Source organism: Serratia silvae (assembly GCF_023282985.1).
Classification (GTDB): Bacteria; Pseudomonadota; Gammaproteobacteria; order Enterobacterales; family Enterobacteriaceae; genus Chania; species Chania silvae.
In genome coordinates this window covers 1-57,070 of the sequence record NZ_JAGQDC010000003.1, presented here as the reverse complement: position 1 = coordinate 57,070, position 57,070 = coordinate 1, and the positions used below count along the sequence as shown (strand labels likewise).

Genomic DNA, 57,070 nt, shown 5'->3' with positions numbered 1-57,070 from the left:
CTTCATTCCTTCGCCGCCTGCTGCTCGCATTTAACCGCCAAAGTCATCGAGCATGATGTTTTCGTCTTCCACGCCCAAATCTTTCAGCATCTTGATCACCGCCGCATTCATCATTGGCGGCCCACACATATAGAATTCGCAATCTTCCGGCGCTGGATGGTTACGCAAATAATTTTCCAGCAGGACATTATGAATAAAGCCGGTGTAGCCCGTCCAGTTATCTTCTGGCTGCGGATCGGAGAGCGCCACATGCCAGGTGAAGTTTTCATTCTCTTCCTGCAAGTGGTTGAAGTCGTCCTCGTAGAACATCTCACGCAAGGAACGCGCACCGTACCAGAAGGTGATTTTGCGCTTCGACTTCAGGCGCTTCAACTGATCGAAGATGTGTGAACGCATCGGCGCCATCCCGGCCCCGCCGCCGATAAAGATCATCTCAGCGTCGGTGTCTTTGGCAAAGAACTCGCCAAACGGCCCGGAGATGGTCACCTTATCCCCCGCCTTCAGCGACCAGATATAGGAAGACATAATGCCCGGCGGCACGTCCGGGTTGCTCGGCGGCGGCGTGGCGATACGCACGTTGAGCATGATGATGCCTTTCTCATCGGGATAGTTGGCCATCGAATAGGCGCGTACCGTCGGCTCTTTGACTACCGAACGGTAGCGGAACAGATTGAATTTATCCCAGTCGCCACGGTATTCCTGCGGCACGTCGAAATCGGCATAGCTGACTTCATGCTCAGGCGCCTCGATCTGGATAAAGCCCCCGGCGCGGAAAGGCACATCTTCCCCGTCCGGAATACGCAGCTTCAGCTCTTTGATAAAGGTGGCTTTGTTATCGTTGGAGATCACCTCGCAGTCCCATTTCTTCACGCCGAAGATCTCTTCCGGCAGCTCGATTTTCAGGTTCTGCTTCACGTTAACCTGGCACGCCAAGCGGCAGCCCTCTTTGGCTTCACGCTTGCTGATATGGGAAAGCTCGGTGGGCAGAATATCGCCGCCGCCCTCTTTGATCACCACCCGGCACTGGCCGCAGGAGCCGCCGCCGCCACAGGCCGAGGAGACAAAGATCCCCTGGCTGGACAGCATATTCAGCAGCTTGTCCCCTGCGGGGGCGGTAAAACTTTTGTCTTGATCGCCGTTAACCTCAACGGCGATGTCACCGGTGTTTACCAACTTGGATTTGGCAAACAGGATCAGTAACGCCAGCACCATCACGATGCAGGTAAACATCACCACGCCTAAAATAATTTCCATAAATGCTTCCTGCCTTTACAACTGGACGCCGGAGAACGACATAAAGCCCAATGCCATCAATCCGGTGGTAATAAAGGTAATGCCCAGGCCACGCAACCCGGCTGGCACATCGGCATACTTCAGTTTTTCACGGATCCCCGCCATGGCAACAATCGCCAGCATCCAGCCAGTGCCGGAGCCGAAGCCATACACCACAGATTCCATAAAGTTGTAATCACGCTGCACCATGAACGATACGCCGCCGAAGATGGCGCAGTTCACCGTGATCAACGGCAGGAAGATCCCCAGGGCGTTGTAGAGCGCCGGGAAGAAACGATCGAGGATCATCTCCAGGATCTGCACCAGTGCCGCAATCACGCCGATAAAGGTGATGAAGTTGAGGAAGCTCAGATCGACACCCTCCACCAACGCACCATCACGCAAGATCAGGTTATAGACCAGGTTATTGGCTGGCACGGCAATCCCGAGCACTACGGTTACCGCAATCCCCAGTCCAAACGAGGTGGAGACCTTCTTCGACACCGCCAGGAAGGTACACATCCCCAGGAAGAACGCCAGCGCCATGTTCTCAACGAACACCGCACGCACAAACAGGCTGATATAGTGAGCCATCGGCGGTTACTCCTTTTCTATCTGCGCTGGCTTGAGAGCACGTAGCCCCCAAATCAGCAGGCCGATGATAAAGAACGCACTCGGCGCCAGCAGGAACAGGCCGTTAGGCTGATACCATCCGCCATTCTGCACCGTTTCCAGCACCGTAATGCCAAACAGCTTGCCCGAACCGACCAGTTCACGCAGAAAGCCCACCAGGATCAGGATCACGCCGTAGCCCAGCCCGTTGCCGATACCGTCCATAAAGCTCTCAATCGGCGGCGACTTCATGGCGTACGCCTCGGCGCGGCCCATCACGATACAGTTGGTGATGATCAGCCCGACGAACACTGAAAGCTGTTTGGAGATTTCAAATGCATAGGCACGCAGCAGCTGATCGACCACGATCACCAGCGAGGCGATGATCGCCATCTGTACGATAATGCGCACGCTGTTAGGGATATGGTGGCGGATCAGTGAAATAAAGAAGCTGGAAAATGCGGTAACCAGAGTAACCGCAATAGTCATCACCACCGCCGTTTCCAGCTTGGTGGTTACCGCCAGCGCCGAACAGACGCCAAGCACCTGCAACGCGATCGGGTTGTTGTCAAACAGCGGCCCCAGCAGGACCCGTTTAACCTCTTTGGAATCAGCCATTTTTCAGCGCTCCTTCACGGACTTTCTGCAGGAATGGGCCAAAGCCGTGCTCGCCCAACCAGAAATTAAACGTATGCTGTACGCCGTTAGCGGTCAGTGTCGCGCCGGACAGGCCATCCACACCATGGATATCACCTTGCCGCGCCCCGCCTTTCACGATGCGGATTGCCGGGTTGCCGCTGTCATCAAACAGTTGCTTGCCGATCCACTGCGCGCGCCAGCTGGCGTTCTGGATCTCGCCACCCAGGCCAGGGGTTTCGCCGTGTTCGTAGAAACTCAGGCCGCGCACCGTATTACCATCGGCATCCAGCGCCACAAAGGCGTACATCACCGACCACAGGCCTGTGCCGTAGACCGGCAGCACAATTTTGTCCACTGCGCCGCTTTCGTCACGCACCAGGTAAATTTCAGCCTGGTTGCTACGGCGGCGGATACCGGCCAGATCCTGCTCAGCAGTCAACACCCGGCTTTTGGCATCACTGCGTAGCGCAGCAGCCAGATCGAAAGCTGTCGCATCCCCAGGCACAAACTCACCGCTGTCCAGATCCAGCAAACGCGGTTCGATACGCTTGCTAAAGGCGGTGTTCACCTGTTCGCTGGTCATGTCGCGCTGCAAAAGGCCAGCCACGTCCAGGATGTTACGTTGCTTATCCAGCAACCGCTGTTCCTGCTGTTTGGACTTCAGCCCGACTGCGGAACCCGCAACCACCACCGAACACACCAGACACAGCAGCAGCACTACCAGCAGCGTTTTGCCAATGCTGTCATTTTTAGATTCATTCGCCACGTGCTTTTCTCCGCTTGATGTTAGCCTGCACCACCAGGTAATCGAACAGCGGTGCGAACAGGTTGGCGAACAGGATCGCCAGCATCATGCCTTCCGGGTAGGCCGGGTTGACCACCCGGATCAGCACACACATCACGCCGATCAGGATGCCGTACCACCACTTCCCTTTGTTGGTAAACGAGGCGGAAACCGGGTCGGTAGCCATAAACACCATACCGAAGGCAAAACCGCCCAGCACCAGATGCCAGTACCAAGGCATGGCGAACATCGGGTTGGTGGTAGAGCCAATGGCATTGAACAGATACGCCGTGGCGATCATGCCGATCATCACACCAGCCACGATGCGCCAGGAAGCGACGCGGCCAAACAGGATAATCGCCCCGCCAAGCAGGATCATCAGGGTTGAGACTTCACCGATCGAACCAGGGATGTTACCGATAAACGCGTCCATCCAACTGATAGATTGGCCGGTGGTGACGTTGGTCAGGCTGTGAACTCCGCCGACGCTCCATTGTGCCAACGGTGTCGCACCGGAGAAGCCGTCTGCGGCGGTCCACACCAGATCGCCAGAAATCTGCGCCGGATAGGCAAAGAACAGGAAGGCACGCCCCGCCAACGCCGGGTTGAGGAAGTTACGCCCGGTACCGCCGAAGATCTCCTTGGCGACTACCACACCAAAGCTGATACCCAGTGCGGCCTGCCATAACGGCAGGGTTGGCGGCACAATCAGGGCGAACAGAATGGAGGTGACGAAGAAGCCTTCGTTGATCTCATGTTTGCGTACCATCGCAAACACCACTTCCCAGAAGCCGCCCACCAGGAATACCACGGCGTAGATCGGCACGAAGTAGGTTGCACCGAGCACCATCTTGCTGATCCAGCCAGCATCGGCGCCGAGCGTTGCCCCCAGCATCTGTGCCAGCCAGTAATGCCAGTCCCCCGCCAGCACCTGTTGCAGCTGATCACCGCTGTACAGATGGTGCAGTGCCGGAATAGTCTGCTGGCCAACGTTATACATGCCCCAGAACATGGCCGGGAACACCGCCAACCATACCAGGATCATCATGCGTTTCAGATCGATGGCATCACGTACGTGCGAGGCACCGCGCGTTACCGTGCCGGGGGTGTAGAACACCGTGGCCGTCGCTTCAAACAGCGGGTACCACTTTTCCAGCTTGCCGCCCGGCGTGAAGTGATGCTCAATCTTGTCAAAAAAATTCTTCAGGCCCATCGGTTATCCTTCCTGCTCAATCTTGGTCAGCACTTCGCGCAGCACCGGGCCATATTCATACTTGCCGGGGCACACGAAGGTACACAACGCCAGATCTTCTTCATCCAGCTCCAGACAGCCCAGCGCCTGGGCACCGTCCGTATCGCCCGCCAGCAGATCGCGCAGCAGATGGGTCGGCAGAATATCCAGCGGCATCACCCGCTCGTAATTGCCGATCGGCACCATCGAACGCTCGCCGCCGTTGGTGGTGGTGGAGAAAGCGAACAACTTGTGCTTGAGGAAATGGCCCAGCGTGGTGCGGGTGATAGAGAACTTGTCCGATGCCGGAGCAATCCAGCCGAACAGCTCTTTCTCCCGCCCTTCCAGCAACACCGAAACCTGGTTGTGGAAACGGCCAAGCCAGGCGCTCGGGCCGCTGGCATGGAAACCACTCAGCACCGAGCCGGATATTACCCGGTTCTCACCGGCCTTCAGGCGGCCTGCGGTCAGTTGATCCAGGCTGGCCCCTAAACGGGTACGCAACAGCACCGGCTGCTCCACCTGTGGCCCCGCCAGGGCAACCACGCGCTGGGTATCCAGCTTACCGGTGGTAAACAGGGTGCCGATGGCGATCACGTCCTGATAGCCGATATGCCAAACGGTCTTTTTCAGGCTGACCGGCTCCAGGAAGTGAATATGCGTGCCCACCAGCCCCGCAGGGTGCGGGCCGGCAAACTCGTTGTAATCAATCTGCGCCCCGGCAGCCGTATCCAGCCGCGTACCCGCTGCGTGGCAGACATGTACCTTACCGTCTGTCAGGCGCGCCAATACCCTCAGCCCGGCATTAAATGCCGCCAACTGTTGGTTGATGATCACCAACGGATCGGCAGCTAACGGCTGAGTATCGATAGCGTTGACAAAAATAGCACGGGGTGAAGTGCCTGGACGGGGGGTTTTGCTGAATGGTCGTGTGCGTAGCGCGGTCCACAGGCCGCTGGCGATCAGATCGCTTTCAACCTGTTGGCGTTCCAGCATCGGCAAATCGGCCTGCTGATAATAGGCCAGCTCCACCTGTTCTTCACCGCCGTTGTCGATGTCAATCACCACCGATTGCAGCATGCGGCGTTCGCCGCGATTGATAGCAGCGATCTGCCCGCAGGCCGGTGCCGTGAAGAAGACCCCAGGGTTCTTATTATCTTCAAACAGCGCCTGGCCTTTTTTAACGCGATCACCAACCTGTACCAACATGGAGGGGCGCATACCAATGTATTCCTGGCCGAGCAGCGCCACTTGCGTGATCGCTGGGCCATCCTGGATCACCTGCGAAGGCACCCCAGCTATTGGCAGATCTAACCCTTTTCTTATTCTGATCATAGGATTTATACGATGTTTTAAATTTTCACACGTCCTACCAGCCCAGAGGCAGGCGCAGAGCGTGCAGGATGATGAGGCAGCCTTGGCCGCCTCCGGATGAACACGATGACCTCATGCCCAACTTGAAATATTCACACTGACCAGTAGCGTTCGCAGGCCGGTGATTAAGCCAATACTGCCGAATGTTAAAACATTGCTATAAACGATGGCGGCATTGTTGCTATTTCATACAATATCCACGTACTGAATACCGATTAATAACGAAGCAGCATGGGCAAGATATTAACATTTTCGACGGAATTTTTCCGTGCTATCTAGTGACCTGAGTCGAGGAAATGCAATTAAATAGCTGTTATTTCTTGACACTACTCGTTAAAAACTTGGGTTCATTTCACTTTTACCGATGATTGTAGTTTTTTTATACACTCCGCGTATTGCTAAAAAACAACACGCTGGTAATCTGACGGGGTTAATGCACAAACCCCGGCAGTGGCATGCTGGCTGCGTTCTAAAAATAAATAAGCAGGAATAATTAATAATGAGCAAAATCGCGCTGTTGTTTGCGATGCTATTTTGTACGCCGCTGATCACGGCGTGCAGCGCCAGTGAGCCTGCCCCGGCTCCCCAGTCGCCCTTGGTTGCACAGCAATTATTAGGTTCACCGGTCTATATCCAGATATTCAAAGAAGAGCGCAAGCTGGAATTGTACGCCAAGATGGGCAACGAATTCCGTCTGGTGAATAGCTTCTCTATCTGTAACTTCTCCGGTGGCCTAGGCCCGAAACGCCGTGAAGGGGACTTTAAAAGCCCCGAAGGCTTTTATAGCGTCGATACCCGCCATCTGAAACCAGACAGCAAATATTATCGCGCCATCAATATCGGTTTCCCTAATGATTACGATAAAGCGCAGGGATATTCTGGTGCCTATCTGATGATCCACGGGGAATGCAAATCGATCGGTTGCTACGCGATGACCAACACCTATATGGACGATATCTATCGTTACGTCGAGGCGGCATTTGCCCACGGGCAAAGCCGGGTGGATATCAGCATTTATCCGTTCCGCATGACCGAACAGAACCTGCAACGCCACCGCTCTTCAACCTACATCAGCTTCTGGCGTCAGTTGAAACCAGGTTATGACTACTTCGTCAAAAACCGTCAGCCACCGATGGTTAGCGTGGCTAACGGCCAATATGTGATGGCACAGCCGTTGATTGGCAGTGGTCAGCCAACGCAGTACGCCTCAACGATTGAGACAACCACCAACCCGTTCGCCCGCAGCCAGCCGCTCACCGTAGTGAAATAAGGCAAACTCACCTGGTGCAATCTTGTGCCAGGTTTCGTTGCCCGTCAGCGGTTGGGTCGCAATGACCGTGACCACGTCATCCGGCGTGGTCTGCCGCTGAAAATCAATCTCTACATCCTGATCGAGCAAGGTGGCTTTGCCAAAAGGCGCTCGCCGAGTGATCCAGTAAAGATTAGTGGAGCAATAGGCCATCACAAAGCGCCCATCTGACAACAGCATATTGAATACCCCTTTCTGCCGCAGCCGATCGGCCAATAACGCGATATAACGAAACACGGCTGGCCAATTGCTGGGAGTGCGCGGGTATTTCAGCGCCAACTGGTGTAACAGCCAGCAGAAGGCATATTCGCTGTCGGTCTGGCCCACCGGGCGGAAATTGCCGGTCGCCAGTTGGCGATAGCCTTTCAGTTGCCCATTGTGAGCGTAAGTCCAGTTGCGGCCCCACAGCTCACGGGTAAAGGGATGGGTATTTTCCAGCGCCACCTCACCGCGATTAGCCTGGCGGATGTGGGAGACCACGGCACAGGACTTGATCGGGTATTCCTGTACCAGGCGGGCAATAGGTGAATTGAAGCTGGGTTGGGGATCCTTGAATGTGCGACAACCGTTGCCTTCATAGAAGGTAATGCCCCAGCCATCTTTATGTGGCCCGGTTCGGCCACCGCGCTGTACCAGCCCGGTAAAGCTAAAGCAGATGTCGGTTGGTACGTTGGCGCTCATCCCTAGCAGTTCACACATCGATTGCCACCCCTTGAGGACTACTGACATTGGATATTGGTATAAGGGCGCAGCTTGATGCCACGCCCTATATTTAATGCTGATCTCGCCGTTAAGCTTTAACCATCTCTTTTTCGATCAACATGATCAAGATGTGGATCGCTTTGATATGGATTTCCTGGATACGGTCGGCGTAGCCAAAGTGCGGCACGCGGATTTCCACGTCGGCGCTACCGGCCATTTTGCCACCGTCTTTGCCGGTCAGGGTGATCACTTTCATCCCCTTGGCGCGGGCCGCTTCAATGGCTTTGATGATGTTGCCAGAGTTGCCGGAGGTGGAGATCCCCAACAGCACGTCGCCTTCACGGCCTACGGATTCCACATAGCGGGAAAACACGTATTCATAGCCAAAATCGTTGCTGACGCAAGACAGGTGGCTAACGTCAGAAATCGCGATGGCCGGATAGCCTGGGCGATTCTCACGGTAGCGGCCAGTCAGTTCTTCTGCGAAGTGCATCGCATCGCAATGCGAACCACCGTTACCGCAGGAGAGCACTTTCCCGCCAGCTTTAAAGGAATCCGCCAGCAGTACTGCCGCGCGTTGGATGGTGTCAATGTTGGCGTCATCGCTAAGGAATTTAGCCAGAGTATCAGCCGCTTCATTCAGTTCACTGCGAATTAAATCGTGGTACATAGAGATCGCCTCTTGTTGTGCGGTGGCATCGTCAATCTTTCGTCACGCAGTGTAACGGATTGCAGAAAAACCTAGAAGCGTTGCGACGCAAACAGCGCTAGTGTGAACCGACCCGGTGGTTTTTTGACAATTGATGCTGTCAGTTTGTGACTTAAGTTGTAATTAAAGTGTAAATATATTGATAAAAAAATAGGTATGAACTAAAACCATTAGATATACACAACAGGTCAGACCTCTTACTACTTCGGAGCTTCTTATGATGGTTCTTAGTATCGTTGTTTTACTCGCACTCATTGGTGTGGTGTTTTATCACCGAGTGAATCTGGCTCTCAGCAGTCTGCTGCTGTTGGCCTTTACTGCGGCCATGGGTGCTATCGGCCTTTGGACTTACTGGATGCTGGTACCGCTGGCCATCGTGCTGCTGCCGCTGAACATCGTTTCGCTGCGCCGCTCGCTGCTTTCGGCCCCGGCACTGCGCGCTTTCCGCAAAGTGATGCCGCCAATGTCCACCACGGAAAAAGAAGCCATTGACGCCGGGACCACCTGGTGGGAAGGCGATCTGTTCCGCGGCCAACCGGATTGGAACAAGCTGCACAACTATCCGCAGCCTAAGCTGACAGAGGAAGAGCAAGCCTTTATCGACGGCCCAGTGGAAGAAGCCTGCCGCATGGCCAATGACTTCCAGATCACGCACGAACTGGCCGATCTGCCGCCGGAGCTGTGGGCCTATCTGAAAGAGCACCGCTTCTTTGCGATGATCATCAAGAAAGAGTACGGCGGGCTGGAATTCTCCCCTTATGCTCAGGCCCGTGTCCTGCAAAAACTGGCGGGTGTCTCAGGTATTCTGGCGATCACCGTCGGCGTGCCTAACTCCCTCGGCCCAGGCGAGCTGCTGCAACATTACGGCACTGAAGAACAGAAAGATCACTACCTGCCAGGCCTGGCGCGCGGTGATGAAATTCCTTGCTTCGCACTGACCAGCCCAGAAGCGGGCTCCGACGCCGGGGCTATCCCGGACGTAGGCACCGTGTGCATGGGCGAATGGCAAGGCAAACAGGTACTGGGCATGCGCCTGACCTGGAACAAGCGTTACATCACTCTGGCACCGATTGCCACCGTGCTGGGGCTGGCCTTCAAGCTGCATGACCCAAGCCGCCTGCTGAGCGATAACGAATCCCCCGGCATCACCTGTGCGTTGATCCCAACCAACACCCCAGGGGTAGAGATCGGCAACCGTCATTTCCCGCTCAACGTGCCGTTCCAGAATGGCCCAACCCGTGGTAACGACGTGTTCGTTCCGATTGATTACATCATTGGCGGGCCAAAAATGGCAGGTCAAGGCTGGCGGATGCTGGTTGAATGTTTGTCGGTTGGCCGTGGCATTACCCTGCCATCCAACTCCACCGGCAGCCTGAAATCGGTGGCTTTGGCGACCGGCGCTTACGCCCATATTCGCCGCCAGTTCAAAATCTCTATCGGTAAGATGGAAGGGATCGAAGAACCGCTGGCACGTATTGCCGGTAACACCTACGTGATGGATGCCGCCGCCTCGCTGATCACCTATGCGTTGATGCAGGGCGAAAAACCTGCGGTGCTGTCTGCCATCGTGAAATACCATTGTACCCACCGTGGCCAGCAGGCCATCATCGATGCGATGGATATCACCGGTGGTAAAGGCATCATGCTGGGCGAAGCCAACTTCCTGGCCCGTGCCTACCAGGGCGCACCAATCGCCATCACGGTAGAAGGTGCCAATATCCTGACCCGTACCATGATGATCTTCGGCCAAGGGGCGATCCGCTGCCATCCTTATGTGCTGACCGAAATGGCAGCCGCTCAGAACAACGATCTGCACAGCTTCGACCAGGCGCTGTTTGGCCACCTCGGCCACGTTGGCAGCAGCAAAATGCGCAGCCTGTGGCTCGGCCTGACCAATGGCCGTACCAGCAGCACGCCAACCAAAGACGCTACACGCCGCTACTATCAGCAGCTCAACCGTCTGAGCGCCAACCTGGCATTGCTGTCTGACGTTTCCATGGGCGTACTGGGCGGCAGCCTGAAGCGCCGCGAGCGTATCTCTGCCCGCTTGGGTGACGTGCTGAGCCAGATGTACCTGGCCTCGGCCACGCTGAAACGTTTTGAGGATGAAGGGCGTCAGAAAGAAGATCTGCCACTGGTTCACTGGGGCGTGCAAGACAGCCTGAACCAGGCAGAACAAGCGCTGAACGATTTGCTGCGCAACTTCCCGAACCGCTTTATCGCCGGGGTGATGCGCCTGGTGGTGTTCCCATTCGGCCGCGTGCATACCGCACCTTCCGATAAGCTGGACCACCAGTTGGCGAAGATTATCCAACAGCCTTCGGCCACCCGCAGCCGTCTTGGCCGTGGCCAATACCTGACGCCAAGCGAGCATAACCCGGTTGGCCTGCTGGAAGCCGCCCTGCTGGACGTGATCGCCGCAGAACCTATCCACCAGCGCCTGTGCAAACAAGCCGGTAAGAACCTGCCGTTCACCCGTCTTGATCGTCTGGCACAGCGTGCACTGGATGAAGGCAAAATCAGCGCCGACGAAGCCAAGATCCTGGTGAAAGCGGAAGAGAGCCGTTTGCGTTCAATCAACGTCGATGACTTTGCCCCCGACGCGCTGGCGGCGCAGCAGCCGGTAAAGCCAGTCAAGTTGGAAAAACGCCAGCAGCAGACTGAGGCGGCGTAATAGGACACGGCAAGCCGCTTGAGGCTTGCCATCAATCTGGCCGGCGCTATGCCGGCCTTTTTTTAACCGTTAGCCGTCAGTTTGTCATAACCCTGCAGCCGGTAATTCACCATCGAGAGCAGCCAACACAGAATAAACACGCCGATAATCCAATACCCCATTTCCCCCAGATGGTCATTTACCGCAGCGATGCTGTCCCATATCACCCCGGTCAGTTGCAACTTATCGGCAATCAGCCCCAGTGCCTCGATCCCCCCGATAAACACGGCAATAATCACCGAAATAGCCGTGATCGTCATGTTGTAGTAGAGCTTGCGGATCGGTTTGGAAAATGCCCAGCCGTAAGCCCCAACCATCACAAAATTATCAATCGAATCGATCAGTACCATGCCCGCAGCAAACAGCGCCGGAAACAGCATGATGCTCCACAGGTTCATGCCGTGCCCGGCACTGGCGGCCGAAATACCCAATAAACCCACTTCGGTGGCGGTATCAAACCCCAGACCGAACAGAAACCCGACCAGATACATATGCCAGCTTTTGTTCACCAGATTAAATAGCGGGCGGAACAGACGTGCCAGGAAGCCTCCCTGATTGATCACGTCATCTAAAGAACGATCCGATTCCAGTTCGCCATTTTTTACCTGCCGAAAAGTTCGCCAGACCGAAATCAACACCAGCAGGTTGATAAACGCCACCATCAGCAAAAATAACGAGGAAACCAGCGTGCCGATCAGCCCACCGGTTTCATGGAACCAACCCAGCTGATCTTTGAACATCATTGCCGTGGCCGCAATGGCTACCGAGGCCAATACCACAATGGTGGAGTGGCCGAGAGAAAAAAACGTACCAACGGCAACCGGCGTTACTCCTTGCTGCATGAGTTTACGTGTCACATTGTCGATGGCCGCAATATGATCGGCGTCTACCGCATGGCGCAGCCCAAAACTGTAGGCCAGCAGCGCGGTCCCCATCAGCGCAGTATTATCGCCAAACACTAGGAAGGCCATTAACCAGGCCGCAATATTGATCGCCACCAGCCCAAGCAACAGATAAATCGCCCGCTGCCGGGCAGGGCCGGAGAAACCCGTAGAAATCACCGCCATAAAGACGCTCCTGCTTAATCAGAAATAAGAAAACAAACTCTCGTCACTCGGGGGAAATGATTTTCGGGTTGGCGAGCAACAATAACCAGCAAACCAAAACAAACGGCATGGTTAACGAAGGGATACCCAGAGGTGTCAATAACGTATTGAACGCCCCCTGAGCCACCACGGTAAAAATGACACCTAACAAGGTGTAAATCAGCACCCGCCAGCCTGGTCGATTGAATACCGAGCCTAGCGCTATCGCCGTCAGCACCGCACTAAAGGCGTACAAACCCGCGCTAATGGAGTGCGGATCGGCACCGAGTCCTCCAGCGATTAGCGTCGCCAGCAGAGCGCCCAAAAAGCCAAGCGCCATGGCCCACCGTGAGGTGATCCCCAGCCCTAACAGCAGCAGCACTCCACTAGCCACATTGCTGAACAGAAACACCTGCGATACCCCCTGTAATGTTCCTGTTACGATCTCGGAGAGGCTCAGATATCCGGCGTGTTCTGGCACGCTGGACGGCATTGCCGCCAAAGGCAAATGGGCGGGATTCAAATGGCTGAAAGCATAGCTGGCCAGCAGCAGGCTCCAGGTAGTGAAGACAAAAGGAGCCGTGAGCACGGCAAGTTTCCACAGTTTGAGCAATCGGCTCAGCGCCAGGGTGACGATGACCGAGAGCAGTCCGCCCAAGGTAATGCTGACCCACAGTAACGTCGACATAGACAGAAAGGTCGGTAATGCCGCGCCTATCAGGCAGCCGTTATAACCGAACAGCCCGGCACGCAATGCGCTACGATCCGTGACGATAAGTGCCGCGCTACCGGTTGCCACTACGGTCCCCAACAAGCAACCAAAGGCAACCTGCGGCAGACCTTCGCCATAAGCCCCCATAAATATCGCGATAAAAAACAGTAAGCCTGTCAGAGGATTATTCTGGAACATCACCTGCGAACAGCCGCGCAGCGTCATATCCAGCGAGGCGAACCAACGGCTACTTGCACACCACTGCGCCCAATTAAATGTCGAGGTCATATGCGCATCCTGCTAAAAATTAACGCCAGAGAAAGGGAGTGGGCAACGTGACCCCAAGGATTTCTTCCCGCGCGACACACCAAAACGCCCTGATAGCCGCCTTCACCTGATGAGACTCTTTCCCCAACGCCTTGAAGATCAAACCGCAATCATTGGGCAAACAACTGACACCACTGGCTATGCCCGCTACAGCGTCATAGTACGCAGGAGTACGGGCCAGAATGCGGGCATGATGGATAGCTGGCGTTAACAGGATCACATTACCGAAGACATCAAACGGCCCCATCACCCCTACCGAATTCAGCGGCTGTTTCCGTGGTTCCAGTACGTAGCGCTCGGTAAACAGCGGTTTGCCCTCTGGATAGCAGGCGCTGATGCGTGAGGAATAAACGTCAAAGTTAAAACCACCGTCGGCCTGATGGTATTTGCGCCCCGACAGCAAAATTTCGGAAAACAGCAGGGTCGCCGTCGGGTGCAGCGTGATTTTCGTCTCGCTGATAAAGCGTGAACCACTGTGAGGGATCACCGGATCTGGCATGACTTCCAGATAACCTCCCTCTTCGATGTTCAAGGTCTGGATTTGCGCCGCATAGTTGTTTTCCATGGCGTGGATCTTGGTTGCCGACTGGGTTGTCACATGCCCCGACGCATGGGGAGCGACGTGGATGTCCATCGCCAGACGATCGCCCTGCAGCACACAGCCCGCTGTAGAAATAGCCATAACGCAGGGCATCTGCGGTAACATTTCGTCCCAGTACAGCGCTCGTTGCACCAGAAAGGGGACCCGCCGCTCCATCTGCGCCAGCACGCTACGTTGGCCGCGCAAGGCAAATCCCAGCCGCAAATAGCCACTTTTACCGGTACTGCCACTCGCCATCTGCGGCGGCTCATCCTGATAACATCCCAACTCTGGCGCCGAGCTTCCTAGCTGGTTAACCCGTAACCTGGCCTGGCTGGCCGGAGTCATAACGCCACCTGAGCGCCATGAGTGAACAGAAAATCTCGCATGATCATGTCGACCAACGCCTCGATCCCCTCCCCTGTTTTGCAGTTGGTCAGAATATAGGGCCGCTCCCCACGCACCACGCGGGTATCATGCTCCATCACGTCGAGGCTTGCCCCGACGTAAGGTGCCAAATCGATTTTATTGATCACCAGAATATCGGCCTGCACCAGCCCAGGGCCGTTCTTGCGAGGGATTTTTTCCCCTTCAGCAACGTCGATAACATAGATATAAAAGTCTGCCAGCGCCGGGCTGAAAGTCAGGGTCAGATTATCGCCCCCACTTTCAATCATCACTAAATCGCTGTCAGGAAAACGCGCCTCCATTTCTTCCACCGCAGCAATATTCATACTGGGGTCCTCACGTACCGCGGTGTGCGGACAGGCTCCGGTTTCGACCCCCAGGATTTTCTCCTCATCGAGAATGCCTTTGAGCGTGCGCTTCACCTGTTTGGCATCCTCCGTGGTGACAATATCGTTAGTGATGATTAACGGGCTGATGCCCCGTTGGATCAGGCGTGGCGTAATGACTTCAATAATCGCGGTTTTGCCAGAACCTACCGGCCCACCGATGCCGATGCGGGTAATTTTTTTCACAGACCTTCCTCATTATGATTAGTTGCTAAATAACCGGGTGAAAGCCCCCACATGCAGCGCTGCCAACACATCAATGATCGGCGCATAGGACGCCATCTGTTCGATCCCCCCTTGTTCAGCACTGTCGCAAAACTGTTCAATCTCCTGATTGAGCTGGAACAGGATGCATTGGGTATCGATATGGGTGACTCGCATCAGGCGCATGGCGGCACTCAGGATGGTCGTCGCCACCCCGTATTGGTGCATCACAATCACCTCACGTGGGCTGGCACCCAATGCGCTCATCACCACCGCCTGGGTGATGGGATAAGTCCCTACCGCCTCACCTGCTTTGATTTGCGCCAGCCAGCCAACCACCAACGGCTCCTGGGTGACGGCCACCGCCATTTCCGCCAGTTTCTTTCCCATTCGGGTCACCATCAGGCGGCTTTCTTCATTCAACTTGCGGTTGAACAGCGACCTGTCGATGTCGGTCACCTGGTCGAGATCGCCTGTGGCCAATGCCTTGCAGGCGGCTATCACCGCACGACCATCACCGCTAGCGGCCTGTATAAGGGCTGTGCGGGTGAAATCCTTCAGGCTGCTGACGTCATGTACGATGCCAGCCTGGATCGCAGACTCAACGCCATTAGAGAACGCAAAAGCCCCGACCGGCAGTACCGAATCCGCAAACTGCAGTATTCTGATTAAACGCAGATCGTTCATTTCAGCTTGATCAGGTGCTGGCCAACATAGGCATTTTCCACGTGGACGTGGGTAGAGGAATCCTCCGCCCCCCCAAACAGCAGTCGGGCTTCCGTTTGGGATAGCTGCGGCAAGATGACCTCGCCTTTCACAAAAGAGTAAGGCAAGGCGTGGAAACCGTGCGTTTTCATCACCGAGTCCATCACCTTGGTGGCCACCGTCAACGGGATATAGATCCGGTCGCCTTTGATTACCGATTTCCAATGTTGATTTCCCAAGGCGTGGCCCAGTTCAAAACTGGTTTTCATCACCGTGGCCACATCGCCAGCCAGCAGTGACGATAAATGGATCACCATCACATCGCGCAGGGTCATCTGCACCACGACGGCACGCCGATTTCCCTCATCCCATAGCAGAATATCGCCATCCGCCAGCACCCGATCGCGATCGAGGGAGATCCCTAAGTCCAGGCCATCGCGGGTTGTTTTGCGGCAGCGGCTCTTTTGCGCCTCCCACTGCGACAGGGCCAACACATCCAGAGAGATGCCCTGCAAACACTGCTGCCAATAGCTGTCTTGCTTGATATTGCCGAGTATTTTTTCAATGACGATCATGGCAACGGCCTCCTAGCTGAAGAAATAACGCTGGTTAAGCACCACGGTTTTCACCGGTTTTACCGTGGCATGCGCGCCGTTGACTTTGACGGCAAACGTTTCGGGATCGACCTCGATGGTAGGCATTTCTGCATTGCGTACCATGTCCTGCTTGGAGATTGCCCGGCAGTTATGTACCGCCATTATCTGGCGTTCCAAAGCCAGCTTTTCCTTGATATCGCTATCCAGCGCCGCTTTTGAAACAAAAGTGACGCAGGTTTCCTGCAAGGATTTCCCCAGCGCGCCGAACATGGGCCGGTAGAACGTCGGCTGTGGCGTCGGCAGTGAAGCATTGGGATCGCCCATCACCGCCCAGTTGATCATGCCACCTTTGATCACCAGCTTTGGTTTGGCACCGAAGAAGCGTGGCTCCCACAGCACCAGATCGGCCATCTTGCCAATTTCAACCGACCCCAGTACGTGGCTGATCCCTTGGGCGATTGCGGGATTGATGGTGATTTTTGCCACATAGCGCAGCACCCGGAAGTTATCATTTTGCGCCGCATCTTCCGGTAACTTACCGCGCGCCATTTTCATGGCATGCGCCGTTTGCATCACCCGCAACCAGTTTTCCCCTACTCGCCCCATCGCCTGGGAGTCACTGGAAAACATCGACAGCACGCCCATATCGTGCAGCACATTTTCTGCGGCGATGGTTTCAGGGCGCACCCGGCTTTCCGAAAATGCTACGTCGGCAGGGACATTGGGGTTGAGGTTATGGCACACCATGATCATGTCGAACAGCTCTGCCTGGCTGTTAATCCCGAATGGCAGCGTTGGGTTGGTCGAGCTGGGTAACACGTTCATCTGGGCAGCCACTTTGATGATATCCGGTGAGTGCCCGCCCCCTGCCCCTTCAGTATGAAAGGTATGAATGGTCCTGCCTTCAAAGGCATCAATGGTATCCTCGACATAGCCCCCCTCGTTGAGGCTGTCGGTGTGTACCGCCACTTGGATATCCATATCGTCTGCCACCCGCAGGGCATTACGCAGAGCCGAGTTGGTCGCGCCCCAGTCTTCGTGCACCTTCAGGCCGACCACGCCCGCGTTGATTTGCTCGATCAGGGGCATCGCGTGTGAGCCGTGGCCCTTACCCAATATCCCCACGTTGACCGGCAGCCCTTCAAACGCCCGCAGCATACGATGGATATGCCAAGGTCCGGCGGTGACGGTGGTCCCATTCGAACCATCCGTTGGCCCAACGCCGCCGCCAAAGAAGGTAGTGACGCCGTTGGAGAGTGCATGCTCTGCCTGCTGTGGCGAAATAAAGTGAATATGGGTATCAATACCCGCAGCGGTTAAAATCAGGTGCTCACCTGAAATGGCATCCGTGCTGACACCGACCACCATGCCCGGTGTCACGCCATCCATCATTCCTGGGTTACCGCTTTTGCCAATGCCGACAATCAGGCCGTTTTTAATACCGACATCGGCTTTGATCACCCCTTGCCTGGCATCCAGTATGGTGACGTTGGTGATCACCAGATCCAGGACGTTGGCGCTGGCCATACGATTATCGGCCCCCATGCCGTCGCGCAGGGATTTCCCACCACCGTAGACCGATTCATCCCCATAACCCCGCAGATCTTTTTCTATTTCGATAAACAGCTGAGTATCACCCAAACGAATTTTATCACCCGTCGTTGGGCCAAACAGTCCTGCATATTCCTGCCGGGAAATCGTTGGCATTGTTATTTCCTTTCACTGTATTAGTCGAGCGTCTTGTAGCCCCGTGCAACGGCCTGTTTTACCGCTAGCGTTTTTTCTACTCGTTCACCTGCGGTAACCGGGCTTTCTCCCACCCAACCGTCAACCAGATTGTTAAAACCGTAAACCGTCTGCTTACCGCCAATGGCAATCAACGCCACCTCCACCTCATCGCCGGGTTCAAAACGAATAGCGGTAGTCGCGGTAATATTAAGGCGTTTGCCAAATGCGGCTGCCCGATCAAACTGCAACGCCTTATTTGCTTCAAAAAAATGAAAGTGGGAGCCGACCTGAATGGGACGATCACCAGAATTACGGACCTTGAGCTTAATCTCCGGCTTACCCTCATTAAAGGTAATTGGGGACTTAGCAAGAATAAGCCCTCCTAACGGAGTATTCATTTCTTCATCATGTTTTTTCATTGCAGCGACCTGTAGAGATGAATATCATCTACTGTTATATAGGGGTCGATAGGCAGTTATTTATTGGATCGGTTCGTGAACCGTTACCAGCCGACTACCATCGGTGAATATGGCCTCAACCTGCACATGGGGAATAAGATCGGCAACACCATCCATCACGTCTTCACGGCTCAAGACCTGCCGCGTATCATTCATCACCTCTTCCAGCGTCTTGCCGTCCCTGGCACCCTCCAGGGCCGCAGCGGTAATGATGGCAACTGCTTCAGGATAATTAAGCTTTAGCCCTCGGGACTTACGCTTTAATGCTACATCAGCCAAGGTATAGACCATCAGCTTTTCAATCTCGCGCGGGGTTAACTGCATAAAACACTCCAGTGTTAAAAACAGAAATCAACTATTCCCGCCTGATAAGATTAATAACATTGCGTTATTTATTTCTTTCAAGGCACAAAACAATCTAGAAGATAATGTTAAGTTTTTCAAGCAAACATTCAGATGGAAAATACTCCATTACCAAGAAAGTGTTAAAAAAGTAACGGTCAGATGATAGATTTCAACGATAAAAAAAATGGTTTTTTATCTTTCCGCCTATAAAAACCTGATTAAAAAACAAACAATACAATGAAGCAGGGCTTATCATGACTCTGTTTTAGCCCTAATGATATTTAATCGCTAAAGCGTTATCGCAGCGCAAGCATATGTAAAAAAGTGTCGCAATAAATAATGGCGGTTACAATACGGCCAGGATTAAAAACATCCTTTAGCCCCAAAAATTTATCTTTTATGGCACTAATAGCAATACGTTATTAAGGATTGGCGGCAGACGGATGAATGGCATGAAATTAGCAGAGTAATAATTTAGCAAAAGTACTTTTATTGGAAGATAAAAAAACCCCGGTTTGACCGGGGCGATAGACTTATTCAGCCATGTTGGCGAATACGCGCCAGCAAGGCATCGATATGGCCTATGTACGGCGCATTGACGATCAGCGCACGGCCTAGATTGAGCGCGCTGCGCTGACACTCGGCACGCATTTCCGGGTCGGTAATGCTGTCCAGATCGGCCACGTGCGCCAGCCCGATAGTACGGCGTATCAGCTCCGTACCGCAGTAACCCACCGCGTCTGTCCATACCTGTTGCAAGAACTGCTCGGCATAGCCCGGCAGCGCCAGCGTTGCGTCACGGCTATGTTGATGGCACAACGCCAGAAAGCGATCGGCAAAGATCAGCCACAGCTCACGCACATCCTGCAACCGCTGCTCACGCCCGGCCGCCGCATCACGCGGGCCAAACAGCCCAGGTAACCCACAATAGTTCAGCAGCAGATTGCCCAACGCAGTGCCAATGTCGAAGCCGATCGGCCCGTAGAAGCCAAACTCGGCGTCGATAGCCTTCAGCTTGCCTTCCGCGACAAAGATCGAACCGCTGTGAATATCACCATGCAGCAGCGCTTCGGCCTTGCTCAAGAAGCGATGTTTCAGCCCGGCCACCGCCAACTTCAGCGCCGCGTCATCACGCAGTGCCAACACCTGCGGCAACAGCACCTCGTCAAACTGATTACGTTCATGATGCTGATAGGGATCGCTAAAGAATAGATCTTCGGTGATCTGGCACAGTTCCGGGTTGCTGAAACGGCTGACTTCTGCCTTTTTCAGCTGTGCGGTCTGGTAAAAATCAGAGGTGTGGAACAGAGTTTGCGCCAGGTATTCCGCCAGTTGCCCGGCTGCCAGCGGATAGTAGCGCCCTTTCACCAGCTCGCTGCGCCAGATGTGATGGTCAGAGAGATCTTCCTGCACCATCACCGCCAGCTCAGGATCGTGATGTAGCACCTGCACCGTGTGGCGTGAGCATAGCGCCCCATGGATCAACAGCGTTTCCGCTTCGATACGCGCCCGATCCAGCGTCAACGGCCAGGATTCCCCCACGCAACGTACGTACGGCAGCGCCTGCTTGACGATCACCCGGCTGACGCCGTCAGCATCACGGATTTTAAAGACCAGGTTCAGATTGCCATCACCGATCTCATCGGCACTCACCAGCGCCTGTGGATCGGCCTGTTGCCCATATTGGCGCGCGTATTCAACGGCATCGGCAGCAGTAAACGTACGATATTGTGACATCCCCCAACCCCTCTGTTCTTTCCCATAGCGATGATTTTTTTATTTTTAGACGCAAAAGCGTTTAGACGTCTATACATCCGGATGTCATGTTGGCAGAATGGGTTCACAGATGCAATAAGAAACACACAAGGATTTAACCACTGATGCAAGCACTTAACACCACCAGCCTGAGCCTGCAAAACAACCGGCTCCAGATCCTTGACCAGCAAGCCTTGCCACAGGAAAAGTGCTGGCTGCCCTGCGACAGCGTGGACGAACTGGTTGGGCATATCCGTGCTCTACGAGTGCGTGGCGCACCGTTGATCGGGCTATCTGCCAGCCTGCTGCTCGCTCTGTTGGCCGAACGTGGTCTGTCGCAGGCTGAGCTAGAGCAGGCATTACAGACGCTACGCGCCTCACGCCCGACCGCGGTGAACCTGATGAACAATCTGGATCGTATGAAGCAGGCTTTGGCACAGCCGGATTGGGTGAGCGCGATGGCCGAGGAAGCGCTGCGCCTGGTCGAGGAAGATCGGACCCTGTGCGATCGCATCGCCGATAACGGGGCCGAGTGGGTGAAACCGGGTAGCCGCCTGCTCACCCATTGCAACACCGGGGGATTGGCGACGGCGGGCGTGGGTACGGCGATTGGCGTTCTGCTGCGTGCGCACCAGCAGGGTAAGATCGCCCAGGTTTGGGTCGATGAAACCCGTCCGTTGCTGCAAGGAGGCCGCCTCACCGCCTGGGAGCTGGGTGAGTTGGGTATTCCTTACCGCTTGATCTGCGATTCCATGGCCGCCAGCCTGATGGCTACGGGCCAGGTTGATGCCGTCTGGGTAGGCGCGGACCGCATTGCGGCCAACGGTGACGTGGCCAATAAAATCGGCACTTACAGCCTGGCGGTACTGGCTCATTATCACCATATTCCGTTTTACGTGGCCGCCCCACACACCACGCACGATCCTCATTGCCCGAACGGCACGGCCATTCCTATCGAACAGCGCGCGGCCGAAGAAGTCACCGGCGTCAGCGGCAGCTTTGGTTCCTGCCAGTGGGCACCGCTCAATGCGCCAACCTACAACCCGGCATTCGATGTGACTCCGGCAGCGTTAATCAGCGGCTGGGTGTTGGATAGCGGCGTCATTACTCCAGAGCAGGTTGCCGACGGCATTTTCCAGCGCGCATTGGCATGATGCTTCTCTCCCTGCGGGGAGAGAGCCATAAACTCAGGCTAACTTGGGATAGTCTTGGGCAATCTGGTCGCCGGTGAAATGGGCCACCCAACCTTCCGGATTATCAAATACGCGGATGGCGGTGAAGTTGGGGGCCGAGCCCATATCAAACCAGTGTCGGGTATTGGCCGGCACCGAGATCAGGTCGTTTTTCTCGCACAGGATTTGGAATATTTTACCTTCCAGATGCAGGCAAAACAGCCCCGCCCCTTCGACAAAGAAGCGCACCTCATCCTCACCATGAGTATGCTCGGCCAGGAATTTTTCCCGCAGTACTTCACGCTGGGCGTTGTCCGGACGCATGCTGATCACATCCCAGCTCTGGTAGCCCTTTTCCGCCACCAGCCGGTCGATCTCATGCTGATAGGCGGCAATCACCGCTGCGGGCTGCGGGCTCTCACCCAATTCATGATCGGCCTGCCAACGCTCAAAACGCACGCCAATCTGCGCCAACTGCTGCTGGATAGCCTGTGCATCCTGGCTCTGCCATAACGGCTGCTGCGGCTCTTTATCGCTAAAAATGGTCAATCCACTCATTAGATAAACTCCCCTAACTCGATGTGATCAAAACGCTTAACCTGCCGGTGCTGGCTTTGCGGATCGGCGGCGTCACGGATCAGTTGGCAAGTATGCCAACCCGCTTGCCGTGCCGCGTCCAGCTCCTGATGGATATCGGAAAGGAACAGCAGTTCAGCAGGCTCCAGGCCAATGGCTTGGGCGATATTGTGGTATGACGCGCTTTCACGCTTGGCCCCTACGTGCGTATCAAAGTAACCGCTGAACAGCGGTTGCAGATCGCCCGCGTCGCTGTAACCAAACAGCAGCTTTTGCGCCTCCACCGAGCCGGAAGAGTAGACGAACAGTTTCAACCCTTGCCGCTGCCAGGCGGCCAGCTGTTCGGCTACCTCGGGGTAGAGATGCCCCTGAAAATCGGCGTTTTGGTAGCCACTGCGCCAGATAATGCCCTGCAAGGCCTTCAACGCGGTCGATTTGCGATCTTCATCCATAAAGCGATAAAGGGTGGTAATAAGTTGCTCATTATCGGCATCCGGCTGCGCGATCTCTGCACGTAATGCCGCCAGCGGAGCCGCAACTTCGGCGTCGTTGGCATGGTTGCGGATAAACTCCCCCAGCCGCTCACGGGCATAGGGGAACAGCACCTGGTGCACAAAGCGGATATCGCTGGTGGTGCCTTCAATATCGGTGACAATGGCGCGGATCATTTAGCCTCCAGTAAACGGCGTTGCAGTTCGCACTGGAACAGGAACTCCAGCCCTTCAAGGTGGCGGCGCGCTTCCTCCACCTGTTTGCCCCAGCAATACAAGCCGTGGCCGCGCACCAGAAAACCGTACTGTAAGGGCGTTACCTCGGCAAATGCGGCCACACGCGCAGCCAGCGCCGGAATATCCTGGTCGTTATCAAAAATGGGGATGCTGACGCTGTCGAGGTGGCTCTTCTGGCCGCTAAGGGATTTCTGCATTTCATACCCTTGCAGCACCAGCGCCTCACTCTTCTCCACGCGTGAAAGCACGGTGGCATTGACCGAATGGGTATGCAGGATAGCACCGACGGTGGGATAGAGGCGGTAGATCAGCGTGTGCAGGCCGGTTTCCGCCGAAGGCGTACGGCCACTGGGAACATGATTGTTTGCCGTTTCCACCAGCAATAAATCCTGTTCACTCAGGCTACCCTTGTCTTTGCCGGATTCGGTCACCAGGCAGTGTTGGGTATCAAGGCGCAGCGACATATTGCCGCCGGTCGCCGGGCACCAGCCTTTCTCACCGATCCAGTGGCAGGCGGCCAATAGGGCAGATAATTGCGGGTTTTCTGTCATTCAGTCATGTTTCCTAGCAGGTAGCTTTTAGGCTTTGGCTGTTGATTGAATATGAACCATTTATCCTCTAAGAACGAGGATAGACGTCTAAACGTCTTGATTGCCAAAGACTAACACCGTGTTATATTGTTGGCAACATAAGCGCCAGGAGAAATAGCCTGATATGAGCACCGTACCTGTCCCAGCCAGCAAGTTACCCGACCTCGGCACCACCATCTTTACCCAGATGAGCGCCCTGGCGCAGCAGCATCAGGCGATCAACCTGTCGCAGGGCTTCCCGGATTTTGATGGCCCGGAGTATTTAAAACAGCGCCTGAGCTGGCACATCAGCCAGGGGGCAAACCAATACGCACCGATGACGGGCGCAGCGCCGCTGCGTGAGGCCATTGCGGAAAAAACCGCTCAACGCTATGGCTGGCAGCCCGATGCCAATAGTGAAGTGACCGTTACTGCGGGGGCGACCGAAGCGTTGTTCGCCGCGATCAGCGCCCTGGTACGCTCCGGCGATGAAGTGATTTGCTTCGACCCCAGCTACGACAGCTATGCCCCGGCGGTACAGCTTTCCGGCGGCGTTCTGAAACGCATTGCCCTGCAACCACCCGCCTTCAAGGTGGATTGGCAACGGTTTGCCGAACAGCTTTCACCGCGCACGCGGCTGATCATCCTTAATACTCCACAGAACCCCTCCGCCACGGCCTGGTCGGCAGAGGATATGCAGCAGCTATGGGCCGCCATCGCCGATCGGGAAATCTATATCCTGAGCGATGAGGTTTACGAACATATCTGCTTTGCCAAAGGGGGGCACGCCAGCGTGCTGGCCCATCCGCAACTGCGTCAGCGGGCGATTGCCGTTTCCTCGTTTGGCAAAACCTTCCATATGACCGGCTGGAAAGTGGGTTACTGCGTAGCCCCGGCAGCGTTAAGCGCCGAGGTGCGCAAGGTTCACCAGTATCTGACGTTCTCGGTCAACACCCCGGCCCAACTGGCCTTGGCCGATATGCTGCGCAACGAGCCGGAACACTGGCAGCAGCTACCCGCGTTCTACCGTGCCAAACGCGATCGCTTTGTGCAGGCGTTAGCTAACAGCAGGCTGGAAATCCTTCCCTGTGAAGGCACCTATTTCTTACTGGCCGATTACAGCGCCATTTCCGATCTGGATGACGTCGCCTTCTGCCATTGGTTAACCGAGCATGCAGGCGTGGCGGCGATCCCGCTGTCCGTCTTCTGCGCCGATCCTTTCCCCCATAAACTGATCCGGCTGTGCTTCGCGAAGCAAGATGCCACGCTGGATGCCGCTGCGGAGCGCCTATGTCGACTCTAAAAATTACCCTGTTGCAGCAACCGTTGGTCTGGCGCCAAGGTGAGGCCAACCTGCGCCAGTTCGATGCCTTGCTGCCCTCGATTACCGGCCGCGATCTGATTGTGCTGCCGGAAATGTTTACTACCGGCTTTGCTATGGATGCTGGCGAAAGTGCCCTGCCAGAACAGCAGGTGATCGATTGGTTACATACCTGGGCGGTGAAAACCAACGCCTTGGTGGGCGGCAGCGTGGCGCTGAAAACTGCCGATGGGGCCGTTAACCGTTTCCTGCTGGTGGAGCCCGGTGGCAAGGTGCATGGTTATGATAAGCGCCATCTGTTCCGTATGGCCGGTGAACACCAGCATTATCAGGCTGGGAAACAGCGCACCATTTTCGAATGGCGTGGCTGGCGTATCCTGCCGCAGATCTGCTATGACCTGCGCTTCCCGGTGTGGTCACGCTATCAGCAGGATTACGATCTGGCCCTGTACGTGGCCAACTGGCCAGCTGCGCGCAGCATGCACTGGCAAACGCTGCTAGCGGCGCGAGCGATTGAAAACCAGATTTACGTGGCGGGTTGCAACCGTGTGGGCGAGGACGGTAACGGCCTGAATTACAGCGGTGATAGCCTGATCATCAGCCCGCAAGGGGAACGGTTGGCCAGCGCAGAACCGGGCTTGGCGGCGAGGCTGGATGCCGAGCTTTCGCTGGAAACGCTGCAAACCTACCGCACCGCCTTCCCTGCCTGGCGTGATGCAGATAGCTTTTTGCTGCACGATTGAAGCGATGTGACAGATTAATAATCAATCTGTTATATCCACGGCACGGCAGTAAGCCTGGATCGCCAACGCCACATCGTACGCCGTGATGGCCTCATCGGGATGATGGCTGATGCCGCCTTCGCAACGGACAAACAGCATCCCCACCGGCCAACGGGCAGCGATAGCAATCGCATCATGCCCCGCACCGCTAGGCAGCATTAGGCAGTTCCCTTGTACCTGCATCACAGCTTCATGCCAGCGCTGTTGCAGTTGCGGGTCACAAGGGGTAGCCGGTATGCGGTAGAACTCCTCGCTGTCGAAGCCGACCCCGCGACGCGCGCCAATGCTCTGCGCCTGTGCCAATAACTCAGCTAGCAACGCGTCTAGCGGCTCATCTTGCGGGCCACGAACGTCGAGGGATAACCTGACCTGTCCAGGGATCACATTCACTGCCCCCGGTAAACTTTCGATCTGACCCACCGTGGCGACCAGATTCGGAGCACGCTCCACAGTAAACCGTTCAACCGCGACCATCCATTCGGCGGCAGCAGCCAGCGCATCCCGGCGCTGCAACATCGGTACGGTTCCCGCATGGCCAGCGTGTCCGGTAAAGGTACAGTTGAGGCGGCGGGCACCGTTAATCGCCGTGACCACCCCCAGCGCCAGATCGGCGGCTTCAAGACAAGGCCCCTGCTCAATATGCAGTTCGAGATAGGCGCAGATCGAGTCTTGTGCACGCTCGGCAGAACTCACTGCCGCAGGATCAAGCCCCACGTCACGCATGGCCTCTGCCACGCTGATGCCCTCAGCATCGGTACATGCTAGCCAATCTTCAGCCCACTGCCCGGTGATCCCTTTACTGCCGAGCAAGGTAATGCCAAAACGCGTGCCTTCTTCGTCAGCAAAACCGATCACCTCGATCGCCTGCGGTAAACGCCGATCACAGCTATGCAACATTGCGACAACTTCGAGCGCAGTCAAGACACCCAGCATGCCATCATAACGCCCCGCGTTGCGCACCGTATCGAGATGAGAGCCAAGCAGCAGCGCCGGGGCCGCCGGTTGCAGCCCTTCGTAACGCCCGCAGATATTGCCCACGCCGTCTTGCCAGACCGCCATCCCCAGCTCGCGCATCCAGTTCCCTACCAGCCGGTTGGCGCTCAGATGTTCTGGGGAGAGGTAAACCCGCGTCAGTTGGCCAGGCGTGCTGCTGATTGCCGCCAGTTCGTCACAACGAGCCATCACTCTGGCTGCGGCTCGTTCCGCTTCCAGAGGGGTCAGCAGCGTTGCCATCAGTTCTGCTCGGCGTCGTAAATGTTCCACGCTGCCTGCATAGCTTCCCCGTGGGGGCTAACAAAACCGAGACGGTTGAGTACCGCTTCCAGCGCAGCCAACGTTTGCAGTACGCAGTCTTTACGCGCGTTATACCCCATGGTGCCAATGCGCCAGATCTTGCCCTGCAACGGGCCAAACGAGGTGCCGATTTCGATGGCGAAGTCATTGAGCATCATCTGACGTACCTGCTCGCCATGGATGCCCTGCGGGATCACCACGCCCAGCACGTTATTCATCTTGTTGGCGATATCGCCAAAGACCTCCAACCCCATCCCCTGGATCCCGGCCAACATCGCCGCGCCGTTCAATTTATGGCGAGCAATAGTGTTATCCAACCCTTCTTCCAGGATCACCCGAGCGCATTCACGCGCGGCAAACAACATGCTGGTGGCTTCCGTATGGTGGTTCAGGCGCTCTGGCCCCCAATAATCCATGATCATGCCGAGATCGAAATAGTTGGAGTAGATCATCTCGTCATCACCGTCTGTGTGATCGACGGTACGGATCCCCTCTTCAACACACTTACGACGGCGCACGATCTCTTCAAACTGCGGGCTAAGAGTGATTGGAGAGCTACCGGAAGGGCCACCGAGGCATTTTTGCAGCCCTGCGGACACCGCATCCAAACCCCAGGCATCGGTTTCCAACTCGTTACCGGCGAACGAGGCGGTGGCATCGGTATAGAACAGGACGCCGTGGCGGCGGCAGATATCCCCCAATTCCGCCAGCGGTTGCAGCATGGTGGTGGAAGTATCGCCTTGCACCGTCAGCAATAGGCGGGGCCGTACTTTCTTGATCGCATCCTCGATCCGATCGGCGCTGAATACCTCACCCCAAGGCGCTTCGATGGTGTGCACTTCAGCACGGCAACGGCGGGCAATTTCACACAACAGATGGCCAAAACGACCAAATACCGGCACCAGCACTTTATCCCCGGGGCGAATGGCAGAGACCAGCATCGCCTCGATACCGGCACGAGAAGTCCCGTCTATCAGCATCGTCCAACGGTTCTGCGTGCGGAACAGGGCGCGATACAGCTCCATCACCTGATTCATATAGTCGGTCATGGCCGGATCGTATTGGCCAATCAGTTGGCTGGACATGGCACGCAGCACGCGCGGATCGGCATTGATCGGCCCAGGGCCCATCAGCAGGCGGTGCGGAGGATTGATTTGATCGAATGGGTTGATAGCTAGCATGTTCATTCCTTGTCAACTTAATAACTTAGCCTGGAGATTGCTACGTCTGCGACCGGCCGGATTTTTGATATTGCTAGATTATCGCCAAGCGAGAGAGGATGAAACAAAAGATTCTTAAATTATCTACCTGCAACTAAAGAATCAATCGAGAGCAACATGCCGCGCTCGATTAGCCGCCGGATAACCAATGCCTCAACGCTGCTCCAACTCCTCCAGATCGCTGAACAGATTGGCGACCTGACGAATACGGTGCCGCCCTTGCGACAACCTGTCATGCAGCAATGCATTGCTCAGCAGACTCGCCAGGCTCATGGCGCTGGAGTAGCTATCAAACGCCGAGACGCTATCGAGCGGCGTCAGCAAATGCCAGTTAGCCAACGGGAGCAATGCCTGAGCCTGCGGTTCACAAATCAATAACGTCGGCACCTGCCGGATCTGCAACTGTTGCAATACTTCTTGCACCAAGCGTGGACGGCGGCGAAATGCCACTATCACCACCATGTCCTGCGGCCCCAGATCCACCAGGTCTTCGGCCAAAGTTTGGCCCGGCTGCGGTATTAACAAAACCTGCTCACGCACCTGCATCAGTTGCTGGCGCAAATGCATCGCGACGGGATAGCTGTTGCGCATCCCCAACAGCACCAGCCGCCGGGATTGCCCCATGGCCGCGATCACCGCACCAAACTGTGCTGCATCAATCTGCTGCACCCAGTGCGTCAGGTTGGCCATTTCCTGCTGGTAATGACGGGCCAGCAAGGTGTTGCCCTGTACCGCGTCACGGCTGTCGGTCAGTGGCATACCGCTTTGGCGTAGGGTGCGCAACTCATCACGCATTGCGCGATAGCTGGCATAGCCCAGGCGCTTGAACAAACGGCTGACCGTGGCCTTGGACACTCCGCTCAGGCGTGCCAACTCGGTGCTGTTATAGCTAATCAGGTCGTCAAAGTGATCGAAGATAAAGTCGGCCACCCGCTGCTCTTGAGGGGCCAATTGCGGATATTCGCTGCGCAGGCGCTCATCAATCTGTTTCATCGCTACTCCCGCTGTAACTTTTGTTTCAGCGGAACATAGCACAGCAGCCAAAGCGGCCGCCAGAGTTGAAATTTGAACGGCTATGCATGCTCAAAAACCAGACAACAACTGTTTGAGCGATTTATTGTAGGGAATGAATTTGCCTCTCACGACTTAGGACGACTTATGGCGATGATAACCCCGATCAAAGTTGATGATGACCCCAGACAACGCTTGCATTTGGATCTGTTACAAGCATGGGAAACCTACCAAACCGAAGGTAACTTTCTGACAATTGAAGAAGCTGATTACTGGCTGGCTAAATTGGAGAATGGTGAGGACACAGAGATCCCGCTTTGATGGCATAGGCTATAAGATAACGGTGTTTAAACCGCGACACATTAAGCCTGAAGCAGGTGGGAGTTATGCAGGTTAACCGACCGTTGAGCGCATGGATGCGCGATTCGAGCCCCCAGGGACGGGTTCACGGCGTGTCGGTGATCTGCATGACTTCCACCTGTAGCGCTATTAGACACAGCAATTTAGTAAGCTCAGAAACTTAACACCAGTACGCCATAAAGTTCACCGTGGAACGGTCCAGATCGCGTTCGCCAATCAGGTAACGGCGCAACGTTTTTACCACCGAAGACTCCGCCGCCACCCAGGCATAAAAGGTCTTAGCCCCTTCGGCACGCTCCCACAGCAAATCCCCACCCAGGCTGTTTTCTGCCATCGACTGCGCTTCGGCCCGTGCCGAGGCAGGAATGTTAACCCGCTGACGTACCGCCTCCACCAGCAGCGTGCCATGCAACTGCTGTTGCCCAACGTCACGTGGCAGCCAGTAAACCTCGGCAAATGGGAAGTGCGCCATATCGAGGCAGTCCCCCGCTACCGGTACTTCAAAGAAAGCCTGCACACTCGGCGGGTTAACCTGCTGCGCCAACTGTTCGAGGATACCCATCGCCGCTGGCAGTGCCGTTTCATCGGCGATCAGCAGCGCCTGCCGGGTTTGCGCTGGAGGGGCCCACTCATAGCCGCCGCTATCCTCAGCAAAATCGGCATTCGGTGCTACAGCCTGAAGTTTATCTCCCGCAACAGCATACGTTGCCCAGGCAGAGGCCGGGCCATTGATGCCGTGGAGCACAAACTCCACGTCCATTTCATTCTCAGCGGCGCGCAACGCCCGCAAGGTGTAGGTGCGCATCACGGGCCGTTGCTCTTTCGGTATCGCCATGTAGTTACGATACCAATCGTCGCAATTCTCCAGAGGCTGGTTCTGCCCTTCCGCTACCGGGAACAGCAACTTGATCCGCTGATCCGGAGCTTCCAACTTCATGCGCTGTACCTCTGGGCCGGTAAATACACAGCGCAGCAGCGAGGGGGAAACATTTTCCTTGTGCTTCAAGGTAAGATCAAAGATGCGATAGCTTGCGGACATATCACTGACTCTCCCGCGCAATGTCAGCCATTCGATGCTGGCACCATAGCCAGCTGCTAATGCCGCCCAGCAGGACGGCGGCTACCAGTGCCGCCGCAACCAACTGCGACTCACCGTAAAATTTGCTCACCACCGGCACCATTAGCGCGCTCGCACCGTAGCCCAGCGTGTGACTGGTGGCAATCGCTCCAGCCCCTTTGCCAGTAGATAATTTATCGTTCAACATCAGTTGATAGCCCGGTGTCGCCATCGCAGCCCCAAACGAAGCCAAAGCACAGCCGAGATAAAACAGCGCCAGCGGAGCGGTACACATCAGCCCCAAGCCAGCGATCATCAACAAAGCGGCAACCATCAATAGCTGCGGCGGAGTAAGACGTTGTGGCCGCACCACCAAAAACTGTGCCAACAGCGTGCAACCTGCCGCCACGCTGAGCAATACCGCCACATGGTGGCTAACGGTCGTCGCCGAATGGCTGAACAACTGCTGCAAATGCGGAGCCAAGCCCAACTGCATCAGACTGACGCAGCCCGCCAGCAATAACGCACACAATAAATAAGGCATCATCGTCAGCCGCAGGCGGTTTTGCTGATGCGCCACCGCAGGCAACGGCGGGTCGTTATGCTGGTGGCAGATCACCAGTAACGCGATCAACGGCGCAATCGCCATCAGCCACAGCGGAGCCATCGGATGCAAAGACAGCGCCACGGCCGCACACAGCGGACCAAGCAACCGGCCGCAGCTCAGGCCGGAACTGATAGTGGCTAACGCGGCCATACGTTGTTCATACCCAGCGCGTTGCAGCGCCCAAGTCTGGCTGGCGGGCACCATGCCCGATACTGTCAGGCCGTAGATAATGCGCGCCACGATCAATCCACCCAGCCCAGCCATTTCAGGCAACCAGCCAGCAGCCAGCCCCCACACGGCCAAGGCCAATAACGCAAAGCTGAGCAGGTAACCCGCCAGTGCCATAACCACCACGTATTTACAGCCGCGAATTTCTGCCTGCCGCCCCCACCAGGGAGAGCCAACCAGAAACAGCATCGACCCTAGCGTTAGCAACCCTGCCCACACCGACAGCGAGAGCTGAGTCAGGCTGACCAACACGGGTAATGCGACCAGCAAGCCATTTTGCCCAATGCCCAATAGCCCGGCACAAAATGCCAGCGGCCAGTTTGAAGGAGAATTATTACCAATTGCAACGATTTTTGAACCGGAAAATAGGCGCATTAAGTAAAATAACCGTTAAAAAAATGATGTTTTTATGTGTAATTAATCAAAAAATTGTATCACACGGTGATTGATAATAATAAGAACTATTGATATAAGAATCATTCTCAATCGCTCCAGAGTGACAAGGGTCATGACCATCCAGTTAGCAAGCGCAGCAACCGATGTGGCTGCGCAATGTTTCCTCAACGCGCTAATGCGTGAAACCCGGGACTGGCACATCGTGCCGGCAACCCATAGCCAACAACCTCAGCTACATCTCCCACTTTCGGATAGCCAGTCCATTCGCATTCCATTACGGCATATCTCGCCAACCCAACATCATCAATATCAGTTCCCCGCCTGCCTGAATGGCAACGGTGAAGCGCTGAGTTTTGAGCGGTTGGTTACGTTGTTGCTGGCCAAACCGGCGATAAAAGGCCAACTGAGTGAGGAAGTTTTGGCTCGCTTTCGCCAGCGAGTGCTGGAAAGTCATGACAATACCCAACAGGCGATCGCCATCCGGCTGGACTGGCCAAAGCTACGTGACCAGCCGCTGAATTTTGCCCAGGCAGAACAAGGGTTGTTAGCTGGCCATGCCTTCCACCCGGCACCGAAATCCCATGAGCCTTTCGATCGTCAGCAGGCACAGCGCTACCTGCCTGATTTTGCTGGCAGCTTCCCCCTGCGCTGGTTTGCGGTAGATAAACACCACCTGTGTGGTGACAGCCTGGAACTGACGTTACAACAGCGCCTGCAACGCTTCGCCGCAGAAAGCGCACCGCAGCTACTAGGCCATTTTACCGATGACGTCTGGCTGCTGCCGATGCATCCATGGCAGGCCGATTATCTGCTGGCACAAAGCTGGTGCCGCGAGTTGGTCGAGCAGCACAAGCTGAGCGATCTGGGTGAGGCGGGTGAACGTTGGCTGCCAACCAGCTCTTCACGTTCGCTGTACCAGGCGGGCAGCCGCGACATGATCAAGTTTTCCCTCAGCGTACGGCTAACCAACTCGGTGCGTACCCTGTCGGTCAAAGAAGTGAAGCGCGGTATGCGTCTGGCACGACTGGCGCAGACCTCCCGCTGGCAGGAACTGCAAGCTCGTTACCCAACGATGCGCGTGATGCAAGAAGATGGTTGGGCCGGGTTACGTTCCGCAGACGGCATGATCCAGGAAGAAAGCCTGATGGCGCTGCGCGATAACCTGCTGTTCGGTCAGGCGCAGAACCAAACCAACGTATTGGTCACCTTGACACAAGCAGCACCAGACGGTGGTGATAGCCTATTAGCCGCAGCAGTGCGTCGCCTGGCTGCCCGCCTGAACTTGCCGTTGCAACAAGCAGCCCATTGCTGGCTGGACGCTTACTGCCAGCAGGTGCTGCTACCGCTGTTCAGCGCCGAAGCCGACTACGGCCTGGTGTTGCTGGCCCATCAACAAAACATTCTAGTGGAAATGCAGCAAGACTTGCCGGTAGGCATGCTGTACCGCGATTGTCAGGGCAGCGGCTTTACCCGCGATGCCACGCCTTGGTTGGATGAAATCGGCGAAGCCGAAGCGGAAAACCGCTTTAGCGAGCAGCAACTGTTGCGCTACTTCCCTTACTATCTGCTGGTGAATTCTACGTTGGCCGTGACCGCCGCGATGGCGGCAGCAGGGTTCGACAGTGAAGAGAGCTTGATGCGACGAGTACGGGATGCGTTAACCACGCTGCGTAACACGGCGAAAAATACCCGCTGCCTGGACTATGTGCTCGACAGCCCACATTGGAACTGCAAGGGCAACTTCTTCTGCTATCTGCACGATCACAATGAGAACACCATTGTCGATCCGGCGGTGATTTACTTTGATTTCACCAATCCGCTGCGCGTGGAGGCCGCTCAATGATGCCCGTCGCCAAGATTGTTCACGCCACCAGCGGATTCCGCTGCGAACAGCTGGGGAAAAACCTGTCCCTTAGCCTGGGATTAGACGGCAGCGCTGCGTTGCATTATCCAGGCTCACTGCCAGCAGGCTGGTTGATCCAGGCATTGGATCAGTTGCTGATCGCGGCTCCACAGCTGAGCGGCATTGCCCTGCCCTATGCCGAATGGCGTGAGGAGCCACAGGCTCTGGCACTGTTCACCCAGGCCAGCGGTGATTACCTGGCCCGTGAAACCTTCTACCAACTGCCGCTGTGGCTGATCGCCGAACGCCAAACCGCTGGCGGCCAGATGCAATACGATGCCGAGCGAGAGCTGTGGTTCCCACAACGCCCTGCCCGACCCAGTGGCGAGGTGTATCGCCGCTTCGATCCGCAAATCAAACGTAGCTTGAGTTTCCGTTTGCCTGAAGTCGAGCGCGACGCCGAGCAGTTCACCCGTTGGATGAATTCCCCCCGTGTTGACGCCTTCTGGGAAATGAGCGGGTCGCTCGAAGTGCAAGCCGCCTATTTACAGCGCCAGCTTGATTCCAGCTATTGCTACCCGCTGCTGGGCTGCTTTGACGACCAACCCTTTGGCTATTTCGAAGTTTACTGGGCGCCAGAAGATCGCATTGGCCGCCACTATCGCTGGCAGCCGTTCGATCGCGGCCTGCACATGCTGGTCGGCGAGGAGGACTGGCGTGGCGCGCAGTACATCCGCAGTTGGCTACGTGGCCTGACCCACTATTTATACCTGGATGAACCTCGCACCACTCGCGTCGTGGCCGAGCCACGCGCAGACAATCAGCGGCTTTTCCGCCATCTGCCCACCGCTGGCTACCAAACGCTGAAAGAGTTTGATTTCCCCCATAAACGCTCACGGCTGATCATGAACCAGCGTGATGACTTCTTCCGCGAGGGACAGGTATGAGCCGCCACGATTACGCCAATTGGCAACGCGTTAACCTGCAGATGATCGCCAAGATCCTGGCGGAACTGGAGTATGAGCGCACTTTGCAGGCCGAAGAATACGGCGACCAATGGCAGATTGCCCTAGGTGATGCGACCTACCGCTTCAGCGCCAAACGCGGGATCTGGGGTTGGTTGCACATCGACGCCAACAGCCTGTGCTGTGATCGCCTGCCGCTGGCCGCCGATCAGACGCTGCGGCAACTGGCGCAGGTGCTGAAGATGGACGATGCGCAGATCGCCGAACATTTGGAAGATCTGTACGCCACGCTACGCGGTGACATGCAGCTACTCACCGCTCGCCACGGGATGAGCGCCAACGATCTGATTGCGCTGGATGCCGACGCGCTGCAATGCCTGTTGGCAGGCCACCCGAAGTTCGTCTTCAACAAGGGGCGTCGTGGCTGGGGGCTGACGGCGCTGCAACAGTATGCGCCAGAATATCAGGGCCAGTTCCAACTGCACTGGGTGGCCGCCAAACGTGGCAGCTTTGTCTGGTGCATTGACGAGGACTTCCCGCTAGAAAGCCTGCTCAACAGCGCGATGGACAGCAGCGAACGCCAGCGCTTTGACCGCCGTTGGCGCGAATTACAGCTGAACAACGACTGGCTGCCAGTGCCGTTACATCCATGGCAATGGCAGCAAAAAATTGCGCTGCATTTCCTGCCACAACTGGCCAGCGGTGAATTGGTTGAGCTGGGCGAGTTTGGCGATCGCTATCTGGCTCAGCAGTCCCTGCGCACTTTGACCAATACCAGCCGCCGGGTGCCCTTCGATATCAAGCTGCCGTTGACCATTTACAACACCTCCTGCTATCGCGGTATTCCGGGCAAGTACATCAGCGCCGGGCCTGCGGCTTCACGCTGGTTACAGCAGATTTTCGCCAGCGACAGCACCTTGCAGGCCAGCGGTGCCCAGATCCTGGGTGAACCGGCTGCGGGCTACCTGGCCCACTCAACCTACGGCGCACTGCCCAAGGCCCCTTACCGTTATCAGGAAATGCTCGGGGTGATCTGGCGTGAAAACCCCTCCTGTTATCTGCAACCGGGCGAGCAGGCGATCCTGATGGCAACGCTGATGGAAACGGACCATCAGGGTGAGCCGCTGATCGCCGCCTATATCGCCCGTTCCGGCCTGAGCGCAGAGGCCTGGCTGGCGCAGATGTTCCAGGCGGTGGTGCTGCCGATGTACCACCTGATGTGCTGCTACGGGGTGGCGCTGATCGCCCACGGCCAGAACATCACATTAGTGATGAAAAACCATGTGCCACAGCGGGTGCTGCTAAAAGATTTCCAGGGCGATATGCGCCTGGTAGATCAGGACTTCCCACAGGCCGCTTCACTGCCGCAGGTGGTGAAGGACGTGACGGTGCGCCTGCCTGCCGACTATCTGATCCATGATCTGCAAACCGGGCATTTCGTCACCGTGCTGCGCTTCATTTCGCCACTGATGAGCGGCTGCGGCATAAGCGAACCGCGTTTCTATCAAGTGCTGGCACAGGTGCTGGAGCGCTATATGGCGCAGCATCCGCAGTTGGCCGACCGCTTTGCCCTGTTCGACCTTTTCAAGCCACAGATTATTCGCGTGGTACTCAACCCGGTGAAACTCACCTATTCAGAGCAGGATGGCGGCAGCCGCATGTTGCCGAACTATCTGCAAGATCTGGATAACCCTCTTTATTTGGTCTCCAAGGAGTTTGCCCAATGAATCAGCCTCTGGATTTCATCGGCATCGGCGTCGGCCCATTCAATCTGAGCATTGCCGCACTCGGCAGTGAGGTTACCGGTTTTAACAGCAAGTTCTTCGAACGTAAACCGCACTTCTCCTGGCACCCGGGCATGATGGTGCCGGACTGCCATATGCAAACCAGTTTCCTCAAGGATCTGGTCAGTGCGGTTTCGCCGACCAACCCGTACAGCTTTCTCAACTACCTGGTGAAAAGGAAGAAGTTCTACCGCTTCCTGACCACCGAACAACGCACTGTCTCCCGCGAAGAGTTCGCCGACTATCTCGACTGGGCGGCTAACGGGCTGGAGACGCTTGAGTTCAGTCAAGACATCCGCAGCGTGGATTTTGACGACCAGCAACGCCAATTTGTTGTCACCACCCAGCGTGATGTCTACCGTGCTCGCCATATCTGCTTAGGGATAGGCAAACGCCCCAAGCTGCCGGACTGCGTCAGCGAGCAGAACGATCGCTGCTTCCATGCCAGCGAAATGAGCCTGCGTAACCCAGATCTTAGCGACAAACGCGTCACCGTGATCGGCGGCGGCCAAAGCGGTGCCGATCTGTTTTTGAACATTTTCCGCGCCGAGTGGGGCCAGCCCAAGCAGTTGAACTGGATCTCACGCCGCAACAATTACAACGCGCTGGACGAAGCCGCCTTCGCCAATGAGTACTTCACGCCGGAATACGTAGAAAGCTTCTACACCCTGAGCGACAGTGCCAAACAGCGCATGCTGACCGAGCAGAAAATGACGTCGGACGGCATCACCAGCGGATCGCTGCTGGCGATCTACCAAGCGATGTATCACCGCTTTGAAGTGTTACGTGAAAAGCCTTGGGCCCACCTGCTGCCTAGCCGCTCATTGGCTGCGATGCACGCATCCGGCAATGGCTATCAGCTGGTCACCCATCACCACCTCGATCAGGGCAAGGAAACCTTCGACTGCGACGTGGTGATCTTCGCCACCGGCTATCAGCAAGACCGCCCGGCGTTTCTCGCACCGCTAGCCAATCGCCTGCTGACCACGGCGAACGATGAATATCGTATCACCCCAGATTTCACCCTGGAATGGCAGGGCCCGAGCGAAAACTGTCTGTTTGCCGTCAACGCCGGCATGCACAGTCATGGTATTGCCGAACCCCAGCTCAGCCTGATGGCCTGGCGTTCGGCCCGTATTCTCAACCGGGCATTAGGACGCGACCAATTCGACTTAACGTCCACCCCGGCGGTGATCCAATGGCGTAGCCAGCAGGCAGCGGTAACCGCCCAAGCTGCACACGACGCCATCTTTAACTTTAACTAACCATGGAAACGTTTGAACAACAATGAAACGCAGACACCTCTGGGTACTAAACCCTTGCCTGTTAGCCATGCTCGCACCAACGGCCTGGGCAGAAGAACAAAAAAATGATGACCAACTGGTGGTTTCCGCCAGCCGCTCTCACCGCAGCGTAGCGGAAATGGCACAGACCACCTGGGTGATCGAAGGCCAGGAAATTGAGCAACAGGTGCAGGGCGGTAAAGAGATCAAGGATGTGCTGTCGCAGTTGATCCCGGGCATGGACGTCAGTAGCCAGGGCCGTACCAACTACGGTATGAACCTGCGCGGCCGCTCGATGATGGTGATGATCGATGGCGTGCGCCTGAACTCATCGCGCAGCGACAGCCGCCAGCTCGATTCGATCGATCCGTTCAACATCGCCCATATTGAGGTGATTTCAGGCGCTACTTCGCTGTACGGCGGCGGTAGCACCGGTGGCCTAGTCAACATCGTGACCAAGAAAGGCCAGGAAGAGAAACAGGTGGAGCTGCAGCTTGGCGGTAAAACCGGCTTCAACAGCAGCAGCGATCACGATGAAAACGTGTCGGCGGCCGTCAGCGGCGGCACCGATAAGGCCTCCGGGCGGCTGTCGGTTTCGTATCAGCGTTACGGCGGTTGGTATGACGGCAAAGGCGACGAGGTACTGATCGACAACACCCAAACCGGCCTGCAATATTCCGATCGTATCGACCTGATGGGCACCGGCACCATCAATATCGACGATCATCAGCAGTTGCAGCTGACCACGCAATATTTCAACAGCGAGTCAGACGGTAAGCACGGCCTGTATCTGGGGCAAAACTTCTCGGCGGTGACCGGTAACGGGCAGGCCTACAACAGCGGTAATCTGGATTCGGATCGCATTCCAGGCACCGAACGCCATCTGATCAACCTGCAATACTCCAACACCGACTTCTGGGGCCAGGATCTGGTGGCGCAGGTTTATTATCGTGATGAATCGCTGACCTTCTATCCGTTCCCAACCCTGAGCGGCGGCAAGGTAACCAGCATCGGCGCTTCACAACAGAAAACCGATTTCTACGGTGGCAAACTGACCCTGAACAGCAAGCCGATCGATAGCCTGACGCTGACCTACGGCTTCGATGCCGATCATGAAAGCTTCAATGCCAACCAGCAGTTCTTCAATCTGGCACTGGCCCAGCAGTCCGGCGGGATGACGTTGCAAAATGCCTACAACGTCGGCCGTTACCCGAGCTATACCACCACCAACCTGGCGCCGTTCATGCAGGCCAGCTACGACATCGACCCGATGTTCACCCTGAGCGGCGGCGTGCGCTACCAGTACACCGAGAACAAGGTGGATGATTTCGTTGGCTACGCACAGCAGCAAGGGATCGCCAACGGACTGGCGACCTCTGCCGATGCCGTGCCGGGCGGTAAAACCGACTACAACAACGCGCTGTTCAACGCCGGTTTACTGGCTCATCTGACAGAACGCCAACAGACCTGGTTCAACTTCTCGCAAGGGTTTGAGATCCCGGATCTGGCCAAGTATTACGGTTCCGGCACCTATAAGCTGGTGAACGGCCACTATCAGCTGCAAAAAAGCGTCAACGTCAATGACTCCAAGCTGGACGGCATCAAGGTTGACTCCTATGAGCTAGGTTGGCGCTACAACGGCGACAACCTGCGCACCCAGGTTGCAGCCTACTATTCCCTGTCAGACAAGACCATCACCATTAACAAGACCGATATGACCATCAACATGAACTCTGACAAACGTCGAATTTATGGCATGGAAGGCGCGGTGGACTACTTCTTCGACGACAGCGAATGGAGCACCGGAGCCACCTTTAACCTGATCAAGTCGGAAACCAAGACCGATGGCAAATGGGAGAAGTTGACCGTCGACACCGCCAGCCCATCGAAAGCCACCGCCTACGTCAACTGGGCACCGGGTGACTGGACGGTGCGCGTGCAGTCGCAGCAGACCTTCGACGTTTCCGACAGCCAGGGCCGCAAGCTCGACGGCTATAACACCATTGACGTCCTCAGCAGCTATGCCCTGCCGGTGGGCAAGGTCAGTTTCAGCGTAGAGAACCTGTTGGACAAAGACTACACCACCGTGTGGGGCCAACGTGCGCCAATCCTGTATAGCCCAACCTACGGCGCGCCTGAGTTGTACAGCTATAAAGGCCGTGGCCGCACCTTTGGTTTGAACTACTCGGTGCTGTTCTGATACATCTGTGATATCTATCACCAGGCCGAATTCATCTATTCGGCCTGCTTCTCATCTACACAGAGAACTTATGCCCCGCCAATACTAAAAAGATAACCCAAACAATATATACATATTGAATATCTATTTATATCAGAAATCAGCAAGACTTATCTTAACTTGCAAAAATTAAAAATAGCATATAAAATAAAAGTCATTAGGAATTCTCCGAATGAAAAAAGTGTCAGAGCGCAACTTATTTGAACTTTAACTTCACTCCGTGACATTTAAAAGGGAAAAAACCAAACCAAAATCCGTCACAAGCCAAAAAACAGCATTTTATGCTTATGCATTAGCACCTCTGCAGTAACAGCTATTAATGTCAAAAAACAACAAATTCACAGAAAAAACAAACAAAAATATCAAAAATAAATCAATAACCAGATTTAAAGTCTTTTATTTCTGGTTGTTTTTTTATTTTTATGAATTGACATTAAATCTTCAGGCAATAATATATGAAGCCAACAATATGGAAGTAATATTTCCAATAGATGAAATCAGAGCCAGGCAGTTTTAGCAGCAGATGCGGCGGAGTTGATAATGGATGGCACGAGTCAAATTAAATATGTAGCAGACCCAATCGTCGAAACGGGTGAGGGTGGGTTATTGCTTTTTGGCTATATTATCAACAATGAATATCAGGTAGATATCAAGTCTGGCTCGGTAATCAAGCTTTATAATACGATAGAGTACCACCATCATGGTGATGAACGATTTACCAACTATCTAAGACTGCGAGAAACGATGTTGCGGTTGCTGACGTATCTATTGGCACATGCAAGCTCTGGTTATGTTTCCAACCAGGAGTTGCTGGTACAGGTTTGGGAAAACTATAACTTATCCTCTTCAACCACTAGGTTGACCCAAGTGGTTGCTGAGCTTAAAGCACGGTTAAGTAAGATCGATATAGCCGATGACTTTATTAAAACCGCGCGAGGAAAGGGATATACCTTACGTGGGGCCTCTATTACCCCACTGTATATAAAAAAAATATGATTTGACGGTTTATCACCACCAAAGGGAACAGCATTTTCACTGTCAAAGTGAAATGACAACTCTGATGTCACTCCATGTAAAGTTCAGAGTATTTTAAGGATAATTAACAAGGATCATATGCAATGAAAAAAACCACATTAGTAATGGCACTCTCACTGGCTATCGGCGGCTTGGCATCGGTTCCGGCTTCTGCTGCTATCGCGCCTGGTGTTACCCCAGGTGGTAATATCAACTTCACTGGCGAAGTCACTAATGCAACTTGTCTGATTAACGGCAAAACTCCAAATGGCTCCATTAATATGGACATCCCTTTAGAAAAGGTTAGCGCCAGTGAGTTAAGCTTTGTTGGTGCCACGGCCAAGCCTTACTCGTTTAGCATCACACTAGGTGGTCCCAACGATCCAAACTGCATCGATGGTAGTATTGCCTCAGTGTATTTCGAGCCAAGCAGCCCGGCGATTAGCCCGAACGGCTGGTTGAAAAATACTGATAACTCAAGCAACGGCGCGACAAATGTTGAGATTCAAATCCTGAACGCCGAAACCGACACCCCGATTAACTTGGCGTCTGGCATTGGCAACTACTCGCCGAAAACCATCGTCAATCAGACCGCACAGTATAATTACGTTGGCCGATATGTTGCGGTAAATGGCTCGGCAACCCCTGGTCAAGTTGCCTCCACGGTTAAATACAGCATCGTTTATAACTAAAACCTAGCTGTAATATTCTATGGCCCTGTGACTACGGGGCCATATTAACGACGGCTATACTGACGAGATTGTTATGCCTCTGATACAAAGATGTTGGCTGCTCTTATCGCTACTGATAAGCGGATTTTTTTCTTCACACCTGCATGCCAGTATCGTTATTGCTGGTACTCGTGTTATCTACCCTTCCGATGCCAGGGAAGTCACGCTGAAGCTGGAAAATAAAAGCCGTTTCCCACTGTTGGTTCAATCCTGGATTGATGCAGGTGATGCCAATATCGCCCCCGAGGACAGCGACGTTCCCTTTATGCTGATGCCACCGGTCTCACGCGTTGAACCAGCCAAAACACAAACCTTACGCATTACCGCAACGCCGATGGCAAACCACGCTACCGACCGCGAGACCCTTTACTGGATCAACGTACTTGAAGTCCCGCCCCAGTCGAAAGGAAATCATAACAAACTCTCCATTGCCTATCGCAACCGCCTGAAAGTGTTTTACCGCCCGGCAACGTTACCAGCGCTGTCATCGGAAACCATGGATAAGGTAAGTTGGCAACTGCAAGGGGATAAATTGCTCGCTAAAAACCCAACGCCATACCATATCAGCTATGCCTCTGTTCTGGTCTCTGGCCATGGCATCGCCTCGGCTACAGGTTCTGATGGCGGCATGATTGCTCCCTTCTCTGAGCAAACCTTTCAGTTAAAACGCGATAGCAAGGTTATTGCGGTGCCGCCAAATAGCGTAATCGCCAAGGCGATTAATGACTACGGGGCTTTTATTGAAAAAATATACCCGTTAAGCCGCTGACATAACCCTTAATTTCAGGAGTATTGGCTTATCTGAGTCATCAAGGATGCTATGACTAGATGTAACCCGACAATAAAAACCACGCTCAAGTGGTTGCTTTCGTATGCCATGGTTTCGGCTACTGCCAGCTATGCGGCAGATGCACCGGAAGAAGTCACATTCGACCCCAGCTTTTTCCCTGGTGGTAAGGTCGGCACGTTCGATCCGGCCCAATTCAGCCGCGGTAACGTCGTTGTCCCTGGTATCTACACCGCGTCGATCGAGCTTAATGGCCAACGGATCGGAAATGAAAAAATCCAGTTCAAAACCCAACCGGGCAATAGCCTGCAAACCCTTCCCTGCTACCCGGGAAGTTTCTTTTCGTTGCTCAATCTGAGCGCAGAGAAACTGCTGGCTCAGACCCCTGCCGTTCAATTGGCTCCACTAGTGCAAGAGGGATATTGCGGTTCACTTAGCGAACTCCTGCCCGGGGCCACCGTCAGCTTTGATGTCAGCGAGCAAAAGCTGACACTGACGATACCACAATTGCTACTCAATAGATCACCGCGTGGCTACGTCAATCCCGAGCTATGGGAAGACGGCTTAACCGCTTTGATAGTGAACTACAATGCCAACGTTTATCAGTCAAAACAGCGGGAAAATACCAATACCTACGGCTATCTCGGGCTACGTAACGGCCTGAATGCCGGTCCTTGGCGTGTACGAAATAACGGAACTATCAATTGGTCCTCCAATGGCAGCGGCGGGGATTACAAGAGCACGTCAACCTATATCGGCCGTGATATTCCCGTGTTGCAATCCCAATTGGTCCTTGGTGATACCTTCACCAGTGGCGAATTATTTGATGGCGTACGTGTGCGTGGGGCCAGACTCTATTCTGACGACCGTATGCTGCCTGACTCTCTACGTGGCTATGCTCCCGTAGTACGCGGCATAGCCAATACCAATGCCAGGGTCGTCATTACTCAGAACGGTGTCACTCTCTATACCACAACCGTATCTCCGGGGCCGTTTGAAATTAACGATCTCTATCCCACCAGCTACGGAGGGGAACTGACCGTACAAATAGAAGAAGCTACCGGTCAGGTCAGAACCTTTACTGTTCCCTATGCCTCGGTTGCACAAATGTTGCGGCCAGGAATAAGCCGCTACGAAGTGGCTGCAGGTAAAGTGAATACGGCAGGGCTGGCAAATAAACCGGGCTTTGGTAGCCTGACTTACCAGTTAGGCCTGAGTAATTTCATTACCGGCTATACCGGTGCCATCGCCAGCAAGGGTTACTTTTCGGCCTTATTAGGGGCGGCCACGAACACGCCTCTCGGCGCTCTCTCGCTGGATATCACCCAGGCGAAAACCCGTTTTCCCAGCCAGCCCCCTCGTTCAGGGCAAAGCTATCGTATCGGCTTTAGCCAGATGTATCCAGAAACACAAACCAGCTTCTCCGTGGCGGCTTATCGTTACTCAACAGACGGTTTCCTGAGCTTAAATGATGCCGTGCAGCTGCGTGATCTGGCCCTGCGTAATGAAAATATCGATACCTATGGCCGTCAACGCAGCCTGTTTACGCTCTCGGTCAACCAGCCGCTGGGAGAAGGCTGGGGCAGTCTCTATGTCACGGGCAACCATACCACTTACTGGAACCAGAGTAGTTCACAACAGAGTCTGCAGATAGGTTATAGCAACTTCTGGCGCAATCTTAGCTATACCTTATCGGTAAACCGCACGCTTAGCGGGCAACTCACAAGAAACGCAGACGATACAACGGCGAATCGCCGAGAAACCCAATACGCACTGACGCTCTCGTTACCGTTAGGTTCAAGCCTCTATGCGCCAACGCTCAATGCTACCGGCACTACCGACAACAAGGGGAGTACTGGCCTGATTGGCCTATCGGGCAATGCGGGTGAACAGAATCAGTTTAACTATGTCGTCAGCACCAGTCGTAATACTGACGGCAATAGCAACTATTTCAACGGTGGCGTTGGCTACCGCGCATCCCAAGCCCGTATGGGAGCAACCTATAGCTATGGGCAAGGCAACCGGCAGATTTCAGCGAACATGGATGGTGCCATAGTCGCTCACCGTGGCGGCATCACTTTAGGGCAGTCGCTTGGCGAAACGGGGGGACTGGTACGTGCACCAGGTGCCAAAGGCGCTCTCGTCACCAGCGCTTCCGGCGTTAAGATCGACCGTTTTGGCTATGCCATCGTCCCTTACCTGCGGCCCTACTATCTCAACCAGGTCGATATCGATCCCAAGGGCAGTTCACGGGACGTAGAGTTGCTATCTACTCGCAATACCACCGCCCCCCGTGCCGGTGCATTGGTACTGCTTGATTATGAAACCAAACGCGGCAAGGTGACCTACATCAGAGCCAAGCGACCAGACGGGAGCCCACTGCCCTTCGCTGCCAACGTCTATGATGCGCAGAACAACGCCGTGGGGGTTGTCGGTCAAGCCAGCCTGATAGTGGCCCGTGATCTTGACCTGAAAGGCGTGCTGCAGGTGCGATGGGGGAACGATCAGGCAGAGCATTGCAACATTCATTATTCGCTGCAGCCAGGCACTTCTGAAGAGAGCAGGCTGTTGATTCAAGGCGTCTGCCAGTGACGAAGTACCCACACTCTATGAGAAAAAACATGAAAAGAATATTCGCCTCAAGAATGGCGATATCACTGATACTCTGCGGTGGCCTGTGCGCGCAGAATGCGCTCGCGGCAAGCGCGGGTTGTGATTGGGATGACTCCTCTGCCATCAAGGAACCACTCAACACCCGCCTGACCATTGGCGGCTATGTTACCGTGGGGGAGGACCTTCCTATCGGCAGTGTGATCTATTCCCAACGGATCCAGACCAATGGCAACGGAGCCAAACTATTCTGCCGCAAAGGGAGCTATGATCTGGTTAGTACCTTTACTACTATGCCCTATGGCCAATCCGATTACAGTAACACCACCTTTCCCTTCGTGTTCAATACCAATATTCCTGGCATCGGGGTGGCGCTGTGGCAAGGCACTCCCGATGGCAACAGCGGTGCGCGTTTACCGATCCCTGGCAGGCTACCGGCCTACTTTTCACCCAGCAGCGACAGTGTTTTCAACTTTACCGACCAGCATGATGCCTCGGTCAGCTTTAATATCCAATTTATTAAAACCGCCGCCAACGTCGGCAGCGGCACCATTAACAGTAGTGACCTCCCCAGATTCCAGACCTCATTCGACGGTAAAGGCACAAGCTTAATCTATCAGCTGACCGCGATGATCGGCAATCTGACCGTGATCCCGGCAACCTGCAACGTCGGCAACAATTACTATCTGCCTCTTGGGGAACACTATCCTGATGAGTTCAACGGCATCGGTAGCACCGCAGGCAACGCCGAGACCGAGATTGTGCTCTCTGGCTGCCCGGCTTTCTATGGCACGACTTCCTTCGGCGTATTCAGGCCCAATATCATCAACCTCAAGCTTACGCCACGCAATGGATTCATCGATGCCGAACGCGGGATCTCAAAACTCAATACCACCGCCGGTGACGCAGCCTCCGGGGTTGGTGTGCAACTGAGCTTAAGGCAGGAGAACGGCAACTATCAAACGGCCAAATTCAACCAGAATATCAATCTGGCTGACTATATTACCTTCCATGAGGATCGCGGCGGTGATTACAACCTGGGCGTCAAGGCGACCTATATTCAAACCTCTGCCCCCATCCAAGCTGGCAGGGCTGATGCCCAAATAGAGTTTATGATCACCTATCAATGATCGGGAGCGGTGCATGAAGATATCGAATACGCTGGGGCTACTTTCTCTAGTGATGCTGATCGGCGGTGGGCAAAGTGCTCAGGCCGCCTCTACCGGCGTGCTTAATGTTACGGGTTCCATTAAGCTCGCGACCTGTTACTTCGACAGCGTCGAGGGGCAAGAACATAAGAACTACGATTGGCCGATGCCACAGGTTTCAGCGGGGAGCCTACACGCAGCGGGTATGACTCATGGCCGTTCGCTAGGCAGTATCCATATCGGCGGAGTACATTGTACCAATGGTTACACGCCCTATATTACTCTGGAAAATGGGCCTACGGTCAGTTCAGAGACCGGCAACCTGGTCAATATGCTGAGTGGCGAGGCCGAAAACGTCGAAATCAGGCTGCTGATGAATGACAATCCGCTGGATTTACGCACTAGTCCACGCGTTGGCTGTGCCGTTATTGTCGATAACCGGAGCCAGTGTGATATCAGCTATGAGTATTATGCAACCGGACGCGCAACCGCCGGAAAAGTGAAGAGTTCGGTACTGTTTAACGTGACCTATGACTGATCCCTTCCCGCACGGCTAGCTGATTGACGCCTGCCGGTAACAGGTGTCAGGATAGAGGAAGATCGCCTAGGTCATATTTGAAACATCTTTAATGTGTTTTCTACCAACACTGGCGAAGGGGTATGAAGAGAGGATTTGAACGTGGGACAACGGAAAAGACGAAGCCCTGAGTTATTGCTAACTCAGGGCTTCTGAATGTTGGCGGAACGGACGGGGCTCGAACCCGCGACCCCCTGCGTGACAGGCAGGTATTCTAACCAACTGAACTACCGCTCCGCAACGTTCCCTCTTGCGGGGGAACGAGCCGAATACTACGGTTGCCTCGCCATTCCGTCAACGTCTTTTCTTATAAAAAGAGTCGTTTGCACAGTTTTTCAACGAACACACGTTGATTATGGCGCTTAAGCGCCATTTCTATCCTGAGAGACCGTTATTCGGCTTCTGCGCCACCACGCCACAAACAGCTACCGCCCTTCTTTTGCACCAGATCCAGACGCGCTTCATGAGCCTGCAACTCTGCGTCACTGGCGTAAATCACTTTCATCGCCGTAGCCGGGCGCTGGATACGCTGGATATCCTGGGCTGAATCCGTCTGCTGGGTGTCCCCTTCCATCTGGAAAGCCATCGAGGTCTGGCCACCGGTCATCGCCAGATAGACTTCCGCCAGGATCTCGGCATCGAGCAAAGCGCCGTGCAGCGTTCGCTTGGTGTTGTCTATCTCATAGCGGTTACACAACGCATCGAGGTTGTTACGCTTGCCTGGGAACAGGCGGCGCGCCATCAACAGGCTGTCGGTGATGGTACAGAAGGTATCCGTCTTTGGGATATCTCGCTGCAACATACGGAACTCGTGATCCATAAAGCCGATATCGAACGTAGCGTTATGAATGACTAATTCGCCACCACGGATAAAGTCGATAAATTCAGCGGCGATCTGATCGAAAGTGGGCTTATCCGCCAGGAACTCATCGCTGATACCGTGTACGCCGTAGGCTTCCGGATCCACCAGCCGATCCGGCTTGACGTAAACGTGGAAGTGGCGACCGGTCAGGCGGCGGTTGATCACCTCAACGGCCCCGATCTCAATGATGCGGTGACCTTCGTAGTGAACCCCTAGCTTGTTCATACCGGTGGTTTCGGTATCGAGAACGATCTGTCTGGTTGGTGTAGAGATCATAATGCTGTGCTCATGGCGCTGGTTTATGTCAGACTTGGTTTTTATAAAACTGATAGGAAGAGTCTACCAGAGATGCTTAAACAGGTAGAAATTTTCACCGACGGCTCTTGCCTTGGTAATCCAGGCCCCGGCGGTTACGGCGCAATTTTGCGTTATAAACAGCACGAGAAACTGTTCAGCGCGGGTTATTACCTGACGACCAATAACCGCATGGAACTGATGGCCGCCATTGTGGCGCTCGAAGCGTTGACCACCCCCTGCGAAGTGGTGCTGAGCACCGATAGCCAGTACGTACGCCAGGGGATCACCAGTTGGATCCATAACTGGAAAAAGCGCGGCTGGAAAACCGCCGATAAAAAACCGGTGAAGAACGTCGATCTCTGGCAGCGCCTGGATTTGGCGATTGCCCGCCATACCATCCGCTGGGAATGGGTCAAAGGCCATGCCGGGCACCCGGAAAACGAACGTTGTGACGTGCTGGCACGCGATGCGGCTGGTAACCCGACGCAGGACGACGTTGGCTACAAGCCCGAAGCTTAAGGCAGTTTGCGATAACTCTTAGTCGCGCCCACTGCGCGGCTAAGAGAGTGTTTTCTCGCCCCCACTTTCATCGGCGTTGGCGTCAGCGGCAAGGTTCGTTTGCGGGCCACAATCACGCTCATACAGCCGAGCGCCGGTAAATGTGTACTCAAGAAAGGGCCTCCCTTGCGCCGCCAGGGCAGCACATGGAAGCGCGTCTGATCCAACACCTCATAATTGAGCAGGCTGAGCCAGTCCAACAGGCGCATCTGGGTATACATCCGGCTGACGTAAGGCTGACGTTTGCGCAACCGGGGGATCAGCTTCCCCAGACCTAGCAGGCTAAAAGGGTTGAAACTGCTGATCACCAGCCAACCATCGTCGATCATGACGCGGTCGACCTCACGCAACATACGGTGCGGATCATCGGCGTAGGAGAGCGTATGGGACAACAGGCAGGCATCGACAGACTTGGCCGCAAAGGGTAACTGATAAGGATCGGCCTGCACATGCAGGTTCTCTCCGGCCAATCCCACGTTAACCTGATGCGAGATGGCACACTTTTCGCTATCTAACTCGGCGCTGAGATTGCCGATCTTCAACAGATGGAAACCAAACATCTTGGGCCACCAGGGCTGCAACTGCTGCTCCAACGCCTCACGATAGTATTCGCCCCATGGCAACCCGGCCCAGGAGTTGGGGCTAGTGAGCTTTTCTAGAGTCTGGGCTGGTTTCATGGTTTAGTATCTCTTTCAAGCCGTTGCCAACGAGAGGTGTTCCATGAATCTTATCAGTATTCCCGCTTTTCAGGACAATTACATTTGGTTATTAGCTAACCAGCAAGGGCGCTGTGTGATCGTCGATCCCGGCGAAGCTGGCCCGGTATTGGCGGCATTGTCCCAGCGGCAACTGACCCCCGACGCCATATTATTGACCCATCACCACCGCGACCATGTCGGCGGCGTCGCGGAAATCGTTGCGCAATATCCGGATCTGCCGGTGTATGGCCCTCAGGAAACCGCTAATAAGGGAGCAAATCGGTTGGTTCAGGATGGCGATATCCTGGCAATTGGCGGGCGTCGCTACACCACCATCGCCGTTCCAGGACATACCCTGGGGCACGTAGCATTCTACAGTGCACCTTATCTTTTCTGTGGGGATACGCTTTTTTCTGCGGGCTGCGGACGGCTTTTTGAAGGAACGGCAGAGCAAATGTACCACTCATTTCAACGGCTCGCGCAACTTCCCGACGAAACCTTAATTTGTTGCGCACACGAACACACGCTCTCAAACCTTAAGTTTGCCAGGACAATTTTGCCGCAAGATCGCCAAATTGAAACATATCAGCAACAAATTGAGCAATCAAGGGCAAAAGGAGTACCCAGCCTGCCCACAACGCTGCAATTAGAGCGTAAAATTAATCTATTTTTACGCTGCCATGACACTGATTTACAAAATGAAATAGGCTTTAACTCACCACCGAGTCAGCTTCATTCGGTTTTTTCCGAATTACGCCTGCGCAAGGATGCCTTCTAAGCTTTTAGTTGTGTTTTTTGATTAAGCAAAGTATCCTTGCTCGTCTTTTAAGCAACTATATTGACACACACATGAAGGCTAAAGCGATACTTCTCGCCTCGGTCTTGTTGGTTGGTTGCCAGTCATCCAGGCAGGATGCACCGGCACCAGAGCAGCATGCACAGAGTCTGTCTTCGGCAGGTCAAGAAAGTGAAGCAGGAGAGTACACAGCGAGTTCGGCACGGTGGCTAGACAGTAACAGTAGCGCCGCCCAGCAGAACCTGTGGAACTTCATTAGCGACGAGCTGAAGATGGAGGTTCCGGAAAACGACCGGATCCGTGAACAAAAAAGAAAATATTTAAAAAGTAAGAGCTATCTCCACGATGTAACACTACGGGCAGAGCCGTACATGTACTGGATAGTCGGGCAGATTAAGAAACGCAATATGCCGATGGAACTGGTACTACTACCCATAGTGGAGAGCGCTTTTGACCCCCACGCCACATCAAGTGCCAATGCCGCAGGGCTATGGCAGATCGTGCCGCAAACGGGTCGCAATTATGGGTTGAAAAACAATCAGTGGTATGACGGGCGCCGTGATGTTGTGGCCTCGACAACCGCTGCGCTTAACATGATGGAGCGTTTGAACCGCATGTTTAACGGTGACTGGTTACTGACCATCGCCGCTTATAACAGTGGTGAAGGCCGAGTCATGCAGGCAGTTAAGGCGAATAAACGTCAGGGTAAGTCCACCGAGTTCTGGGCATTGTCGCTTCCGCGTGAAACGTCAATCTATGTCCCGAAAATGCTGGCACTGAGCGATATCATCAAGCACAGCAAAAAGTACGGCGTCAAGTTGCCAAAAACTGACGAAACCCGTGCACTGGCGCGTATTGATGTCGGGCAGCAGATCCAGTTGACTCAGGCGGCGGAGATGTCTGGGCTTTCTCTTACCAAGATGAAGGCTTACAACCCTGGCTACAAAAAAGGCGTTACGGCACCCAATGGGCCCCATTACATCATGGTTCCCAAAAAGAATGTCGCAAAGTTGAAAGACTCGTTGGCCGACGGACAGATAGCTGCAACATTACCAACTACTCAGTTGGCAAAGAACAGCGGCCTGTCAGGCGGAAGTGCGTATAAGGTTCGCTCCGGTGACACGTTATCCACCATCGCCAAACGGTTGAATGTTAAGACCAGCGATTTGCAGAGTTGGAACAATTTGCGTGGCAAGAGCACGCTGAAAGTTGGGCAAACCCTGCAAGTGGCCAACAATGCCAAGGATAACAGCAGCATCACCTATAAAGTGCGTAAAGGTGATTCGCTATCGAGCATTGCACGTCGTCACGGCGTCGAAATTAACGACGTGATGCGTTGGAACTCAACGCTCGGCAAAGGCAGTAGTCTGCAACCCGGTGTGAAGCTGACCCTGTTTGTCAGCAACAAATCGTCGCCGGAAACCTAAGTTTTCGCTACAAAAAAAGCATCCTTCGGGATGCTTTTTTATTGGCCAAATTTCGCTACCAGACCGGTTTATCGGTTTGCGAATGGAACTCCACCAGCAGCGGATTGTGGTCTGAGGCCTGAGTCACCAGCACCGAGGCCTCCGTAACGCCCAAGTTGCGGTAAAAGATAAAATCCAACGGGCGGCCAAAAGCTTTGCGGCGATGATCGTCGGTGAAGTTGACCTCGTGCAACGCCATATCGCTGGCAAATTGATACAGCGCGTTGATGCGCTTGCGGCTCCAGGCGTTAAAATCCCCCGCCATGATCACTGGTCCCCGATGGAGGGCGATCTGTTCACCAATCGGGCCAAGCTGCTTACTGTAAACATCGACCCCCAGGCTAAAATTCACCGCATGGATATTCACCACCATCAATAGCTCACCATTGAATAACGGGTAAACGGTGATCAACGCCGATTTGGCCAAACGCAACAGTGGCTCCCGTTCGCGCAGCGGGCAACAATACACCGGATGTGCCGCCGCCAACGTCATCACACCTGAAGGGTGTTGCGGCAACACAAAGGCGGGCACCTGATCGGCAGCCAGATAGTTAGAAGTGGCAAAGCTGACCAATTCCGGCGTGGTCTGCGCCTCCTGCAATAGCACCAGCTGCGCATCTTTACCGAAGTCTTTCAATACAGAAAGCCAATCGGCACGCTGCTGTTTGAAAATATTCCATACCATCACCCGCAGCGCGCCAGACGTAGGCAAAGCGGCCCCGGGCGGTAGCGGCTGATTGATGGCACCAGGGAAAATCCGTTCAACTGGCTGGCCCGCAACATACCTCATTGCATAAGTTCGTTTCGGCACGTTATTCGCCTATTTCCCGTTCGGATGAAGATCACGTTGATAGCAACATGGCTACCAAGACTAAATTGAGTATACGCCTGAGCGGCTCTGCCAACATGGCTTTTAGAGATCCAGTTATAGGGGCAAGGCGGGCCGATTTCAATCAATGCCGTGTATGTGTCTGTAAAGGTGCGCGCTGAATGCGAAAAGGCCCACCAATGCGGGCCAAGAAGAGTGCAAGATGGGATCAGGCGAACTGCCGTGGGTATTGTTTATCCAAGCGGCCACTGAGACCAATCAGTAACAATGCCCCCACCACAATCAGTGCCCCGATCCAAGGCGTTTGCGCCAACCCTAGTGAGGCCACAGTCTGTCCGCCAATCACGGAGCCCAGTGCGATCCCCACGTTAAAAGCCGCGATATTCAGGCCAGAAGCAACGTCCACCGCGTTCGGTGTGTACTGCTCGGCCTTCTGCACCACATAAACCTGCAAGCCCGGGACATTGCCAAAGGCAAATACCCCCATCACCACCACCGTCAGCAACGCGGCGATGCTGTGGCTTGCTGTAAACTGAAACACCAACAGCAAGGCGGCTAACGCGGCAAAGATAAAGCTCAATGCCCGTACCGCGCCATGACGGTCGGCCAGCTTGCCGCCCCAAATATTACCGATGGCTACCGCTATGCCATAGGCCAGCAAAATCCAACTGACGGCCGGAGCCGAAAAGCCAGCCAGCTCCTGCATCATCGGCGCCAGGAAGGTGAAGGTCGTAAATACCCCGCCGTAGCCCAGTGCGGTAACGGCGTAAATCAGCAGCAGGCGCGGGTGAGTTAGCACTTGTAGCTGATCGCGGATGCTGGCACTGGCCTGGTTCTTGATGTTGTTCGGGATCAAGATGAGGCTGGCAATAATCGCCACCATGCCAATCAACGACACCGCCAGGAAGGTCTCACGCCAGCCGAAGTGCTGGCCGATAAAGGTGCCTAACGGCACGCCGGTCACCAGCGCGACGGTCAAGCCACCAAACATGATGGCGATGGCCGTTGCCGCCTTCTCTTTGGCTACCAGGCTGGTCGCAATGGTTGAACCCACCGAGAAAAACACCCCGTGCGCCAGGCCAGTCAGTAAACGAGCAACCACCAGTGACTCATAGCTCGGTGACTGCCAGGCCAGCAGATTGCCAAGGGTGAACAGCACCATCAGGCCCACCAGCAGCATCTTGCGCGGCACTCGGCCGGTTAAAGCGGTCAGTACCGGCGCGCCGATCGCCACCCCAATGGCGTAAAGGGTCACCAGCAGCCCTGCGGAGGGCACAGTGACGTTCAACTGTTCGGCGATGGTCGGGATCAATCCGACAATCACAAACTCCGTGGTGCCGATGGCATAGGCACTGATGGTCAAGGCAAGTAAAGCGAGAGGCATTGCTAACTCCAAAATAGCGTTCGGGTTGATAGCGGTGATTATCTGCCTGTGCTTAAATGATAAAAATGCTCAAAATTTCAAATAAATTTTGCTGGTGGAGCAACAATGAAGGCAAATTCGGATGAACTGATCACCTTTGTCACCGTGGTGGAATGCGGTAGCTTCAGCCGCGCGGCGGAGCACTTGGAACAGGCGAACTCGGTGGTCAGCCGTACGGTTAAAAAGCTGGAAAGTAAGCTGGGGGTCACGCTGCTCAATCGCACCACCCGCCAGATAAACCTGACGCAGGAGGGAGAAAACTATTTCCGCCAGGTGCAGAAAGTCCTGAGCGATATGGCCGCAGCGGAAAATACGCTGATGGAGAGCCGCCAGCGGCCCCAGGGCCTGTTGCGCGTGGATGCCGCAACGCCGGTCGTGTTGCACGTGCTGACCCCATTGGTTGGCGAGTTTCGTGCCCGCTACCCGGAAATGTCGCTCTCGCTAGTCTCTTCAGAAACCTTTATCAACCTGATTGAGCGCAAGGTCGACATTGCCATCCGGGTGGGGGAACTGACAGACTCAAGTTTGAAGGCGCGTAAACTGATGACCAGCTATCGAAAAATTGTGACGTCACCGGCCTATCTGCGGCAGTTCGGTACCCCGCAAAACGTGGAGGAGCTGGCGCAACACTGCTGCATCGGCTTCAACGATCTGCTCAGCCTGAACCGTTGGCCATTAGCCAGCGCCGATGGCCGGCAGTTGGAGATCACTCCGGGGCTGACTACCAACAGCGGAGAAACACAGCGCCACCTCTGCCTACATGGCAACGGCATCGCCTGTCTGTCGAACTTTATGATCGATGAAGATATTCAGCGTGGGGATTTAGTGCAGATCCTGATCAAGGAGACGCTGCCGGTTGCCATACCGGTCAATGCGGTTTATTACAGCGACAGCGCCGTAAGCAACCGCCTACGCAGCTTTATCGACTTTCTTAGCGAAAGCCTGACACCCCGCTAAGCTGGCCGATGTTGTAACCAGAATGCGGTGGACGTCAGACCACCCAATTTCTTCTCCACTTTTAATCCAGCACCTGCTGGAACGCCTGGAGAAATAACATGAAAAAGATCCTGTTAGTGTGTGACTTGGGTATGTCCACCAGTCTGCTGGTGAAAAAGATGCAGGAAGCCGCCAAAGCACGCGGTATTGACGCCGAGATCTGCGCCAAGTCGATCCGTGAATACAAAACGGCGGTAATCGAATTTGACGTCGCGCTGCTGGGGCCGCAGATCCGCTATAAGCTGGCCGAGTGCGAGAAGATTGCCCATGAGCACCATAAAAAAGTCGCCTGCATCGATATGATGGCCTACGGCACCATGAAAGGGTGACAAGGTCTTGGATCAAGCCCTGGCGCTGATTGAGGAAGCCTGAAATTGATTTGGAAAACGAAGTAATGGAGCTGATTGCCAATGCGAGTTACGCCCGCAGTCTGGTGTTTCAAGCCATGCGCTGTGCACGCGAAGAAGAAGATTTCGTCCAGGCCGAACATATATGCAGCAAGCGCAAGAGGCACTCTCTGGCGCTCACCACGTGCAGACCAAACTGATCGAAATGGACGAGGGCAGCGGTAAAATCCCGGTTCATCTGGTGATGGTTCATGCGCAGGACCATCTGATGAGCGCGATTATGCTGATGGAAATGGGCCGTGAGATTATCGCCCTACACCAAAAGATCGCTCGTTAAAACAAGCTTGGCCGTCTGTGGCCTCAGAATCACAGACGGCCAAGATATCAATCCCAGTTTGGAGCCAGACCTTCCGGGCTAACCAGGCGGCCATTGCATTCCAATGCAGCAATCGCAGCCATTTCATCATCAGACAGTGTCAGTTGCTGCGCCAATAGATTACTCGCCAGGTTTTCACGCTTTGTCGAGGACGGGATCACCGCATAACCCAGCTGCATCGCCCAGGCCAGGATCACCTGAGCCGCAGTCACATCACGGCGCTTGGCGATATTGTTGATGACTTCATCTTGCAACGCTTTGCCATACGCCAACGTCATATAGGAGGTGATGGCAATGCCATGCTGTTGCGCAAATTCAACCACCTGACGGTTTTGCAGATATGGTGAGAGTTCGATTTGGTTGGTGGCAATCGCATCAGCCCCCACCGCATCAATAGCGCGCTGCATCAGTTCAACAGTGAAGTTGGAAATACCAATCTGGCGCGTCAGCCCCAGTTCCTTAGCCTTAACCAACTCCGCCATAGACTCGGCAACCGAGATTTCATCGTTCGGTGATGGCCAATGGATCAAGGTCAGATCCACATAGGAGGTTTGCAGCTTTTTCAGGCTTTCTTGCAGGCTAGGGATCAACTGGTCTTTACCCAGGTTGGCGATCCAGATCTTGGTGGTGATAAATAACTCTTCACGTTTCACGCCACTGGCTGCGATTGCTTGGCCAACAGCCGCTTCGTTCTCATAGATTTGTGCGGTATCGATGGCACGGTAGCCCAGTTCCAGAGCGGTGCTCACGGAATCGATCACCACTTGATCTTGCAGACGGAAGGTACCTAAGCCAAATGCAGGGATGCTCATAATTGTGTTCTCTCGGTTTGTTTATCAAAACAGCTTGAGAGGATTATGGCAGCAGTTTTGTTGATCAAAAACGCCCTATTGTGCATAAGACTTTTGATTAATTGGCAACAATAATCAGAAATTGACGCTAATTGGGGCAGGAATAAGCCATTGGGGTGTTCAATTTATGCAAATGAAAAAGCCCTGAGTCAGAGACTCAGGGCTTATCAATTAAGTGGCGGAACGGACGGGGCTCGAACCCGCGACCCCCTGCGTGACAGGCAGGTATTCTAACCAACTGAACTACCGCTCCACCGATTCTTTTACGTCGCATCTTTCGATGCTGGCAAAACCACCTGAGTGATTTCGCGCATTACCAGGTGTCATACTGATAACGTTTAATTGATGCCTGGCAGTGTCCTACTCTCGCATGGGGAGACCCCACACTACCATCGGCGCTACGGCGTTTCACTTCTGAGTTCGGCATGGGGTCAGGTGGGACCACCGCGCTATTGCCGCCAGGCAAATTCTGTTTCATTCTTGGCCGTCATTTTCATGACCACCAGAACCAATCTCGGAACCCGCTGAAAATCTACTTCAATCTCTCTAAAACACCTTCGGTGTTGTAAGGTTAAGCCTCACGGATCATTAGTACTGGTTAGCTCAATGCATCGCTGCACTTACACACCCAGCCTA

55 protein-coding genes, 2 tRNA genes and 1 rRNA gene (1 of these 58 cut by a window edge) are annotated in these 57,070 nt (G+C 54.7%); 23 read left to right on the top strand and 35 right to left on the bottom strand.

The genetic code is table 11. The features are described from left to right. The 7 genes in view from KAJ71_RS04555 to KAJ71_RS04525 are tightly spaced (at most 24 nt apart) and all read right to left on the bottom strand, a layout consistent with a single transcriptional unit that may run on beyond the window. Positions 1 to 6 carry the 5' portion of an FAD:protein FMN transferase gene (locus KAJ71_RS04555; protein ID WP_248944593.1) on the bottom strand. Its footprint begins 1,008 nt before the window's first position, so 6 of the gene's 1,014 nt are visible here — the first part of the coding sequence; the start codon lies at positions 4 to 6; the stop codon falls past the left edge of the window. A 24-nt stretch (positions 7 to 30) separates the two neighbouring features. After that, a complete protein-coding gene (nqrF, locus tag KAJ71_RS04550) occupies positions 31 to 1,254 on the bottom strand; it encodes an NADH:ubiquinone reductase (Na(+)-transporting) subunit F (RefSeq protein ID WP_024483648.1) in 1,224 nt (407 codons plus the stop codon). 15 nt (positions 1,255 to 1,269) lie between these two features. Next, positions 1,270 to 1,866 carry an NADH:ubiquinone reductase (Na(+)-transporting) subunit E gene (gene nqrE / locus KAJ71_RS04545; protein ID WP_248944592.1) on the bottom strand — a complete coding sequence of 199 codons (597 nt, stop codon included), beginning with the start codon at positions 1,864 to 1,866 and terminating at the stop codon, positions 1,270 to 1,272. Positions 1,867 to 1,872: 6 nt separating this feature from the next. Beyond that, positions 1,873 to 2,502, bottom strand: coding sequence for an NADH:ubiquinone reductase (Na(+)-transporting) subunit D (locus KAJ71_RS04540; RefSeq protein ID WP_248944591.1), 630 nt, complete (start codon positions 2,500 to 2,502; stop codon positions 1,873 to 1,875). Then, positions 2,495 to 3,289 carry a Na(+)-translocating NADH-quinone reductase subunit C gene (locus KAJ71_RS04535; RefSeq protein ID WP_248944590.1) on the bottom strand — a complete coding sequence of 265 codons (795 nt, stop codon included), beginning with the start codon at positions 3,287 to 3,289 and terminating at the stop codon, positions 2,495 to 2,497. The genes KAJ71_RS04540 and KAJ71_RS04535 overlap by 8 nt, the downstream gene beginning before the upstream one ends. Then, a complete protein-coding gene (locus tag KAJ71_RS04530; RefSeq protein WP_065683842.1) occupies positions 3,279 to 4,520 on the bottom strand; it encodes an NADH:ubiquinone reductase (Na(+)-transporting) subunit B in 1,242 nt (413 codons plus the stop codon). Before KAJ71_RS04530 ends, KAJ71_RS04535 begins: the two co-directional genes overlap by 11 nt. Positions 4,521 to 4,523: 3 nt before the next feature. Continuing rightward, complete coding sequence (locus KAJ71_RS04525) at positions 4,524 to 5,873, bottom strand: Na(+)-translocating NADH-quinone reductase subunit A (RefSeq protein ID WP_248944589.1); 1,350 nt, start codon at positions 5,871 to 5,873, stop codon at positions 4,524 to 4,526. A gap of 538 nt (positions 5,874 to 6,411) precedes the next feature. Between KAJ71_RS04525 and dpaA the strand changes: the two genes are divergently transcribed. Next, positions 6,412 to 7,182 (top strand): peptidoglycan meso-diaminopimelic acid protein amidase, encoded by a 771-nt coding sequence (gene dpaA / locus KAJ71_RS04520; RefSeq protein ID WP_248944588.1) that lies wholly within the window; start codon positions 6,412 to 6,414, stop codon positions 7,180 to 7,182. Here the strand turns inward: dpaA and KAJ71_RS04515 are convergent. Beyond that, a complete protein-coding gene (locus KAJ71_RS04515; RefSeq protein ID WP_248944587.1) occupies positions 7,120 to 7,920 on the bottom strand; it encodes a class II glutamine amidotransferase in 801 nt (266 codons plus the stop codon). The genes dpaA and KAJ71_RS04515 overlap by 63 nt on opposite strands. 91 nt (positions 7,921 to 8,011) lie before the next feature. After that, positions 8,012 to 8,593, bottom strand: coding sequence for a D-sedoheptulose 7-phosphate isomerase (gene lpcA / locus KAJ71_RS04510; RefSeq protein WP_024483641.1), 582 nt, complete (start codon positions 8,591 to 8,593; stop codon positions 8,012 to 8,014). Positions 8,594 to 8,849: 256 nt separating this feature from the next. Here lpcA and fadE point away from each other — a divergent pair, with 256 nt between their 5' ends. Then, a complete protein-coding gene (fadE, locus tag KAJ71_RS04505; protein ID WP_248944586.1) occupies positions 8,850 to 11,306 on the top strand; it encodes an acyl-CoA dehydrogenase FadE in 2,457 nt (818 codons plus the stop codon). 62 nt (positions 11,307 to 11,368) lie between these two features. Here the strand turns inward: fadE and KAJ71_RS04500 are convergent, their stop codons facing one another. From KAJ71_RS04500 to mtnK, 10 genes are all read right to left on the bottom strand, one after another. Continuing rightward, entirely contained in the window at positions 11,369 to 12,412 is a 1,044-nt protein-coding gene (locus KAJ71_RS04500; RefSeq protein WP_248944585.1) for a HoxN/HupN/NixA family nickel/cobalt transporter, read from the bottom strand. A gap of 43 nt (positions 12,413 to 12,455) precedes the next feature. Further along, positions 12,456 to 13,430: an urea transporter gene (gene yut, locus KAJ71_RS04495; protein ID WP_248944584.1), complete on the bottom strand. Its 975-nt coding sequence runs from the start codon at positions 13,428 to 13,430 to the stop codon at positions 12,456 to 12,458. A 19-nt stretch (positions 13,431 to 13,449) separates the two neighbouring features. Further along, complete coding sequence (locus tag KAJ71_RS04490; protein ID WP_248944583.1) at positions 13,450 to 14,397, bottom strand: urease accessory protein UreD; 948 nt, start codon at positions 14,395 to 14,397, stop codon at positions 13,450 to 13,452. Then, a complete protein-coding gene (gene ureG / locus KAJ71_RS04485) occupies positions 14,394 to 15,029 on the bottom strand; it encodes an urease accessory protein UreG (protein ID WP_248944582.1) in 636 nt (211 codons plus the stop codon). The genes KAJ71_RS04490 and ureG overlap by 4 nt, the downstream gene beginning before the upstream one ends. An 18-nt stretch (positions 15,030 to 15,047) precedes the next feature. Then, a complete protein-coding gene (locus KAJ71_RS04480; protein ID WP_248944581.1) occupies positions 15,048 to 15,734 on the bottom strand; it encodes an urease accessory protein UreF in 687 nt (228 codons plus the stop codon). Then, positions 15,731 to 16,327: an urease accessory protein UreE gene (locus KAJ71_RS04475; protein ID WP_248944580.1), complete on the bottom strand. Its 597-nt coding sequence runs from the start codon at positions 16,325 to 16,327 to the stop codon at positions 15,731 to 15,733. The genes KAJ71_RS04480 and KAJ71_RS04475 overlap by 4 nt, the downstream gene beginning before the upstream one ends. Positions 16,328 to 16,339: 12 nt before the next feature. After that, positions 16,340 to 18,055 carry an urease subunit alpha gene (locus tag KAJ71_RS04470; protein WP_248944579.1) on the bottom strand — a complete coding sequence of 572 codons (1,716 nt, stop codon included), beginning with the start codon at positions 18,053 to 18,055 and terminating at the stop codon, positions 16,340 to 16,342. 20 nt (positions 18,056 to 18,075) lie between these two features. Then, positions 18,076 to 18,495, bottom strand: a complete 420-nt coding sequence (locus tag KAJ71_RS04465; RefSeq protein WP_248944578.1) for an urease subunit beta — start codon at positions 18,493 to 18,495, stop codon at positions 18,076 to 18,078. 60 nt (positions 18,496 to 18,555) lie between these two features. Beyond that, a complete protein-coding gene (locus KAJ71_RS04460) occupies positions 18,556 to 18,858 on the bottom strand; it encodes an urease subunit gamma (protein ID WP_248944577.1) in 303 nt (100 codons plus the stop codon). A gap of 558 nt (positions 18,859 to 19,416) precedes the next feature. Then, the gene (gene mtnK / locus KAJ71_RS04455) at positions 19,417 to 20,616 is read right to left on the bottom strand and encodes an S-methyl-5-thioribose kinase (RefSeq protein ID WP_248944576.1); all 1,200 of its coding nucleotides are present in this window, start codon (positions 20,614 to 20,616) and stop codon (positions 19,417 to 19,419) included. A 143-nt stretch (positions 20,617 to 20,759) separates the two neighbouring features. Between mtnK and mtnA the strand changes: the two genes are divergently transcribed. Continuing rightward, positions 20,760 to 21,788, top strand: a complete 1,029-nt coding sequence (gene mtnA, locus KAJ71_RS04450; RefSeq protein ID WP_248944575.1) for an S-methyl-5-thioribose-1-phosphate isomerase — start codon at positions 20,760 to 20,762, stop codon at positions 21,786 to 21,788. Positions 21,789 to 21,821: 33 nt separating this feature from the next. On the opposite strand, the gene KAJ71_RS04445 is transcribed toward mtnA, so the two are convergent. Genes KAJ71_RS04445 through KAJ71_RS04435 form a run of 3 tightly spaced genes read right to left on the bottom strand, consistent with a single transcriptional unit; the run spans position 21,822 to position 23,661 of the window. Next, positions 21,822 to 22,364 carry a 1,2-dihydroxy-3-keto-5-methylthiopentene dioxygenase gene (locus KAJ71_RS04445; RefSeq protein ID WP_248944574.1) on the bottom strand — a complete coding sequence of 181 codons (543 nt, stop codon included), beginning with the start codon at positions 22,362 to 22,364 and terminating at the stop codon, positions 21,822 to 21,824. Beyond that, complete coding sequence (gene mtnC / locus KAJ71_RS04440; RefSeq protein WP_248944573.1) at positions 22,364 to 23,050, bottom strand: acireductone synthase; 687 nt, start codon at positions 23,048 to 23,050, stop codon at positions 22,364 to 22,366. Before mtnC ends, KAJ71_RS04445 begins: the two co-directional genes overlap by 1 nt. Further along, on the bottom strand, positions 23,047 to 23,661 hold the full coding sequence (locus tag KAJ71_RS04435) for a methylthioribulose 1-phosphate dehydratase (protein WP_248944572.1): 615 nt from the start codon (positions 23,659 to 23,661) through the stop codon (positions 23,047 to 23,049). Before KAJ71_RS04435 ends, mtnC begins: the two co-directional genes overlap by 4 nt. Before the next feature lie 163 nt (positions 23,662 to 23,824). On the opposite strand from KAJ71_RS04435, the gene KAJ71_RS04430 reads away from it, so the two are divergent. Together KAJ71_RS04430 and KAJ71_RS04425 are read left to right on the top strand one after the other, a co-directional pair. Beyond that, complete coding sequence (locus tag KAJ71_RS04430; RefSeq protein ID WP_248944571.1) at positions 23,825 to 24,982, top strand: pyridoxal phosphate-dependent aminotransferase; 1,158 nt, start codon at positions 23,825 to 23,827, stop codon at positions 24,980 to 24,982. Continuing rightward, positions 24,970 to 25,743: an amidohydrolase gene (locus KAJ71_RS04425; protein ID WP_248944570.1), complete on the top strand. Its 774-nt coding sequence runs from the start codon at positions 24,970 to 24,972 to the stop codon at positions 25,741 to 25,743. Before KAJ71_RS04430 ends, KAJ71_RS04425 begins: the two co-directional genes overlap by 13 nt. 21 nt (positions 25,744 to 25,764) lie before the next feature. Here KAJ71_RS04425 and hpxK read toward each other — a convergent pair whose 3' ends face one another. The 3 genes from hpxK to KAJ71_RS04410 form a co-directional block, all read right to left on the bottom strand. Continuing rightward, positions 25,765 to 27,015 (bottom strand): allantoate amidohydrolase, encoded by a 1,251-nt coding sequence (gene hpxK / locus KAJ71_RS04420; RefSeq protein WP_248944569.1) that lies wholly within the window; start codon positions 27,013 to 27,015, stop codon positions 25,765 to 25,767. Then, a complete protein-coding gene (locus KAJ71_RS04415; protein WP_248944568.1) occupies positions 27,015 to 28,256 on the bottom strand; it encodes a (S)-ureidoglycine--glyoxylate transaminase in 1,242 nt (413 codons plus the stop codon). Before KAJ71_RS04415 ends, hpxK begins: the two co-directional genes overlap by 1 nt. Before the next feature lie 192 nt (positions 28,257 to 28,448). Further along, a complete protein-coding gene (locus KAJ71_RS04410) occupies positions 28,449 to 29,288 on the bottom strand; it encodes a MurR/RpiR family transcriptional regulator (protein ID WP_248944567.1) in 840 nt (279 codons plus the stop codon). Positions 29,289 to 29,453: 165 nt separating this feature from the next. Between KAJ71_RS04410 and KAJ71_RS04405 the strand changes: the two genes are divergently transcribed. Further along, positions 29,454 to 29,627 (top strand): transcriptional regulator, encoded by a 174-nt coding sequence (locus KAJ71_RS04405; RefSeq protein ID WP_174334233.1) that lies wholly within the window; start codon positions 29,454 to 29,456, stop codon positions 29,625 to 29,627. A gap of 199 nt (positions 29,628 to 29,826) precedes the next feature. Here the strand turns inward: KAJ71_RS04405 and KAJ71_RS04400 are convergent, their stop codons facing one another. Together KAJ71_RS04400 and KAJ71_RS04395 are read right to left on the bottom strand one after the other, a co-directional pair. Continuing rightward, positions 29,827 to 30,705, bottom strand: coding sequence for a siderophore-interacting protein (locus KAJ71_RS04400; protein WP_248944566.1), 879 nt, complete (start codon positions 30,703 to 30,705; stop codon positions 29,827 to 29,829). 1 nt (position 30,706) lies between these two features. Further along, complete coding sequence (locus tag KAJ71_RS04395) at positions 30,707 to 31,933, bottom strand: MFS transporter (protein WP_248944565.1); 1,227 nt, start codon at positions 31,931 to 31,933, stop codon at positions 30,707 to 30,709. Positions 31,934 to 32,066: 133 nt separating this feature from the next. Between KAJ71_RS04395 and KAJ71_RS04390 the strand changes: the two genes are divergently transcribed. From KAJ71_RS04390 to KAJ71_RS04340, 11 genes are all read left to right on the top strand, one after another. Further along, complete coding sequence (locus KAJ71_RS04390) at positions 32,067 to 33,797, top strand: IucA/IucC family protein (protein WP_248944564.1); 1,731 nt, start codon at positions 32,067 to 32,069, stop codon at positions 33,795 to 33,797. Next, complete coding sequence (locus KAJ71_RS04385) at positions 33,794 to 34,744, top strand: GNAT family N-acetyltransferase (RefSeq protein WP_248944563.1); 951 nt, start codon at positions 33,794 to 33,796, stop codon at positions 34,742 to 34,744. Before KAJ71_RS04390 ends, KAJ71_RS04385 begins: the two co-directional genes overlap by 4 nt. Continuing rightward, a complete protein-coding gene (gene iucC / locus KAJ71_RS04380; protein WP_248944562.1) occupies positions 34,741 to 36,489 on the top strand; it encodes an aerobactin synthase IucC in 1,749 nt (582 codons plus the stop codon). Before KAJ71_RS04385 ends, iucC begins: the two co-directional genes overlap by 4 nt. Next, positions 36,486 to 37,811: a lysine N(6)-hydroxylase/L-ornithine N(5)-oxygenase family protein gene (locus KAJ71_RS04375; RefSeq protein ID WP_248944561.1), complete on the top strand. Its 1,326-nt coding sequence runs from the start codon at positions 36,486 to 36,488 to the stop codon at positions 37,809 to 37,811. Before iucC ends, KAJ71_RS04375 begins: the two co-directional genes overlap by 4 nt. A gap of 22 nt (positions 37,812 to 37,833) precedes the next feature. Beyond that, the gene (locus KAJ71_RS04370; RefSeq protein WP_248944560.1) at positions 37,834 to 40,029 is read left to right on the top strand and encodes a TonB-dependent siderophore receptor; all 2,196 of its coding nucleotides are present in this window, start codon (positions 37,834 to 37,836) and stop codon (positions 40,027 to 40,029) included. A gap of 579 nt (positions 40,030 to 40,608) precedes the next feature. Next, positions 40,609 to 41,064: a winged helix-turn-helix domain-containing protein gene (locus KAJ71_RS04365; protein WP_248944559.1), complete on the top strand. Its 456-nt coding sequence runs from the start codon at positions 40,609 to 40,611 to the stop codon at positions 41,062 to 41,064. Positions 41,065 to 41,186: 122 nt separating this feature from the next. Then, a complete protein-coding gene (locus KAJ71_RS04360) occupies positions 41,187 to 41,774 on the top strand; it encodes a fimbrial protein (RefSeq protein ID WP_248944558.1) in 588 nt (195 codons plus the stop codon). A gap of 73 nt (positions 41,775 to 41,847) precedes the next feature. Then, a complete protein-coding gene (locus KAJ71_RS04355; protein WP_248944557.1) occupies positions 41,848 to 42,582 on the top strand; it encodes a fimbrial biogenesis chaperone in 735 nt (244 codons plus the stop codon). Positions 42,583 to 42,633: 51 nt separating this feature from the next. After that, positions 42,634 to 45,192 carry a fimbria/pilus outer membrane usher protein gene (locus KAJ71_RS04350; protein WP_248944556.1) on the top strand — a complete coding sequence of 853 codons (2,559 nt, stop codon included), beginning with the start codon at positions 42,634 to 42,636 and terminating at the stop codon, positions 45,190 to 45,192. 29 nt (positions 45,193 to 45,221) lie between these two features. Next, entirely contained in the window at positions 45,222 to 46,340 is a 1,119-nt protein-coding gene (locus KAJ71_RS04345; protein WP_248944555.1) for a fimbrial protein, read from the top strand. A 13-nt stretch (positions 46,341 to 46,353) separates the two neighbouring features. Further along, positions 46,354 to 46,896, top strand: coding sequence for a fimbrial protein (locus tag KAJ71_RS04340; protein WP_248944554.1), 543 nt, complete (start codon positions 46,354 to 46,356; stop codon positions 46,894 to 46,896). Positions 46,897 to 47,095: 199 nt separating this feature from the next. Here the strand turns inward: KAJ71_RS04340 and KAJ71_RS04335 are convergent. Both KAJ71_RS04335 and dnaQ read right to left on the bottom strand, forming a co-directional pair. Further along, a tRNA-Asp gene (locus tag KAJ71_RS04335) sits at positions 47,096 to 47,172 on the bottom strand. A gap of 154 nt (positions 47,173 to 47,326) precedes the next feature. Further along, a complete protein-coding gene (gene dnaQ, locus KAJ71_RS04330) occupies positions 47,327 to 48,073 on the bottom strand; it encodes a DNA polymerase III subunit epsilon (protein WP_375540720.1) in 747 nt (248 codons plus the stop codon). A 72-nt stretch (positions 48,074 to 48,145) separates the two neighbouring features. On the opposite strand from dnaQ, the gene rnhA reads away from it, so the two are divergent. Beyond that, positions 48,146 to 48,613, top strand: a complete 468-nt coding sequence (gene rnhA, locus KAJ71_RS04325; RefSeq protein ID WP_094983001.1) for a ribonuclease HI — start codon at positions 48,146 to 48,148, stop codon at positions 48,611 to 48,613. On the opposite strand, the gene KAJ71_RS04320 is transcribed toward rnhA, so the two are convergent. After that, positions 48,610 to 49,329 carry a class I SAM-dependent methyltransferase gene (locus KAJ71_RS04320; RefSeq protein WP_248944552.1) on the bottom strand — a complete coding sequence of 240 codons (720 nt, stop codon included), beginning with the start codon at positions 49,327 to 49,329 and terminating at the stop codon, positions 48,610 to 48,612. The two genes, rnhA and KAJ71_RS04320, sit on opposite strands and share 4 nt — an antisense overlap. A gap of 43 nt (positions 49,330 to 49,372) precedes the next feature. On the opposite strand from KAJ71_RS04320, the gene gloB reads away from it, so the two are divergent. Then, positions 49,373 to 50,128 carry a hydroxyacylglutathione hydrolase gene (gloB, locus tag KAJ71_RS04315; RefSeq protein ID WP_248944551.1) on the top strand — a complete coding sequence of 252 codons (756 nt, stop codon included), beginning with the start codon at positions 49,373 to 49,375 and terminating at the stop codon, positions 50,126 to 50,128. Between the two features lie 71 nt (positions 50,129 to 50,199). Next, positions 50,200 to 51,573, top strand: a complete 1,374-nt coding sequence (gene mltD, locus KAJ71_RS04310) for a murein transglycosylase D (protein WP_248944550.1) — start codon at positions 50,200 to 50,202, stop codon at positions 51,571 to 51,573. A gap of 55 nt (positions 51,574 to 51,628) precedes the next feature. On the opposite strand, the gene KAJ71_RS04305 is transcribed toward mltD, so the two are convergent. Together KAJ71_RS04305 and KAJ71_RS04300 are read right to left on the bottom strand one after the other, a co-directional pair. After that, positions 51,629 to 52,423, bottom strand: coding sequence for an endonuclease/exonuclease/phosphatase family protein (locus KAJ71_RS04305; protein ID WP_311293232.1), 795 nt, complete (start codon positions 52,421 to 52,423; stop codon positions 51,629 to 51,631). Between the two features lie 226 nt (positions 52,424 to 52,649). Then, on the bottom strand, positions 52,650 to 53,825 hold the full coding sequence (locus KAJ71_RS04300) for an MFS transporter (RefSeq protein WP_121608815.1): 1,176 nt from the start codon (positions 53,823 to 53,825) through the stop codon (positions 52,650 to 52,652). 105 nt (positions 53,826 to 53,930) lie between these two features. On the opposite strand from KAJ71_RS04300, the gene yafC reads away from it, so the two are divergent. The 3 genes from yafC (at position 53,931) to KAJ71_RS04285 (ending at position 55,544) form a co-directional block, all read left to right on the top strand. Beyond that, positions 53,931 to 54,821 (top strand): DNA-binding transcriptional regulator YafC, encoded by an 891-nt coding sequence (yafC, locus tag KAJ71_RS04295; RefSeq protein ID WP_248944548.1) that lies wholly within the window; start codon positions 53,931 to 53,933, stop codon positions 54,819 to 54,821. Positions 54,822 to 54,919: 98 nt separating this feature from the next. Next, positions 54,920 to 55,189 carry a PTS sugar transporter subunit IIB gene (locus KAJ71_RS04290; protein ID WP_311293220.1) on the top strand — a complete coding sequence of 90 codons (270 nt, stop codon included), beginning with the start codon at positions 54,920 to 54,922 and terminating at the stop codon, positions 55,187 to 55,189. Positions 55,190 to 55,352: 163 nt separating this feature from the next. Then, positions 55,353 to 55,544, top strand: coding sequence for a PTS lactose/cellobiose transporter subunit IIA (locus KAJ71_RS04285; RefSeq protein ID WP_311293216.1), 192 nt, complete (start codon positions 55,353 to 55,355; stop codon positions 55,542 to 55,544). Positions 55,545 to 55,591: 47 nt separating this feature from the next. Here KAJ71_RS04285 and dkgB read toward each other — a convergent pair whose 3' ends face one another. From dkgB to rrf, 3 genes are all read right to left on the bottom strand, one after another. Continuing rightward, a complete protein-coding gene (gene dkgB / locus KAJ71_RS04280; protein WP_248944547.1) occupies positions 55,592 to 56,395 on the bottom strand; it encodes a 2,5-didehydrogluconate reductase DkgB in 804 nt (267 codons plus the stop codon). Positions 56,396 to 56,610: 215 nt separating this feature from the next. Beyond that, positions 56,611 to 56,687: transfer RNA gene (locus tag KAJ71_RS04275), tRNA-Asp, on the bottom strand. 94 nt (positions 56,688 to 56,781) lie between these two features. After that, a 5S ribosomal RNA gene (gene rrf, locus KAJ71_RS04270) occupies positions 56,782 to 56,897 on the bottom strand. Positions 56,898 to 57,070: the final 173 nt, after the last annotated feature.

Coding starts and splice junctions, on each gene's coding strand:
- KAJ71_RS04360 (WP_248944558.1), top strand. CDS start 41,187: ATGAAAAAAACCACATTAGTAATGGCACTCTCACTGGCTATCGGCGGC.
- KAJ71_RS04430 (WP_248944571.1), top strand. CDS start 23,825: ATGAGCACCGTACCTGTCCCAGCCAGCAAGTTACCCGACCTCGGCACC.
- KAJ71_RS04475 (WP_248944580.1), bottom strand. CDS start 16,327: ATGATCGTCATTGAAAAAATACTCGGCAATATCAAGCAAGACAGCTAT.
- mltD (WP_248944550.1), top strand. CDS start 50,200: ATGAAGGCTAAAGCGATACTTCTCGCCTCGGTCTTGTTGGTTGGTTGC.
- KAJ71_RS04370 (WP_248944560.1), top strand. CDS start 37,834: ATGAAACGCAGACACCTCTGGGTACTAAACCCTTGCCTGTTAGCCATG.
- mtnK (WP_248944576.1), bottom strand. CDS start 20,616: ATGTCACAATATCGTACGTTTACTGCTGCCGATGCCGTTGAATACGCG.
- yafC (WP_248944548.1), top strand. CDS start 53,931: ATGAAGGCAAATTCGGATGAACTGATCACCTTTGTCACCGTGGTGGAA.
- KAJ71_RS04355 (WP_248944557.1), top strand. CDS start 41,848: ATGCCTCTGATACAAAGATGTTGGCTGCTCTTATCGCTACTGATAAGC.
- KAJ71_RS04290 (WP_311293220.1), top strand. CDS start 54,920: ATGAAAAAGATCCTGTTAGTGTGTGACTTGGGTATGTCCACCAGTCTG.
- dpaA (WP_248944588.1), top strand. CDS start 6,412: ATGAGCAAAATCGCGCTGTTGTTTGCGATGCTATTTTGTACGCCGCTG.
- KAJ71_RS04300 (WP_121608815.1), bottom strand. CDS start 53,825: ATGCCTCTCGCTTTACTTGCCTTGACCATCAGTGCCTATGCCATCGGC.
- KAJ71_RS04490 (WP_248944583.1), bottom strand. CDS start 14,397: ATGACTCCGGCCAGCCAGGCCAGGTTACGGGTTAACCAGCTAGGAAGC.
- KAJ71_RS04385 (WP_248944563.1), top strand. CDS start 33,794: ATGATGCCCGTCGCCAAGATTGTTCACGCCACCAGCGGATTCCGCTGC.
- rnhA (WP_094983001.1), top strand. CDS start 48,146: ATGCTTAAACAGGTAGAAATTTTCACCGACGGCTCTTGCCTTGGTAAT.
- KAJ71_RS04515 (WP_248944587.1), bottom strand. CDS start 7,920: ATGTGTGAACTGCTAGGGATGAGCGCCAACGTACCAACCGACATCTGC.
- KAJ71_RS04445 (WP_248944574.1), bottom strand. CDS start 22,364: ATGAGTGGATTGACCATTTTTAGCGATAAAGAGCCGCAGCAGCCGTTA.
- KAJ71_RS04400 (WP_248944566.1), bottom strand. CDS start 30,705: ATGTCCGCAAGCTATCGCATCTTTGATCTTACCTTGAAGCACAAGGAA.
- KAJ71_RS04375 (WP_248944561.1), top strand. CDS start 36,486: ATGAATCAGCCTCTGGATTTCATCGGCATCGGCGTCGGCCCATTCAAT.
- KAJ71_RS04415 (WP_248944568.1), bottom strand. CDS start 28,256: ATGCTAGCTATCAACCCATTCGATCAAATCAATCCTCCGCACCGCCTG.
- lpcA (WP_024483641.1), bottom strand. CDS start 8,593: ATGTACCACGATTTAATTCGCAGTGAACTGAATGAAGCGGCTGATACT.
- KAJ71_RS04405 (WP_174334233.1), top strand. CDS start 29,454: ATGGCGATGATAACCCCGATCAAAGTTGATGATGACCCCAGACAACGC.
- fadE (WP_248944586.1), top strand. CDS start 8,850: ATGATGGTTCTTAGTATCGTTGTTTTACTCGCACTCATTGGTGTGGTG.
- iucC (WP_248944562.1), top strand. CDS start 34,741: ATGAGCCGCCACGATTACGCCAATTGGCAACGCGTTAACCTGCAGATG.
- KAJ71_RS04410 (WP_248944567.1), bottom strand. CDS start 29,288: ATGAAACAGATTGATGAGCGCCTGCGCAGCGAATATCCGCAATTGGCC.
- KAJ71_RS04390 (WP_248944564.1), top strand. CDS start 32,067: ATGACCATCCAGTTAGCAAGCGCAGCAACCGATGTGGCTGCGCAATGT.
- KAJ71_RS04500 (WP_248944585.1), bottom strand. CDS start 12,412: ATGGCGGTGATTTCTACGGGTTTCTCCGGCCCTGCCCGGCAGCGGGCG.
- gloB (WP_248944551.1), top strand. CDS start 49,373: ATGAATCTTATCAGTATTCCCGCTTTTCAGGACAATTACATTTGGTTA.
- nqrE (WP_248944592.1), bottom strand. CDS start 1,866: ATGGCTCACTATATCAGCCTGTTTGTGCGTGCGGTGTTCGTTGAGAAC.
- KAJ71_RS04460 (WP_248944577.1), bottom strand. CDS start 18,858: ATGCAGTTAACCCCGCGCGAGATTGAAAAGCTGATGGTCTATACCTTG.
- KAJ71_RS04470 (WP_248944579.1), bottom strand. CDS start 18,055: ATGCCAACGATTTCCCGGCAGGAATATGCAGGACTGTTTGGCCCAACG.
- KAJ71_RS04395 (WP_248944565.1), bottom strand. CDS start 31,933: ATGCGCCTATTTTCCGGTTCAAAAATCGTTGCAATTGGTAATAATTCT.
- KAJ71_RS04340 (WP_248944554.1), top strand. CDS start 46,354: ATGAAGATATCGAATACGCTGGGGCTACTTTCTCTAGTGATGCTGATC.
- KAJ71_RS04425 (WP_248944570.1), top strand. CDS start 24,970: ATGTCGACTCTAAAAATTACCCTGTTGCAGCAACCGTTGGTCTGGCGC.
- mtnC (WP_248944573.1), bottom strand. CDS start 23,050: ATGATCCGCGCCATTGTCACCGATATTGAAGGCACCACCAGCGATATC.
- nqrF (WP_024483648.1), bottom strand. CDS start 1,254: ATGGAAATTATTTTAGGCGTGGTGATGTTTACCTGCATCGTGATGGTG.
- hpxK (WP_248944569.1), bottom strand. CDS start 27,015: ATGGCAACGCTGCTGACCCCTCTGGAAGCGGAACGAGCCGCAGCCAGA.
- dnaQ (WP_375540720.1), bottom strand. CDS start 48,073: ATGATCTCTACACCAACCAGACAGATCGTTCTCGATACCGAAACCACC.
- KAJ71_RS04365 (WP_248944559.1), top strand. CDS start 40,609: ATGGATGGCACGAGTCAAATTAAATATGTAGCAGACCCAATCGTCGAA.
- KAJ71_RS04465 (WP_248944578.1), bottom strand. CDS start 18,495: ATGAAAAAACATGATGAAGAAATGAATACTCCGTTAGGAGGGCTTATT.
- KAJ71_RS04540 (WP_248944591.1), bottom strand. CDS start 2,502: ATGGCTGATTCCAAAGAGGTTAAACGGGTCCTGCTGGGGCCGCTGTTT.
- KAJ71_RS04345 (WP_248944555.1), top strand. CDS start 45,222: ATGAAAAGAATATTCGCCTCAAGAATGGCGATATCACTGATACTCTGC.
- KAJ71_RS04435 (WP_248944572.1), bottom strand. CDS start 23,661: ATGACAGAAAACCCGCAATTATCTGCCCTATTGGCCGCCTGCCACTGG.
- dkgB (WP_248944547.1), bottom strand. CDS start 56,395: ATGAGCATCCCTGCATTTGGCTTAGGTACCTTCCGTCTGCAAGATCAA.
- KAJ71_RS04285 (WP_311293216.1), top strand. CDS start 55,353: ATGCAGCAAGCGCAAGAGGCACTCTCTGGCGCTCACCACGTGCAGACC.
- KAJ71_RS04320 (WP_248944552.1), bottom strand. CDS start 49,329: ATGAAACCAGCCCAGACTCTAGAAAAGCTCACTAGCCCCAACTCCTGG.
- mtnA (WP_248944575.1), top strand. CDS start 20,760: ATGCAAGCACTTAACACCACCAGCCTGAGCCTGCAAAACAACCGGCTC.
- KAJ71_RS04530 (WP_065683842.1), bottom strand. CDS start 4,520: ATGGGCCTGAAGAATTTTTTTGACAAGATTGAGCATCACTTCACGCCG.
- KAJ71_RS04350 (WP_248944556.1), top strand. CDS start 42,634: ATGACTAGATGTAACCCGACAATAAAAACCACGCTCAAGTGGTTGCTT.
- KAJ71_RS04525 (WP_248944589.1), bottom strand. CDS start 5,873: ATGATCAGAATAAGAAAAGGGTTAGATCTGCCAATAGCTGGGGTGCCT.
- KAJ71_RS04480 (WP_248944581.1), bottom strand. CDS start 15,734: ATGAACGATCTGCGTTTAATCAGAATACTGCAGTTTGCGGATTCGGTA.
- yut (WP_248944584.1), bottom strand. CDS start 13,430: ATGACCTCGACATTTAATTGGGCGCAGTGGTGTGCAAGTAGCCGTTGG.